The organism is Chromobacterium sp. LK1, from assembly GCF_001043555.1.
In the GTDB taxonomy this organism is placed as follows: Bacteria; Pseudomonadota; Gammaproteobacteria; order Burkholderiales; family Chromobacteriaceae; genus Chromobacterium; species Chromobacterium aquaticum.
On record NZ_LDUI01000016.1, the window covers coordinates 56916 to 113182 of the forward strand.

Genomic DNA, 56267 nt, shown 5'->3' on the forward strand with positions numbered 1-56267 from the left:
CTCCGGAAATTGCAGCCAGGCGGCGCTCAGTTCCAGCGCCGCGCCGATCTCGAGCCGGCCGCGGCGGATGGGCAGCAGATTGGTGGCGGGGGTGAAGGCCAGGTCGATGTCGACGCAGCCTTGCACCTGCGGCTGCTCCACGCCGTTGAGCAGCCAGCGGCGCTCGGCGTCGGCTTCCAGCAGCAGTTCAATACGCTGGCCGCCGCGATAGCCTTGTACCGTCGCGCGCCGAGTGCTCCAGTCCGGCGCGCAGTCCACCTGGTAACGCAGCAGGCAGTTGACGCCGTCTTCGACGAAGATGGCGCAGCCGCTGAGACGCGGGCCGTGTTCGCCAGCCTCCAGCGCCGCGTAGTCGTGGCCGGAAGTATCCAGCCTTTGCCAGATAATGGCCTGGTGTTGCGTGATGTCGTGCATGCGTGGCCGATTTTCGGTGTTTCGGTAAACAGACCAGCATGATATGTCATTTGCCTGGGCTTGGGCAGCGCGGCGGAAAGAGTCCTGCTTCCCTGTGCCTTCCGCAAGCGCGGTAGATTGTAAACACAGTCTCAGAACCTGTTCAAAGTCTGCTGCGCTGCGGCGATACGGCGTTGAAAACAAGCTCAAAATGCTCATGTACCACGTGTACATTCCGCTTTTTCGCTCGTTTTCGCCTTGTCTCGCCCTTGCTCGCGAGATTTTGAACAGGCTCTTAGGCCGGCAGCAGCGCCAGCGCCTGTTCCAGGCGCAGCGGGGTTTCATCCAGCAGCGGGCGAGTCAGGCTCAGCGGCGCATCGTCAGCCGCCAGCGGGTTTTGCGGCAGCAGCCGGTGCTTGAGCACCAGGTGGGCCAGCGCCAGCCGGCGGTAATCGCCGTCCGGGTCCCGGGCGGCCTCCCAGGCCATGAACACGGCGCTGGCGCAGTGGTAGAGCGCGCTGGCGGCGCGCCGCGCTTCCACGCTGTCTGCCTGGTCGAAACTGGCGGCGGCGAAGTCGACGGCACGGTCCAGCGCCAGCCGCAAGCCGGCGCGCGACGGCGCGGGGACGCCGGCGTCGGCCAGCAGCCTGGCCAGGTAGGCATGCAGCGGCGGCAGCGTGGCTTCGCGCCGCGCCGAGCGCGCCACGTCCAGCGCCACGATATTGCTGGTGCCTTCCCAGATCGAGCCGAGCAATGCGTCGCGCACGATGCGCGGGTCGGACCATTCCTCGATGTAACCGCAGCCGCCACGGACTTCCATCGCGTCCTGGGTGACCTGGCGCGCGTCGCGGCAGGCGCGGAACTTGATCAGCGGGGTGAGGATGCGCGTCAGCTGCGCCGCTTCGGCGTCGCCGGCCGCGGCGCGATCCATGCAGGCGGCCAGGTGCAGGAACATCGAGCGCGCCTGCTCCGTGGGCAGCAGCATTTTCAGCAAGGAGCGCTGCATCAGCGGCATGTCGATCAAATGCCGGCCAAAGGCCTGGCGATGGCGGGCGGTGTGCAGCGCCTCGGCCACGGCGCGGCGCATCAGGCCGGCGGAGCGCACGCCATTGGACAAGCGCGACAAATTGATCATGGTGGCCATCTGCTGGAAGCCGCGGCCCACTTCGCCCACCAGATGGGCGCTGGCGCCTTCCAAGTGGATCTCGCCGCTGGCGATGGAGCGGCTACCCAGCTTGTCCTTCAGGCGGACGATGCGGTAGCGGTTGGGCTCGCCGTCAGACAGCAGACGCGGCAGCAGGAACAGGCCAAGGCCCTTGAAACCGTCCGGCTCACCGTCGACATGGGCCAGCACCATGGCCAGGCCGGCGTCCGGATTGGAGCAGAACCATTTGTCGCCTTCCAGCCGCCACTCGCCGTCCTGCCGGTAGGCGCGGGTTTCCACCCGGGACACATCGGAGCCGGCGCCTTGTTCGGTGATGAACATCGCGCCCTGGCACAGCTGCTCGAAATCCTGGCTCAGCAGCGCGGGCAGATAGCGCTCTATCAGCGCCGCGTCGCCGTGCAGCGATAAGGTGCTGCTCAGCGAGTCGGTCATGCTCAGCGGGCAGCACAGCCCGAACTCGGCCTGTACCAGCAGATAGGTGAACGCGTACTTGGCCAGCCGCGGCAGGCGCTCCGGCCAATCCAGCACGCCGGGGCGGTGGCCCTGCGCCGCCAGGCCGTATTCGGAGAAGGCCAGCCGCTCCAGCTCGATAAAGGCCGGGTGCTTGTCTATGCTTTGGCGATCCTGCCCGGTGCGGGTGCGCGGGTTCAGCGTGGGCGGGTGGCGATCGGCGGCGCGCGCCAGTTCGTCGAGGTGGCCGCCGGCCGCCGCGCCCAGCGCGCTCAGCCGCGGTTCCAGATGGCGGTATAGCGCGTCCGGCAGGTAAATCCGCAACAGGCCGGCCAGGCTGGGGTCGTTAAGAAAGAGGTTGTCGCCGTGGCGGTCGGGAATCGCTGTTGGCTGATCCGGATGCATGGTGCTTCTCCTGCGCGATGGGGCGAAGCCCATTGTTGGCATAATGGCCTGGGAGCGGAAGTACCGTTTTTGGCTCGCGCGATACCGAAAAGTTATCGCCGCCGGGAGGCGGCCGAGAGAGGAGGCGCTATGGATTTACGGCAATTGCGTTATTTCGCGGCGGTGGCGGAGGAGCTGCATTTCGGCCGCGCCGCGCGGCGCCTGCACATTTCCCAGCCGCCGCTGAGCCTGACCATACGGCAGCTGGAGCAGGAAATCGGCGCCTTGCTGCTGGAACGCGGCAACAAGACGGTGGCGCTGACCGCGGCCGGCGCGGTGTTGTACCAGCAGGCCGGCCGCCTGCTCAAGCTGGCCGACGAGGTGGCCGACACCGCCAGGCGCGCCGGCCAGGGCCTGGCCGGCCGCATCCGGGTGGGTTTTGTCGGCGCGATGTTGTTCCGTGGGCTGCTGGACGGGGTGCGGGTCTTTCAGCGCCAGGCGCCGGGGGTGGAGGTGGAGTTGTGCGAGATGAATACCGACGAGCAGATCCGCGCGCTGGAATTCGAGCAGATCGATGTCGGTTTCATCCACGCCGGCAATCTGCCGGCACGGGTGGAGCGGCAGTTGCTGTTGCGGGAGCCTTTTCTATGCTGCCTGCCGCGCGGCCATGTCTTGGCGCGCGGCGCGGCGGTGGCGCTGGAGCGCTTGCGCGAGGAGAGCTTCATCCTGTTTCCGCGCGAGGTGTCCGCCCATTACTACGACCGCATCGTCGCGCTGTGCGCGCAGGCCGGTTTCAGCCCGCGGGTGCGGCACGAGCTGCGGCAGTGGGGCGGCATCGTGCAGATGGTGGCGGGCGGCATGGGGGTGACGCTGGCGCCGGCCTCGCTGGGTCGGGCCGCGGCCGGCGGCGCGGTGCTGCTGCCCTTGGCCGGCGCGGAGGCTTATTCCGAGACCCTGTGCATCTGGCGGCGGCAGCGGGGCGCGGCCACGGACGGCTTGATCGCCGCGGTGGCCGCCGCGATCAAGGATTGAGGCCGGCGAGCGCCGCGCGTTCCCGCTGGCGCCACAGCAGGGTGGCGGCCAGCGCCAACAGCGCCAGCGCGCCGCCGGCGACGAAGGTGCTGGCGCTGCCGTGGCGGTCCCACATCCAGCCGGCCAGCACGCTGGCCAGCAGCAGGCACAGGCCGCTGACCAGATTGAACAGGCCGAAGGCGGTGCCCTTCATGTCGGCAGGCGTTTCCTCGGCCACCAGCGTGGCCAGCAGGCCCTGGGTAAAGCCCAGGTGCAGGCCCCACAGGGCGATGCCGGCCAGGGTGGCGGCGATGGAGCTGGACAGCGCCAGCGTGGCGTCGGCCAGGATCAGGATCATCAGGCCTAGCGCCAGCAGCGCGCTTTTGCTGCAGCGGTCTGCCAGCACGCCCACCGGGTAGGCGGTGAGCGCGTAGACCAGGCTCATCACCACCATCACCAGCGGCAGCCAGCTCAGCGGCAGGCCATGGCGCTGCGCCAGCAGCACCAGGAAGGCCTCGCTGAAGCGGGCCAGGGTGAATAGCGCGCCGATGGCGACCACCCACCAGTAGCGCTTGGAGAACTGGCGCAGCAGCGCCAGCCGCAGCGGCGAGCGGAAGGGCTTGCGCTCGGCGCCGGTCGGTTCGCGCACGCCGGCGACGATCAGCAGCACCGCCAGCAAGGCCGGCAAACAGGCCCACCACAGCACTTGCTGGATGTCGTTTGCCAGCCAGAACATCAGCGCGATGCCCAACAGCGGGCCGGCGAAAGCGCCTATGGTGTCCATGGACTGGCGCAGGCCGAAGCAGGCGCCGCGGATTTCCGGCGGCGCGACGTCGGCCACCAGCGCATCGCGCGGCGCGCCGCGTATGCCCTTGCCCACCCGGTCCATCAGCCGTGCGGCCAGCACGGTTTCGGCGCTGTGCGCCAGCGGAAACAGCGGCTTGCTCAGCGCCGCCAGGCCGTAGCCCAGCAGCAGCAAGCCCTTGCGCCGGCCCCAGTAATCGCTGATGGCGCCGGAGAACACGCGCAGGATCAGCGCGGTGGATTCGGCCAGGCCTTCTATCAGGCCCAGGGTCAGCGCGCTGACGCCCAAGGTGGACACCAGGAATACCGGCAGCAGCGCGTGGATGATCTCGGAGGACATGTCCATGCACAGGCTGACCAGGCCCAGGGCCCAGATGGTGGCGGGGATGCGGGGCTGCATGCGGGAGGCCTTTCTCGATGGGGGAATGCGTTCACGGCAGGCGCCACAGGCTGAGCAGCAGGCCGGCCAGCGCCGCGCCGGCTATCACCGGCATCGCCTTGACTTGTCGTTTCAGTAGCGCCCAGGCCGCCAGCGCGGCGATGGCGGTGGCGGCCCAGTCCACGCCGCCGCGCCAGCCTTGCGGCCACAGCACATGCCAGCCAAAGAATAGGGCGAGGTTGGCGATCACCCCGACCACGGCGGCGGTGATGGCGGTCAGCGGCGCGGTTAGCCGGATCTGTCCATGGCTGTGTTCGATCAGCGGGCCGCCGGCCAGGATGAAGACGAAGGAGGGCAGGAAGGTGAACCAGGTCACCAGCGCCGCGGCCAGCGCGCCGGCCAGGAACAGGTGCTCCGGACCCAGCAGCGCCTTGGCGTAGCCGCCGACGAAGCCGACGAAGGCCACCACCATGATCAGCGGCCCCGGCGTGGTTTCGCCCAGCGCCAGGCCGTCCAGCATCTGGCCGGCGCTTAGCCAGCCGTAATGCGCCACCGCGCCCTGGTAAACATAGGGCAGCACCGCGTAGGCGCCGCCGAAGGTCAGCAGCGCGGCCTTGGTGAAGAACCAGCCCATCTGGGTGAAGCCGCCGTGCCAGCCGTAGACGGCGGCGAGCAGCGCCATCGGCAAGGACCACAGCAGCAGGCCGGCCAGCACGGCGCGGCCGAGCCGGAGCCAGGAGAAGCGGGCGTGCGCCGGCGGCGGGGTGTGATCGTCGATCAGCGCCGGGCCGTAATGCGCGTCCGCGCCGCCATGGCCGCCGGCCTGGAACCAATGTGGCCGCAGCCGTCCGGCCAGCGCGCCGATCAAGGCCGCCGCCAGCACGATCAGCGGGAAGGGCGTTTGCCACCACGCGATGGCGCACAGCGAGGCCAGCGTCACGCCCCACAGCCAGGGCCGTTTCAGCGTGCGCGTGCCGATGCGCCAGGCCGCCTGGGCCACGATGGCGACCACCGCGGGCTTGATGCCGTAGAACAGGCCGGCGATCCAGGTTAGGTGGCCGTAGGCGATATAGACCCAGGACAGCAGCACCAGCAGGAAGAAGGACGGCAGCACGAACAGCGCGCCGGCGGCGACGCCGCCCCAGCCGCGGTGCAGCAGCCAGCCGATATAGGTGGCCAGTTGCTGCGCTTCCGGCCCGGGCAGCAGCATGCAGTAATTCAGGGCGTGCAGGAAGCGGCGTTCGGAAATCCAGCGCCGGCGCTCCACCAGCTCCTGGTGCATGATGGCGATCTGCCCGGCTGGGCCGCCGAAGCTGATCAGGCCCAGCTTGAGCCAGAAACGGAGCGCTTGCCGGAAGCCGACGGGGGCGGGCGCGGCGTCGCGGGGGCTGGGCGGCATGTTCAGGTCTCCTTGGCGAACTGTTGGTAGAGCCCGTCCCAGATGTTGGAAGCGGCGGCCAGCAATTGGTCGTCGTCGTTCAGCGCGGCGCGTAAGCCGGCCAGCACGGTTTCCACGCCGCTGGCTTCCGGCGGCGCCGCGCCGCCCACATCCAGATAATGCACTAGCGCGGCCAGCCGCCGCAGCGGCGGCGCGTCCAGGCCAAAGCTGGCCAGCAGCACCTCGAAACTGACCTTGTCGCCGACATGGGTGAAGGCGGCGCCGTCGAAATCGAAGCCCAGCGCCTCCGGCGGGCAGTCGCCGGGCGCGGCCAGCCACAGGATGCGCGCCTGCGGATCGATGAAGCGGCGGATCAGCCAGGCCGAGGCCAGCCGGTCCACCCAGGGGCGGCGGCGGGTGGCCCAGATCCGGCCCTGGTGGTCGGCGATGGCGCGGCGCGGAATCTGCATGTCCCGGCTATGGGGCTCGCCCGGAGACAATTGCTGCTGGATGGCGGCTTCCAGTTGTTGCAGCGCGGCCTGCGCCTGTTGCTGGGCGGCGCCGGGGAAGAAGTCGATGGCGGCGATGCCGGCCAGGGCCTTGCCCAGCCGCCGCCATTGTTTCAGGCGCTCGGCGGCGTTGTCGGGGTCCAGCCCGCTCAGTTGCTCCTGGATGTCCTGCCGCAGCTGCTGATAGTCGGCGTCGCGCTGAAACAGCGGCGGGAAATCGCTGCCGTCCAGCGGCCGGCAGGCCAGCAGCCGCGCGACGCCGCCGTGTTGTTGGATGTCGGAGGCGATGGCCTCCAATTGTTGCAGCCGGGCGTTGCTGCCGGGCAATAGGTAGGCGCCGTCGCGCAGCGCGGCTGAGCCGCAGGCTTTCAAGGCGCGCCAGGCGCGCATGCGCGCGGTGGCGTTTTCGGTGGGCAAAGAAGTGATCAGCAGCAACCAGTCCATGATGTGCTCCATTTTTTGTAGCGTATTCTACAATTATATAGTGATCAATATGTATTTGTTGGGGCGCATGGCGAAGTTGGACTCAAGCTTGGCCGGCGCGTGGTCGATAATCTAAATCGGGCTCAACAGAGACGGGAGACGAAGATGAAGCGATGGCAGCAATGGTCGGCGCTGTTGTTGGCGGCGGCGCTGGCGGCGCCGGCGCTGGCCAATCCGCCGGAAGGCAAGGGCCAGGGGCATGGCCAGGGCAAGCACATGGATAAGGACAGGGAGGCGACGGACAAGGACTTGGTGGCGGCGGGCATCAGCGTCGCCGCCGCGCGGCGCTTGGCGCTGGACTCAGGGGTGACCGGCTATAAATCCTTGCCGCCGGGCATGCGCAAGCGCCTGGCGCGTGGCAAGCCCTTGCCGCCCGGCATCGCCAAACAGGTGTTGCCGGCGCCCCTGCTGAACCAATTGCCGCGCCACCCCGGCTATGAGTGGCGGGCGGTGGGCGCGGACCTGGTGCTGGTGGCGGCCAGCGGCTTGATCGCGGATATCTTGCTGGACGTGTTGCGCTGATTCAGTCGGTTCACAAGACTTGGCGGTAGATCACCGCGTCCGCCAGCTCCGCCACCTGGTCGTACAAGCGGCGCGCGGTGTGGTTGTCGCTGGCGGTGCGCCAGTACAGCATGGCGGCGCCGTCGCCGCGCGCCCGTTCCGCCGCCGCCAGCAGCAGCGCGCGGGCGATGCCGCCGCCCCTGGCCGTCGGCGCAACGTATAGATCCTGCAGATAGGCGCTGTCCTGGATCTGGATGGTGCTGCGGTGGTAGAGCAGGTGGGCGATGCCCAGCAGCGCGCCGTCGGCGACCGCGGCCAGCCCGTGCACCGGTTCCGCCGGCGCGAGCAGGCGGCGCCAGGTTTCCCGGTCCACCTCCTCGGGCAGGGCGCTGACGCCGACGCGGCCGTAGAAGGCGTTGTAGTCGCGCCATAAGGGCAGCCAGCCGGCGTAATCGTCGGCTTGCAGCAAACGGATGGCGAAGGCGGCCTCAGCCATGGCGCGCTTCCGTCTCGCCGGCGCTGGCCATGTGTTCCAGCCCAGCCAGCACTTGCAGGCTGGCGGCTTCCATCATCGCGACATGCTCCACCGCGGCCTGGCTATCGCCGTCGGCGTGGGCGCGCAAGGCGTCCAGCGCCGCGGTGTGCACCTTGGCGTGCGGCGCTTCGATTTCGCGGAAGCCGGGCAGGTGGGAGAAGCCGGCGCGGCCTTCGCCTTCGTAATACCACTTGCCGAAGCGGCAGTGCTGATGCGAGCCGAAATGGCCGATGTCTTCGTCCGACAGACCGAACATCACTTGGTAGACACGGAATTTGTAGATCAGGTGATCCATCTTGGCCAGTTCGCAGAAACCGCGCAGCGCGGAGGCGGCGATGCTGCCTTCCATGCTGGTGGACATGTCCAGCAATTGCTTCATGGTGCCGGCGGCGGCCTCGCCATCCTGGCTGAAACTGGCGGCCTGCTCGGCCAATTGGCCCATCTGGCTGCGGCTGCCGGCGCTGTCGCCGCGGATCTGCTCCACCAGCTTGGCGATGTCGGCGGTGGCGGTGGCGGTGCGTTCGGCCAGCTTGCGCACTTCGTCGGCCACCACGGCGAAGCCGCGGCCCTGCTCGCCGGCGCGCGCCGCCTCGATGGCCGCGTTCAAGGCCAAGAGATTGGTCTGATCGGCGATGTCGCGGATCAATTGCACGATGCCGCCCACCTCTTGCGCGCGCGCGTCCAACTGTCCCACTTTTTCCGCCGCGCCCTGGGAGGCGTCGGCCAGCTTGGACAGATCGGCGGCGATCTGATCTATGGAATGGCGGCTTTGCTGTGAGATGCCTTGCGCGGCGACGGCGCGATCTTTTTCCCGGCTCATCACGCTGGAAAGCGTGGCCAGCGATTGCTGGGTGTCGGTCATCGATTGGGCGAAGGCGGACAGGTTGGCGATCAGCCCGCGCAGTTCCTGAATCTTGGCCTGGCTGGCGGCAAGCTGGCGTTCGGCTTCATCGGCGCGGCTGCGGGTGTGTTGCAGCTCCTGGCGCAACTGCTCCGCCTCCTGGCCGAGTTTCAAGCGTTCCGCCTGCTCGCGCGCGGCCTTGTCCTTGTTCCGGAACCACATTCCATTCTCCTCTTGAAGCTGGGCCGGCACAGGCAGGCATGGCTTGCGCTTGCATGTGGCCGGGTGATTTTAAATAAACGTTTAGCATTATCCGAATGCTGTCATGAATTCGCAATCATTTGTCTTTAATAAATTCTATCAATTATGACAAAAATCATAATTTGCAAGAATTGGCTGCTTGAAAGCATGGCCGTGACGGGTTGCCAGAAAACGGCAGCCAATCTGGCCAGCGTGTTGCCAGCTTGGAGGAGAAGGGGTCAGTCGCGTTCGATTAGCCTGTCATCGGGCAGGGTCAGGTAGATCAATACGCTCAGCAAGGTGATGAAAAAGCGGAAGGCATCCGGCATTCCGTTCCATTGCTTGGACATCCACATGCCAAACCATTCGCCACCCACCGACATGAAAGCGACTTGCCAAGTCAGAAATCCCAAGCTCAGGCCGGCCACCGCCCAGCGCTTGGCAAGCTGAAAGCCAAGATTGTCGGATTTTAGCGCCCTCAGTAACTGGACGCCGCCGACCCAGCACAGGAAGGCCGTAGCGATTTCCAAACCGATGATGCCGATATAGCCGGCATGGTGGACCCAGGGGGAGGCAATGGCACGATACATGATGCCGTTGCCAGGGGTGGTGGTATCCATCATGAACACATGCTGGACGAAAGCGAAATTGCTCGCATAGTCAGTGATATTGCCAAAGGCCGCCAGGGTGGCGAACAAAGCCATGGCGAGCACCATGCTGGTTTTGGAGAGGCGAATCATAAACATGGCTAAGCTCCGAAATAGATGAGGGAGGTGACGAGGCTCTGCGCGAGTTCAGGCTCATGAGCTGAGCGTATCGGTGGGGAGCGTGTGGCATTCCGAGCCCAAAGCGCGGGAAGCTGGGGTCGTGTAGGAGAAACACCGTGCGGAGTTGGATGCGAGCTCAGCCAAGCGGGAACATGAGGCGCGCACGGCTATCCGTGGTGCTCGAAGCGAATTCCAAGCCGGTGCTACTGGCTGGTTTGTAGCCTTGTTGGTTGGAAAGACAAGGTGGAATGACTGGACGCTCATGGCAGCAGAGTTAAGCCACCGCAGCTTGGACACTCATGAGCATCCTAATGTGATCAAGGGGCGTTTAGAACCTCTTCATGATCTGCCATACGGTGGCGGACGATAGAAAGGGGCGGTGAAAACCACATTTGGAATGAGGCGCGCTATTGGCGCATTCCGTTTTTCCCGCTGCAAGGTCTTGCCTCGGCCTTGCTCGCAAGTGATTGAACCGGCTTGGTCTGTGAAGGCTGTTTCAAGGCTGACGGTACCAGGGCCGGCGCAGCAACGTGGGCAGCAGGCTCTCGCGCAAGACGCCGACTTGCTGCCACAGGCAGCTGGCGAGCGCCGGATTGTCACGGTGCCAGCGCTTGCCGAACACCAGGTAGTAGTCCTTGCGTGACAACGGCGGCTGCAGGCGGACGATGCCGGCTTGCGGGTGGTCTTCCAGATAGCGGTCGCCGATATGGTTTTGCGTGGCGAAGGCGACGATGTGGCGCGCTTGCAGCTTGCGGAAATTCATCTCGCTGTCCTTGGCGGTTTCCACCTTGGCGCCCTTGGCGCGCAGATCGTCGGCGATGGACCAGCCGGCGTTGACGCCTATCGCCCCCAGCGCGGGCAGATTGCCGCCGTTCCAGGCCGGCGGTGTGTTTTTCAGCGCGTACAAGGAATAGGCCAGCGTGGTCAGACGGTAGCGTGGGTCCGGCGTGCCGCCGCGCAGCGGATAGTCGAAATAGGCTTCGCGCTCCTTGCTGTGGGAGAACATGAAGGCGGCGTCGTGCTGGTCGTGCTGCATCTCGGTGAGCAGGCGCTTGCCGGGCAGGCGCGACAGCTTCAGCGTCACGCCGCAAGCCTTGGCCGCCGCTCGCGCCATCTCCACCACCGCGCCGGGGTGGGGCGGCATGTCGGCGCCCTCGCCACTCATATAGGGGTCCGATGCCACCGCGCCATAGACCATGTCCAGCGTCGGCGCGGCCGCCGCGGCTTGCGCGCTCAGCGCCGCGATCAGCAGTCCTATCTGTTTCAAGCCCAATCCACGCATCCATCGCTATCGCCTGCGCAGAGGGTAACAGCGCCGGACTCCCTTAGCATAGAGTTCCGCGCCGGGGTTTCAATATTCCCGTTCCGCCTGTCGCGCCAGCATGCGCTTCAACTCAGGCACGCAGGAACCACAGACGCCGCCGCAGCCCAGCCGCGCCTTGAGTCCGGCCAGGTCCGCGCCGTCGGCGATGGCCGCCTGGATGCGCTCGGCGTCCACTTGCAGGCAGTTGCAGACGATGCGCGCGGCGGCGGGCGCGGCCGCGGCGCCGGGGACCAGCGCGCTGAGCCGGCTGCCGGGCCAGGGCCGGCCGCTTTGCATCGCGGCAAGCAGCCGCGCGCCGTCGTCCTGGCCGCCGGCGAAGACGTAGGCCCAGGGCGCGTCGTCGCGCCAGGCGATGCGTTGTTCCAGGCCGCGGCGCGCGTCGCTGAAGGTTTGCAGCTGCGGGCCGCCGTCCAGGTCCAGCAGCCAAGTCAGCTCGGCCAGCCAGTCCGGCCGCGGCTGGGCGTGGGCGGCGTTCAGCACCAGGATGTCCGGCGGGCGCAGGCTGAGCGCGGCGTAGCCGCAGCCGGCCAGCAAGGGCTGCAGCCGCGCGCGCAGCGCCGGCAGGTCCGGGTGGCGGCTGGCGGCGCGCACCCGCCACGGCAGTTCGGCGCGTTCCACCCGCACCGCGGCGTGCTTGAGTTCGGGCTGGAACGATTGCGGGTCCACCGCCGGCGAGCAGGCCTGGTTGACGCCGCCGCTGTCCAGATGCTGGCCGCTCCAGTGCATGGCGGCGAACACGCAGCCGCCGGGCAGTTCCTCGCTGAGCGCCAGTGGCAGCACCAGACCGCCGCGCCGGCTTTCCACCCTGACCAGTTCGCCGGCCTGGAGGCCGCGGCGGGCGGCGTCGGCCGGGTGCATGTCCAGCGTCGGTTCCGGCGCGTGGGAGAACAGCCGCGCCACCCGGCCGCTGCGGCTCATGCCGTGCCATTGGTCGCGCAGCCGGCCGGTGAGCAGGCGGAAGGGGTAATGGGCGTTGACCGCGTCCGCCGGCGGCCGGTAGGGCGTGGCGTGGAACAGCGCGCGGCCGTTGGCGGTGGCAAAGCGGCCGTCCTCGTAACGCCGAGCCTGGCCGGCGGCCGCGCCGGCCGGGAACGGCCATTGCTGCGGGCCGTCGCGCTCCAGCCGCGCGTGGCTGAGGCCGCTGAGGTCCAGATCGCGGCCGGCGGTCAGCGCCGCGTGTTCGGCGAACACCGCCGCCGGTTCGCTGTGTTCGAACAGGCTGGGCGCGTCCGGGTAGAGCAGCCGTTCCAGCCGGCGGCCCACTTCGGCGGCGATCCAGCCGTCGGCGCGCGCCTCGCCCGGCGGCGGCACGGCGGCGCGCACCCGGCTGATGCGGCGTTCGGAGTTGGTGACCGTGCCTTCTTTTTCGCCCCAGCTGGCGGCGGGCAGCAGCGCGTCGGCGCAGGCGGCGGTGTCGGTGTCGGCGTAGGCGTCCTGGACGATGACGAATTCGGCCTGGGCCAGCGCCTGGCGCGCTTGCTCCAGGTCCGGCAAGGAGTGGGCGGGATTGGTGCAGACTATCCACACCGCCTTGACCCGGCCGGCCTTGAGCGCGTCGAACAGCGCGATGGCCGGCAGGCCGGGGCGGTCGGAGAGCCGCTCCGGCGGCACGCCCCAGTGGGCGGCCACTTCGGCGCGGTGTTGCGGGTTGGCGATGTCGCGGTGGGCGGCCAGCATGGTGGCCATGCCGCCCACTTCGCGGCCGCCCATGGCGTTGGGCTGGCCGGTCAGCGAGAACGGGCCGGCGCCGGGGCGGCCGATCTGGCCGGCGGCCAGGTGCAGATTGATCAGCGCCAGGTTTTTGGCGGTGCCGTGGCTGGACTGGTTCAAGCCCATGCAGTACAGCGACAGGCTGGCCGGGCTGCGGCCGAACCATTCGGCGGCGGCGGTCAGATCGGCCTCGGCGATGCCGCACAGGCCGGCGGCCTGGCGCGGCGAATAGTCGCGCAGCAGGCGCTTGAGCGCGTCGAAGCCCTCGGTGTGGGCAGCGATGTAGCTCTCGTCTATCAGCCCTTCCCAGATCAGGTGGTGCAGCATGCCGTTGAACAGCGCCACGTCGCTGCCGGGCTGGATCTGCAGATGCAGGTCCGCCAGCGCCGCGGTGTCGGTGCGGCGCGGGTCCACCACGATCCACTTGCGGTCCGGCCGCGCCGCCTTGGCGGCCTCCAGCCGGCGGAACAGCACCGGGTGGGCGTAGGCCGTATTGCTGCCGGCCAGCAGCACGCAATCGGCCAGGTCCAGGTCCTGGTAGCAGGTGGGCGGACCGTCGGCGCCCAGCGCCAGCTTGTAGCCGCTGACCGCGCTGGACATGCACAGCCGGGAGTTGGTGTCGATATTGTTGCTGCCGATCAGGCCCTTGGTCAGTTTGTTGAACAGATAGTAGTCCTCGGTCAGCAATTGGCCGGAGGCGTAGACCGCCACCGCGTCCGGCCCGTGGCGGCGGATCACGTCGGCCAGCCGCTCGGCCACGGTGTCCAGCGCGCTGTCCCAGTCCACGCGCCGGCGCGCGGCGTCGCGGGTCAGCCGCAGTTCGGGGTGCAGCGCGCGGCCGGACAGGCTGGCGCAGCTGTCCGCCAGCGCCAGGCCTTTGCTGCACAGCCGGCCGTGGTTGGCGGGGTGGGCCGGGTCGCCTTCCACGCCGGTGACGCGCGCGCCGTCGCTGTGGATCAGCACGCCGCAGCCGACGCCGCAGTAACAGCAGGTGGAGGGGGTGGTGGTCATGGCGCGGTCCCCGGGTTCACAGTTGCAGGTAGACGTCGCCGTCGCGCAGGCTGACCGGGAAGCGTCGCGCGCAGCCGCGGTCAGGCGCCTGGGCTTCGCCGTCGTCCAGATTGAGGGTCCAGCCGTGCAGCGGGCAGGTGACCGCCGCGCCGTGCACCAGGCCCTGGCTCAGCGGGCCGCCCTTGTGCGGGCAGCGGTCCAAGAGCGCGAACACTTGCTGCGGCTGCGGCCGGAACAGGGCGATGTCGCCGTCGTCGCGAGCCAGCACGCGGCTGCCCAGCAGCGGGATGTCGTCCAGCGCGCAGATGCGCAGCCAGCGGGAGGAGGGGGGCGGGGTGGGTTCCATGGCGGCCTCAGGCGATGACTTTCAAGGGGATGTATTCCTGGCGCTGCGCGCCGGCGATGCGGGCGGCCCAGGGGTCGGGCAAGCCTTCCAGCGCGAACAGCAGCCGCTGGTACAAGGCCTGGCGGTTGGCGGCGTCGTCCACCACCCGCGCTTTGACGTAATCCAGGCCGACGCGGGCGATGTAGCGGACGGTGCGGTCCAGGTAATAGCCTTCCTCGCGGTAGAGCTGCAGGAAGGCGCCGCTGTATTCCTTCACTTCCTCGGCGGTCTTCACCTTGCACAGGAATTGCGCCACCTCGGTCTTGATGCCGCCGTTGCCGCCCACGTACAGCTCCCAGCCGGAGTCCACCGCGATCACGCCCACGTCCTTGATGCCGGCTTCGGCGCAGTTGCGCGGGCAGCCGGACACCGCCAGCTTGACCTTGTGCGGCGCCCACATATTGGCCAGCATGGTTTCCAGGTCTATGCCCATCTGGGTGCTGTTCTGGGTGCCGAAGCGGCAGAATTCGCTGCCGACGCAGGTTTTCACGGTGCGGATGGATTTGCCGTAGGCGTGGCCGGATTGCATGCCCAGGTCTTTCCAGACATCGATCAGGTCTTCCTTGCGGATGCCCAGCAGGTCGATGCGCTGGCCGCCGGTGACCTTGAGCATGGGCACCCGGTATTTGTCGGCCACGTCGGCGATGCGGCGCAGCTCGGCGGCGTTGGTGACGCCGCCCTTCATCTGCGGGATCACCGAGAAGGTGCCGTCCTTCTGGATATTGGCGTGCACCCGCTCGTTGACGAAGCGGCTTTGCGGATCGTCCACCGCCTCGCGCGGCCAGGTGGACAGCAGGTAGTAGTTGATCGCCGGGCGGCAGCTGGCGCAGCCGTTGGGGGTGCGCCATTCCAGGAAGTGGTAGACCGCGGCGTGGTCCAGCAGGCGGTGGTCGCGGATGGCCTTGCGCACCTCGGCGTGGCTGTGATCGGTGCAGCCGCAGACGGCCTTGGTCTTGGGCGCTTCCTGGAAGCTCGCGCCCACGGTGTTCATCAGGATCTGTTCCACCAGGCCGCTGCAGGAGCCGCAGGAGCTGCCGGCCTTGGTGCATTGCTTGACCTCGTCCAGGGTGAACAGGCCGTTCTCCTTGATCGCCTTGACGATGGCGCCCTTGCTGACGCCGTTGCAGCCGCAGACTTCGTCGCCGTCCCGCATGCCGGCGGCGCGGCTCTGGCCTTGGACGCCGACGTCGCCGATGGCGGTTTCGCCGAAGATCAGCCGCTCGCGCAGATCGCCTATCGCACGCTGTTCGCGCAGCAGCTTGAAGTACCAGGCGCCGTCGGCGGTGTCGCCGTACAGGCAGACGCCGATCAGCTTGTCCTCGCGCAGCACCAGTTTCTTGTACAGGCCGCCGGCCGGGTCGGACAGCACGATCTCTTCGCAATCGCCGCCGCCGATGAAGTCGCCGGCGGAGAACAGATCGATGCCGGTGACTTTGAGTTTGGTGGCCATCACCGAGCCCTGGTAGCGGCTGCTGCCCAGTTGGGCCAGATGGTTGGCGCAGACCTTGGCCTGTTCGAACAGCGGCGCCACCAGTCCGTAGCAGACGCCGCGGTGGCTGACGCATTCGCCCACCGCGTAGATGCGCGGGTCGAAGGTCTGCAGCGCGTCGCTGACCACCACGCCGCGCTCGCAGTGCAGGCCGGCGCCGGCGGCCAGCGCGATATTGGGGCGTATGCCCACCGCCATCACCACCAGCTTGGCCTCCAGGGTTTCGCCGTCGGCGAGCTTCGCCGCCGCCACCGCGCCATGGCCGTCGTCCAGCAGCGCGGCGGTCTGGCGGCCCAGCAGGAAGCGCAGGCCGCGCGCTTCCAGCGAGGCCTGCAGCAACTGGGCGGCCGCGGGGTCCAGTTGTCTTTCCAGCAGCCAGTCCGCCAGGTGGACCACGGTGACGTCCATGCCGCGCTGCTTCAGGCCGTAGGCGGCTTCCAGGCCGAGCAGGCCGCCGCCTATCACCACCGCCCGGCCGCCGCCGGCGCTGGCCGCCAGCATGGCTTCGGTGTCGCGGATGTCGCGGTAGCCGATGACGCCGGTGAGCTCGCGGCCCGGCAGCGGCAGCATCACCGGCAGCGAGCCGGTGGCGAGCAGCAGCCTGTCGTAAGGGGCGACGCTGCCGTCGTCGGCGCGCACCAGGCGGCGCGCGCGGTCCAGCTCCACCACGGTCTTGCCGGTGTAAAGGCTGATGCCGCGTTCGGCGTACCAGGCGCGCGGATTGAGCACGATGTCGTCGAAGGTCTGTTCGCCGGCCAGCACCGGCGACAGCTGGATGCGGTTGTAATTGGGGTGCGGCTCGGCGCCGAACACGGTGATGTCGTACAGGTCCGGCGCCAGCGTCAGCAGCTCTTCCACGGTGCGGATGCCGGCCATGCCGTTGCCGACCACCACGAGTTTGGGTTTGGTCATGATGGATGTCCTCGCGGGTTCAGAGCCGGGCGCTGGCGAGAGACCAGCCGGCGCGCCAGCGCTGGCGCAGCCCGGCCAGGCCGGCCCAGCCGGCCAAGGCCAGCGCGGCGTACAGCCACAGTCCGATGGCGTAGCCGCCGCTGGCCTGCTTGATCACGCCCAGGCCGGCCGCCAGCAGGAAGCCGCCGACGCCGCCGGCCATGCCGATCAGGCCGGTGACCGCGCCGATCTCGCCGCCGAAGCGCTGCGGCACCAGCTGGAACACCGCGCCGTTGCCGGCGCCGAGGCAGAGCATGGCCAGCACGAACAGCAGCAGCGCGCCGCCGGCGCCGCCCGCTTCCAGGCCGGCGGCGAACAGCAGCGCCGCCACCGCCAGGTAGACGGCCAGCAGCGAGCGGGTACCGCCGACGCGGTCCGCCAGCACGCCGCCCAGCGGCCGCATCATCGAGCCGGCGAACACGCAGGCGGCGGTATAGAGCCCGGCGGTCTTGGCGTCGAAGCCGAACTGGTCGTGGAAATAGCCGGGCAGCGCGCTGGCGAAGCCGGCGAAACCGCCGAAGGTGATGGCGTAGAACAGCATCAGCCACCAGGCGTCGCGCTGGGCCAGCACCGCCAGATAATCGGCCCAGCGCTTGGGCGGCGGCGCGCCCGGCGCGTCCTTGGCCAGCCGGGCGAACAGCAGCAGCGCCAACAGCAGCGGCAGACAGGCGAGGCCGAACACGTTCTGCCAGCCGAACTGCAGCGCCAGCGCCGGCGCGAACAGCGCCGCCAGCACGGTGCCGGAGTTGCCGGCGCCGGCGATGCCCAGCGCCGTGCCCTGATGCGCCGGCGGATACCAGCGCGAGGCCAGCGGCAGCGCCACGGCGAAGGAGGCGCCGGCCACGCCGAGGAACAGGCCCAGCAGCAGCGCGCCGCCCAGGCTGGAGAGGCCGACGCGCCAGGCGGCGAGCAAGGCGGCGATGACGACGATCTGGGCGATCAGCCCGGTGCGCTTGGCGCCGATGCGGTCCGCCAGCATGCCGACGGCCAGCCGCAGCAGCGCGCCGGCCAGGATGGGAGTGGCCACCATCAGCGCGCGTTCTTGGGTATCCAGGTCCAGCGCGGCGGCGATGGGCACCTGCAGCGGGCCCAGCAGATACCAGACCATGAAGCTGAGGTCGAAGTAGAGAAAGGCGGACAGCAAGGTGGGCTTGTGCCCGGTGTGCCAGAAAGAACGGTCCATGCGAAACTCCTGTGCCGCGAGCGGCCGGGGGCCGGCCAAAATAAAAACGGCGTTCGCTCCTCGGTGATAGCAGGAGCGGACGCCGTTGTCCGTTGCCGTCCCGGCCGCCATTGGCCGGACAAGCATTTGGGGTGGGCGGGGCACGTCTTTGTGCCAGGCCCGGCTTGACTTATGCAAACGCCGTGCCAGCCTCCGCGCGCGGGAAATCCGGGTTTCGCGTGGATTCGCGGCGGGAAGCCGCACCGCGCTGGTGCGAAAATAGCCGGCCGCGCACTGAGTTTGTGCGTTGCAACATGCGGGGCTTAATCAAGCAGACGCTCCGTCGCCGGGTAGCGCGGCCGTCCGTCCCACTCCACGCCGTCGCACAGCCGGCTGCGGCGCTGCGGCCGGGCCGGCGCGGGCAGGCCCAGCGCGTCCGCCGCCTGCCGGTAAAGCCGGCTCTGGCTCACCGCGGCGGCCACGGCCTGCGCGTCCTCGTCGCCGCGCAGCCAGCCCCAGCGCCGGAACTGGTCGATGAACCAGACGCCGTCGGACGGATAGGGATGGTTGACCCGGCCCTGGTCGAAGAAGCGCAGCGCCGACGCGCCGGCGGCGGCCGAGGGCAGGGTGGCGGCGATCAGCGTTTCCGGCAGGGCGATATGCTCCGGCCGCGCCAGCCAGCGCGCCGCCTGGCGGCGGTTTTCGCCGTGCTCCAGCCAGCGGCAGGCCTCCAGCAGCGCCATGATCAGCGCGGCGGCGGCGGCCGGTTCTTCTTGCGCGAAACCACGGCGGCAGAGCAGGGCTTTTTCCGGGTGGCCGGGCCAGATCTCGCCGCTGGCGACGGCGATGCGGCCGGCCTGGCGCGCCGCCGCCTGCTGGTGCCAGGGCTCGCCCGCGCAAAAACCGTCCAGCTGGCCGGCTTCCAGCGCCGCGCCCATCTGCGGCGGCGGAATCACCACCAGGCGCGCGTCGCGCAGCGGGTCCAGGCCTTGCGCCGCCAGCCAGTAATTGAGCCACAACGCGTGGGTGCCGGCGGGAAAGGTGTGCGCCAGCGTCAGCGGCGCGCCGCCTTGGCGGACGCGGCGCGGCAAGGCCTGCTGCGGCGCCGCCGCCAGAGCGTCGGCCAGCGGATGGCTGAGGGTGATGGCCTGGCCGTTCTGGTTCAGCGTCATCAGCAGCGCCATGTCGGCTTGCGGGCCGGCCAGACCCAGCTGCATGCCGTAGGCCAGGCCGTAAAGCGCCGCGGCGGCGTGCAGGCGGCCGTCCAGCAGTTTGTCGCGCACCGCGCTCCACGAAGGCTGGCGCAGCAATTCCAGTTCCAGGCCGTGGCGGCGGTCCAGCCCAAGCTGGCGCGCGACGATCAGCGGCGCGCTGTCGGTCAGCGGCAGATAGCCCAGGCGCAGGCGGTGCGGAATGGTCATGAGGGTTTCCTTGCGGTTCAACCTAGCAGTTCGGCGGCCTGGATCAGTTGCCGGGCGAGGTCGGCGATGCGCAGGCCCTCGCGCATCGCCTGGCGGCGCAGCGCCTGGTAGGCGTCGTTTTCGCTGAGCCGGCGCTTGTCCATCAGAATGCCCTTGGCGCGCTCGATCAGCTTGCGCTCGGCCAGTTGCTGCTCCGCCGCCGCCAGCCGCTGTCGCAGCCGGGCGTCCTCGGCGAAGCGGGCGCGGGCCAGATCGATGATGGGCGCCAACCGCGTCGCGTCGGCCTGGTCCACCACATAGGCCGCCACGCCGGCGTGGACCGCGGCTTCTATGGTGGGCAGATCGCCCTGATCGGCGAACATCACCACCGGGTGTGGCGCGATCTCGCCCAGCAGCGCCAGCTGCTCCAGGGTGTCGCGCGACGGCGACTCGGTGTCCACGATCACCACGTCCGGCCGCAGCCGCTCCACCGCCTGCAGCAGCGCCGCGGCGCTGTCCACTTCGGCGATGATGGCGTAGCCGGCGCGCGCCAGCGCCTGGCGCAGCGAGGCGATGGTTTTGGCGTGGTCGTTGACCAGCAGCAGGCGTAGCGGCGGAGGGGCGGACATTGCAATGCCGATGGAAAGGGATGGATTCGCTGAAGCAAGCGCCGTGCCCAAGGGAAATCTTGATGCGATTTTTAGCGAGGACGTCGCCGGATTGACGCGGCGTTTAGCCGCGATGGCTTATCGTTGAGCGGAGACAAGGCCAATGGACGGGGAGGTGACGCACGGGTGAACAAGAGTCGTTGGCGAGGCCGGCCCCGCTCACGCGGGGCCGGCCAATTTCATTTCAGCTTGATCTTCCAGTTGTCCTCGACGCAGCGCTGGTAGTTGCCGGCTTGCAGCGCGCTGTACGGGGTCTGATAGCTCACCAACTGACACTTGTAGTCATTGCCCCATTTCCAGTCCTGCTCCCAGTAAATATTGTAGGCGGCGGAGCTGGCGGCGCTGAAGCGCTGCATATTGGCGCAGGACAATTGCTCGTTGCCGTAGTCCCAGCCCAGATCGTTGGCGAACTGGCGGTAGTAGTCGATGCGGTTCTGCGCCGCCTGGCGCTCGGTGCCGCCGCCGCATTCCGCGTTGATGATCTGGATGGTGGTGGCGAAGTTGTTGCCGGCGCCGGCCGCCTTGTCCGCGGCATTGGGCACCCAGGTGCCGTCCAGCACGTGCAGCATCGACGGTTTGGGCGGCTGCGGGTAGACGAAGAAGAAGGTGGCCGAGGTCAGATTCAGCCAGGTGGAGGCCACCAGGTCCGGGTTCTGCAGCAGCACCGATTGGTCGCCGTCGTGCATGGCTTGGGAGAAGGGGCCGTAGTTGTAGTTGTAGGACAGCTGCTTGGCGCCGCGGCCGAAGTATTTCTTCCAACTGCCGTCGGCGTTCTTGCCGCAGGTCCATACCTTGTTGAATACCGGATCGGCGCACTCGGTGTTGTAGCCGCAGCCGGGGCCGGTCTCGGCGCAGCCCATCTCACGCAGGTATTTCAGGCCCTGCCGCCATTCCGGCACCGTGTCGCTGCGGTTGTGGTCGCCGGTTTCCTGGGCGAAGTGGGCGAACATGGTGGCCAGGCTGTGGCGGCAGATGGCGTCGCCGTCGCGGCCGTCGCCGTAGTCGTCGCAGATGGCCGGAAACTTGGCGATGGCCTGCAGGAAGCGCTGGTAGCTGTAGCTGGCGTCGCGGCGCGAGAAGTAATACTCCCATTTGGCCGCCGGCAGCAGGCGTTCCACCCGACGCACGTTCAGCGGGTTGGCGGCGCGGCCGGGCGCCACCTGTTCCACTTGGGCGTTGGGCAGGGTGCGGATCGAGGCCTTGACGCTGCGGAAGAAGGGTGTGTCGGTCAGGCTGGCCTCGTATTGCAGTGCCTGTTGCAGCGTGGGCGGCTGTGCCTGGACGGTGGCGGTCTGCGCGGCGGCCTTGGCCGCGGCCGGTGTCCAGCTGCCCCTGGGATTGGCGGCCGGCGTCTCGGCGCGGGTACGCCATTTGGCTTGCCAGTCCTGGCCTTGCCATTGGACCTTTTGTCCGGCTTGATAGACGGTAGCGGCATTCCAGGGCGCGGCCAGGACGGCCTGGCAGGCCAGGCCCAGCAGCAGGGCGGAAAGGGATTTGTGCATGTTGGCTCCTGTTGTCGGGCTGCCGGCGCGGGGGACGCCGCGCGAAATCATCGCAGCCGTTTATGGGGGCCTCGACACACCCGCTGCGCGGTCCGATGGCCTCGCTCAGTCACAGGCTTCTGGCTTTGCCTTGCGCGCAGTCTCGGGGCTTGCGTTCTGATGTCAGAGGACGCGTCTTGCTCTTGAACGGATCGCGGCGGTTTTCGAGGTTGCCCTAGATGGTTTTCTGCCGCGCGCGACGCACGGCATAGATACCACTATGGAACCAATTTTTGATATGTCAAACGACTTTTTGAAGGAGAATGGGATTGACGCGGCCATGCGGCCGGCGCGCGGCTAAGCCGGAAGGGGCGAAGAAAGCGGAAGCGGCCGCGGCGGGCGCCGGGGTGAGATCCCGGACGGGTGCGGCGTTGAGCGTCAATCGGACCGTGGGGCCGTCTCAGGGGCGAGAGGCGTTGATCCAGGCGTCGTGCGGGTAGCTGGCGGAATCCAGGCCCAGTTCCGACGAAAAAGTGACGTGACAGTGACGTCCTACTGCATTGACCGCAATCACGGTAAATGTGATTGCGGCGCTATCGTGTTGTTCGGCGATGTAATCGCCGGGTTTGAGTTCATTGACTCGCAAATGTTGCTCCAGGGCATGACCGCGATAGCGGGTCATGCCGGCAGATCAACGGCGTCGGTTGTGATGGGGGCGAGGCGTGCCGCCGCCGGCCGGCGCCGTCGGATGACGGAAATTGATGCGGCCCTTGGTCAAGTCGTAGGGCGACATCTCTACAGTGACGCGGTCGCCTACCAGTACGCGAATACGGTGCATCTTCATCTTGCCCGAGCCATAGGCCAGGATTTCGACGTTGTTGTCCAGACGCACGCGGAAGCGGGACTCGGGCAACATTTCAATGACAACACCTTCCAGTTCGATCATGTCTTCTTTGGACATTACGATTCCTTTCTAATGCGGTAGGCCAACAGCCACAGCGGCAGTCACATGGACTGCCGCGAGCAGGAGCTATTGGCGCGTCTATTCGGTAACCAAGCTAGGGAGGGGCTGGCTTCACAGGCAGCCCTCAGGCAAGGCGGAGCGTCCAGCAGGCAGCTGCCGGAACGATCAGAAAATCTGAGGCGAACGGTATTATATATCTAACGCACTGATTTGTCAGAAAAATACAAGAATATCTCGGCCAGGGCGCTCATAAGCCAACATGGCGTGGCGGTTTTCACAAAAAAATCAGGGAGATGGATTGGCCGGCCAGGCTGGCCGCTGTGTCGAAAATCTCATCGGCAAGCGGGTTTTTCGCGGCGGAAACTCAGCTGTCGGCGGCGCTGACGCGGCCGCTGCGCATCAACTCGGCCAGTTTGTCCTCCGGCATCGGCCTGGCATAAAGATAGCCCTGGCCGTGCTCGCAGCCGGCGTCCAGCAGGAAGCGGCGCTGGGCCTCGGTTTCCACGCCCTCGGCCACCAGATCCAGCCGCAAGGTCTTGGCCAGCGAGATGATGGCCAGGCTGATGCTGGTTTCGTGTTCGTGGTCGGGCAGGCCCTGCACCAGCGATTGGTCTATCTTCAGCGTTTGCACCGGCAATTGCCGCAGATAGCTGAGCGAGGAGTAGCCGGTGCCGAAGTCGTCTATCGACAGGCTGACGCCCAACTGGCGCAGCTCGCGCAGCACTTTCAGGTGGGCGTCCGGATTGCTCATCACGAAGCGCTCGGTGATTTCCAGTTCGATCTGCCGCGCCGGGATGCGGCAGTCGCGCAGCGCCTGCTTCAGGGTTTGCAGAATGGGCGCGCGCTGGATCTGCGCGCCGGCGATATTGAGGCTGAGCACGCCGGGGGACAGGCCGGCGTCCAGCCAGCGGCGCAGAACGCCGCAGGCGTGGCGGATCAGCCAACTGCCTATGGGAATGATCAGGCCGGTTTCCTCCGCCAGCGGGATGAAGGTGTCCGGCCCGATCAGGCCTTGCGTCGGGTGCTGCCAGCGCAGCAGCGCTTCGGCGCCGGTGAGCACGCCATCTTGCAGGCGGTATTTGGGCTGGAACACCAGGAACAGCTCGCGCCGCTCCAGCGCCAGGCGCAGTTCCTGTTCCTGCTCCACGCGCAGCCGCGCGCGCTGGGTCAGTTCTTCGGTGTAAAAGCGGAAGGCGCCCTTGCCCTCGTTCTTGGCCTGGTACATGGCGGCGTCGGCGTTGCGCATCAGGCTTTCGGCATCCTGGCCGTCGCGCGGGTAGATGCTGATGCCCACGCTGCAACCCACCGTCACCGGTTGGCCCTCTAGCTGGAACGGCCGGGCGCAGGCCTTGACGATCTTGTTGGCGATATCGATGACGGGATTGTCGGCCTTCTGGTTCTCCAGCAGGATCAGGAATTCGTCGCCGCCGATGCGCGCCACGGTGTCGTTGGCGCGCAGGCAGTCCTTGAGCCGGGCGGCCACTTCCACCAGCAAGTAGTCGCCGGCGCCGTGGCCTTGGGTGTCGTTGATCTGCTTGAAATTATCCAGGTCGATGAACAGCACCGCCACGCGGCGGCGCTCGCGCTTGGCGGTTTCGATCGCGTGTTCCAGCCGCGACAGGAACAGCAGCCGGTTGGGCAGGGTGGTCAAGGAGTCGTAATGCGCCAGCTGCGCCATCTCGGCGGCCGATTTCTTGATCTGGGCGATGTCGGAGAACACGCCGACGTAGTTGCGCACCGCGCCGTTCTCGTCGCGCACCACGGTGACGGTGAGCCAGGCCGGCGCCGCGCTGCCGTCCTTGTGGCGGTTCCAGATTTCGCCTTGCCAGCGGCCGCTTTCTTCCACGCTCTGCCACAGCTGGCGGTAGAAGCCGGCATCGTGATGGCCGGAATGCAGCAGGCGCGGCATCTGGCCCAGCAGCTCGGCGCGCGGGTAGCCGGTAATGGCGCAGAAGGCCTGGTTGACGTCGAGAATGCGTTTGTCGGCATCGGCGATCACCACGCCTTCCAGCGTGTGTTCGTAGACGACGGCAGCCTGTTGCAACGCTTGCTCGCGCCGTTTGAATTCATTGATGTCCTGCAGCGTGCCGCTCAGCCGGAGCAGGCGGCCGCCGGCGTCCCGCTCCTGCGCGATGTGATGGCGGACGAAGCGCTCGCGGCCGTCGGGCAGCAGCAGGCGGTGATCCAGTTGCGCGGCCGCGCGGAGGCGCAGCGCCTGACGCAGGGCCCGGCGCAGCAGCGGCCAGTCCGTGGGCGGCAGCAGCGCTGGCAACTGCGCGGCCACGGGCTGGAATTGCGCCGGTTCACGCTGGCACAGCTGGTACAGCTCCGCCGACCAGTGCGGCGCGGCGTCACCGCGCCGCCATTCCCAATAGCCAATCCGCGCCAGGGCCAAGGCCTCGCGTTGACGACGTTGGGCGTCGTCGTGGAATTGGCTGCGCTCCAGGAAGTTGGACAGCATGTCCGCCACCGACTGCAGCATATGCTGCTCTATCCATAGCCAGCTGTGCGGCGCCGGCGCGCTGACCGCCAGCACGCCGCGCCAGCATTGCCGCGGCCGCAGCGTGGCCAATAGCGCGCTGTGGCCGTCGACGCCCAGTAATCGCTCCAGCGCGTCGGCGGTTTCCGGGGACTCGGCGCCGTCGTTCAGCAACAGGGTGCGCTGCTGTCCCAACTGCTGTTCCAGCCAGCACAGCCGGGTGCGGGCGATGGCGGCGGGAGGGCCGGCGGGCTGCGCGTCGCGCCGCCATTCGCGGACAATATTCAACTGCCGGCCATCGGCGTCGATCAGGGCCAGCAGGCAGCGATCCGCGTCCAGGAAGCGTCCCACTCGTTCCAGCAGGGCGCTCATGCGCGACCACAATGTTTCCGCCGGCTGGCTGGCCAATTCGGTGGACAGGCCGGCCAGCTGCGCCAGGATGTCCAGATGGCGGGTCAGCATCCGTTCCGAGGCCAGCCGGTCGGTGGCGTCGCGCAGGGTCAGCAGCAGGCAGTTCCGCGCGTCGATGCGCAGCGGCCGTGAGCGGATGTCGATATGGCCGGCGTCGCCGGACGGACGGCGCAGCGGGGTGGCGGAGATTTGGCTGGGCTTGTCGGCGGGCAGCGTCAGCAGCGGCCGCAGCGCCTCGGTCAGCCCGCTGTCCGGGGCCAGCGCCGCCAGCGGCAGCGGGCAGGGCGGCGCGCTGCCGCCGCCCAGCAGTTCCATCAGCGCGGCGTTCACGTACAAGACTTGCTGGCTGGCGTGGTCCAGCAGCAGCACCGCGTCTTCCAACTGCTCCAGCATCGCCTGCGCTTGCGGCGGAGCGGAGGCCTGGCTCAACTGCGTGCCCAGGCCGCGTGTCATGTCGGTCAGCCACTGCCGCGCCTGCCGCCCGGCCGCCGAATCCAGCGGCGGTTCCGGCCGCGCGGCCAGCGCGGACAGCATTTGCGTCTCGTCGATGGCGTGGCGCAATGCGTATTCGCGCAGCTGTTCCAGTTGCCGCAGCAGGCTGTCCAGCGACGCGCCGGCGGCGAAAGCGGCATCGTAGCGTTTCAGCAAATCGCGGAGACGGCGCTGGTGTTTGCCTGCGGCGCTTCCGCTTACGGCGGCGGGTTTCTTGGTCGTCGGCATGGCTTCCTCACTGCGCTCGCGCCCAAGGCGGATGCGGCCAGTCACTGATTCATTGTTGGGTATGGATTTCAAAAAGGCCAACTACTTAATAGCAATATCGGGGGTGCATAAAAATGGCCCGCCAAAAATGCCCGCGTTGATGTGGGAGATATTCGACGAGCCCCGGATTTTGAATGGCTGCTAAGTATTTTCCGGTTTTGCTGAATGTAGGCTGCCGCGCTATATCGCAACTGTCGGCGCTGTCCGGGGTTTGCGCTGGCGATATTCGGAGCGAGGAGAGCGCATGGTTTGACGATGGAGGCGTGTTTGGCAGGGTGTTGGCGTTGAAAGGCGATGACGGTGAACGCAGGCCGCAACGGCCGCGTCGCGGCGTCGCTTATTCGCTTTTTATTGACGGACTTTCTTCTAGAATGAGTACAGGCTCCACCCGTTGACACTCTGCGCGGCACTCACAGCCGGCAGCCTGATTCTGGTACTCGTGATGAATGTGATAACCCCGCCGTTTTTTGGGCAGCAGGGTTTTAGCCTGCGGCCAATCGAAGTATTGGACATCCCGGACTGGTACGAATATCTGCGTTCGCCCGAGATGATGGCATATCAGGGCTGGCAAGTGCGCTCGGCGGCGGATCTGGCGCCGTTGATACAGGTTTGCCGTTCCGAGGCGCCCGACTCGCCGTTGCGACTGGCCATCGTCGATGATGAGCTTGGCCGCCTGGCCGGCACCATAGGCCTGGGGGAGGTCTCGCAGCGCAATCGCAGCGCGGAGTTGGACTTTGACCTGGCGCCGGCCTACCGCGGACGCGGCCTGGCCGCAGCAGCGTGCCGCGCGCTGACCGGCTGGGCTTTGGGGCCCTGCGGCCTGTTCCGGTTGCAAGCGGTGGTGTGGGATGGCAATTCGCGCGCGCAACAGGTGCTGCGCGGCTGCGGCTTTCAGTTGGAAGGCCGGCTGCGCGCTTACCGCCAGCTTGGAGACAAGCCGGGCGATTTCCTGATGTTCTCGCGCTTGGCCAGCGATCCTGCGCCGGATGCCAAGCAATCCTGAACCAGATGAGGAGTTCGAAGCCGCTAGCCACTGGCCGCCGCAAGGCGGCCTTGTCTTTTTTGGGGCCATGCCCGCGCGGGTTGTGAATGTATCTGCTTGCGCGCGCTAGGTATTTCCACGGTTTGACATGGGTATGACGGCCTCCATAAATAATTAGGGGGCGGGCGCGCCGATGGCAAGTGGATGACACGAGTGGAAAGGTTGCTGCATGTTCAATATGGCGTTGAAACGTAAATTGCAGGATACGGTGGCGGAACTACATAAGCAGCAGGGCGTGCTGCAGGCGATAGACCGCTCGATGGCGGTGATCGAGTTTTCGCCGGACGGCGTGGTCCGTTCGGTCAATGCCAATTTCGAGCAGGCGATGGGCTATCGGGCCAGCGAGGTGGTGGGCCAGCATCATCGCCTGTTTTGCCCGGCGGACTTTGTGAGCAGCGCCGAGTACGCCCAATTCTGGAACCGTTTGAAGCAAGGACATTTCGTCAGCGACCGCTTCAAGCGGGTGACCAAGAACGGGGACATCGTGTGGCTGGAAGCCAGCTACAACCCGGTGCGCGACGAAACCGGCCAAGTGGTGGCGGTGGTCAAGTTCGCCTTGGACGTGACCAAGTCGGTGCAGACCGAACTGGAAGCGCGCAACACCATGAAGGCGGTCAGCCGTTCCATGGCGGTGATCGAGTTCTCCATCGACGGCATCGTGCTGCGCGCCAACAGCAATTTCCTGAACACGGTGGGCTATGGCGAGCAGGAAATCATCGGCCAGCACCATCGCATCTTCTGCGCGCCGGAATTCGTCAACAGCCCGGCTTATGCCGAACTGTGGCAGCGTTTGAACCAGGGCATCTTCATCGCCGGCAAGTTCGAGCGCCGCGACAAGCAGGGCAGGCCCATCTGGCTGGAGGCCAGCTACAACCCCATCGTCAATGACGAGGGCGAGGTCTACAAGGTGATCAAGTTCGCGCTGGACATCACCGAGGAAGAAGAAGCGGCGCAGCGCGATCTGGGCCTGGTCAAAGAAGCGCACCGCTTGTCCGCCGCCTCCGACGCGGCCTCGTCGGACGGCCTGGCGGTGATCAAGGACACCATAGGCGAGATGAGCCTGATCGCCGACAGCGCCGAGCGCTCGGTCAAGATCATCGAGGACCTGGATGCCAAGACCCTGCGCATCACCTCCATCGTCAACACCATTCACGAGATCGCCGACCAGACCAATCTGTTGGCGCTGAACGCTGCGATAGAAGCGGCGCGCGCCGGTGAACAGGGCCGCGGCTTCGCGGTGGTGGCCGACGAAGTGCGCAAGCTGGCGGAGCGCACCAATGCCTCCACCAAGGAAGTAGCCGGCATGATAGACGACATCCGCAACGGCACCTCCTCCGCCAGCGAGAGCATCCATGAAATGCAGATCAAGGCGAGGATGGGCGAGGAGCACGCCGGCGTGGCCAGCACCTCCATCGACCAGATCCGCAGCAGCACCGCCCAGCTGAGCGAGGTGGTCAGCCATTTTTCCGCGGTGCAGGCGCAGAAAACGCCTTAAAAACTGGCTCGAAGCCGCGGCCTGCGCCCATCCCCCGCTAGGAGGATGGGCGTTCGTCTTTCAGGCCATGCCGCTTACTCTACGCCGTCCGCGATGGACCACAGGAAGTCGGTTTGCAGATTGCCCTTGAACATGGGCGCATTGCGCGGGATGTAGAAATTGGTGGCGTAGCCTATCCGCTTGACCGCGCTGTCCATCTTCACCGAGGCGCCGGAGTGGCAGGTCATGCAATTGCTCTGTATGCCCAGGGTGCCCCTGAAAGTGGCCTTGGTCTTGGGGTTGTAAATGCCCACGTTCAGCGGCGGCGGGGGCTGGAAGACGCTGCTGTCGAAACGGGCCTCCAGATAGGGGTTGTACACCGTGACCGGCGAGCCAACGCTCTTGCCGCCGTTCACCGGCTGGTTGGGCGCCACCATCTGGTAGCCGATGGACATCGCGTAATGCGCCGCCGGCCAGGGCAGTTGCGCCGGACGCGCCTGGGCCACGGCGACGGAGCTGGGCAGCGGCGGCTTGGCCGGGGCCGGCGTCCAGAAGAAGGTTTGCCAGGTCCATTCCGTCATCTCGCGCGAGGTGACGTGCATCGCCATCAGGATCAGGGTATCGCCGGGCTCCACCGGCTGTTTCAACTGGTTTTGCGCCAGGCTGGAAAACAGGGCGGCGTTGGCGGCGGTGACCGGGATGCGGATGAAGTCGCCCAGGCCGAAGGTATTGGCGGCGCTGGGGCTGCTACAGGAAGCATCCACGCTCTGAGCCGTGGAGCGGCCTGGGTTCTTGGCGTCGATGTAGACGCAGCCGGGCCAGGCCTCCTCCGGAAAGCCGCCGCCTTGCATCGCCGGCGTCGGCTTGGGCGTACCGGGCCAGGCCGGCATCACATACAAGGAGGTGCCCGGAATCATATTGGCCTTGCTGACCAGCTTGTATACCGGCTTGACGGTGACGGCGGTGCTTGGGAAGGCCGGAATCGACGCGTTGCCGGCCTGGTAGAGCTTGGTCAGCGCCGTCTTGGAAAACAGCTGGTTCTTGCTGGCGAAGGCGGCGGCGCTCGGATCGTAGCCCACCATTTCAAACGAGGAGGTGTCGCGCACGCCGCGGGCGGATTGGTCCTGGCTTTGGCTCAGCGCCGCCAGCCGCGCCTGCAGCTTCTCCATGAAGCCGGGAATGCGCATGAACTGGCGCGGCACGCGCAGCCGCATCTGGCGCGGAGCCGCCGCCACGGCCGACGTCGCGTTGGCCGCCGCGTCCGCGGGCAGGGCGGCCACCTCTTCCGGCGTCAGCCAGGTCAGGTAGACCGGCGCGTTGGCGAGCCCGTACTCGGTCTGGCCGCTGGGCGTGGTCAGCGCGGCCCACAAGCCCCAGCCGTGGCGGTGGATATTGCGGACATGAGCGGCGCTGGGCTGATTGATCCACTGCATCAGCGTGGATTCCGGTTCCGGGAACTGGTAGCCGGGGATGCCGGGATTGGGCAGCGGCACCGGCTGCGCGGCGGCGTAGCCTGTCAGCAGCAGGCCGGCGAGCAGGGACAATTCATGGCGTTTCATCACGAGGTCTCCAAACGGGGTCTTCAACTGGGCGGGGAGGCCGCTGGCCTCTGCCCTGGTGTTGGCGTCAATTCGGCATGCGCAAGCCGCATGCTGCCCAGTTATAGCCATACGGAATATCATGGTTAGCCATTATTAAGGTCAGTGGAGCAGGCTGGAGGGCTTGAAAATAGCCGCTTTTCAATGCCAATGGTCTGTTTTGAAATCGTAGTGATCCGGACTTGATCAAGGTCTATTAGCAGATGCTGTTAATCCCCTATAACAGCGGAAAACAATGGCTAATAGGGACAAGATCATGTGGGTTTTCTGGATACAATTCGCGCTGCTGCTGACGGCGATACTGATGGGCATACGCCGCGGCGGCGTGGCCTTGGGCATGATAGGCGGGCTGGGCGTGGCGGTGCTGTGCTTCGTGTTCCGCGTGGCGCCGGCGGAGCCGCCCATCACCGTGATGCTGATCATCCTGGCGGTGGTCACCGCCTCGGCCACGCTGCAAGTGGCCGGCGGCCTGGACTTCCTGGTGCAGCAGGCGGAGCGGCTGATGCGCCGCCATCCGCAGCAAATCACCTTCCTGGCGCCGCTGTCCACCTTCCTGCTCACCATGTGCGTGGGCACCGGTCATGCGGTGTATTCGCTGCTGCCGGTGATCGCCGACGTGTCGCTGAAAACCCGCATCCGTCCGGAACGGCCTATGGCCATGGCCAGCGTGGCCTCGCAAATGGGCATCACCGCCAGCCCGGCGGCGGCGGCGGTGACCTCGCTGCTGGCGATGACCGCCCACAGCGGCCAGCCGCTGACCCTGTGGCAAATCCTGATGGTGACCGCGCCGTCCGGCCTGCTGGGCGTGCTGGCCGCCGCCAGCTGGAGCCTGCGCCGCGGCGTGGAACTGGACCGCGATCCGGAATTCCTGGCCCGGATGCAAGACCCGGACTTCCGCGCCTCGGTGGAAAAGTCCGTCACCACCCTGGACAAGACCCTGCCGGCGGCGGCGCGGCAATCGGTGGCGCTGTTCTTCTCCGGCATCCTCGTCATCGTGCTGCTGGCCTTGTTTCCGCAATGGCTGCCGGTCAGCCAGGGCAAGCCGGTGCCGATGACCACGGTGGTGCAGTTCGTGATGCTGGCCTTCGGCGCCTTCATCCTGTTCCGTTCCAACGCCAAGGCGGCGGTGATCGCCCGTTCCGAGGTGTTCACCGCCGGCATGATCGCCGTGGTGTCCATCTTCGGCATCGCCTGGATGAGCGATACCTTCGTCAAGGCCAACGAGCCGCTGCTGGTGGCCAATATCAAGGCCATGGTGGCCTACGCGCCGTGGACCTTCGCGCTAGCGATGTTCGCCGTATCCGCCTTCGTCAAGAGCCAGGCCGCCACGCTCACCATCATGGTGCCCTTCGGTCTGGCGCTGGGCCTGAGCCCGCATCAGCTGCTGGCCATCATGCCCTCCTGCTACGCCTATTTCTTCTTCGCCTTTTATCCCAGCGACCTGGCGGCCATCAATATGGACCGCAGCGGCACCACCCGCATCGGCAAATACCTGCTCAACCACAGCTTCATGATGCCGGGGCTGATAGGGGTGGGGGTGTCCACGCTGGCGGCGTACGGATTGACGCATTTGTACTTCTAAGTGAGGAAAGCTTGTGGAAACTTACCAAGCAGACATCGTGATCGTGGGAGCGGGGGGCGCGGGCTTGCGCGCCGCCATCGCCGCCGCCCAGGCGGACCCTGCCTTGCGCATCGCGCTGGTGTCCAAGGTCTACCCGATGCGCAGCCACACCGTGGCGGCCGAGGGCGGCTCCGCCGGGGTCAAGCAGGCGCATGACAGCTTCGACGCCCATTTCAACGACACCGTGTCCGGCGGCGACTGGCTGTGCGAGCAGGACGTGGTGGAATACTTCGTTAGCCAGTGCCCGGAGGAAATGGTGCAGCTGGAACACTGGGGCTGCCCGTGGAGCCGCAAGGAGGACGGCAGCGTCAATGTGCGCGCCTTTGGCGGCATGAAGATAGAGCGCACCTGGTTCGCCGCCGACAAGACCGGCTTCCACATGCTGCACACCCTGTTCCAGACCTCGATCCGCTTCCCGTCCATTCGCCGTTTCGACGAATACTTCTGCGCCGACCTGATCGTGGAAGACGGCGAGGCGCGCGGTGTGCTGGCGATAGACATCGCCAGCGGCGACAGCTTGTTGATCGAGGCCGGCGCGGTGGTGATGGCCACCGGCGGCGCCGGCCGCGTGTTCCGCGAGAACACCAACGGCGGCATCGTCACCGGCGACGGCATGGCGCTGGCCTACCGCCACGGTGTGCCACTGCGCGATATGGAATTCGTGCAATACCACCCCACCTGCATGCCCGGCACCGGCCTGTTGTTCACCGAGGCCTGCCGCGGCGAAGGCGGCCTGTTGGTCAACAAGGACGGCTACCGCTATCTGCAGGACTACGGCCTGGGCCCGGCCGAGGACAAGCCGCGCAATAAATTCATGGAGCTGGGCCCGCGCGACCGCCTGAGCCAGGCCTTCTGGTACGAGCAGCAGCAGGGCCGCACCGTGGAAGGCCCGTGGGGCTCCGCGGTATATCTGGACCTGCGCCACCTGGGCCACGCCAAGCTGCGCGAACGGCTGCCGCAAATCTGCGAGCTGGCCGAGGAATTCCTGGGCATAGACCCGGCCAAGGCGCCGATTCCGGTGCGGCCGGCGGTGCACTACACCATGGGTGGCATCCTGGTGGACGGCCGCTGCGCCGCGCCCATGCCCGGCCTGTTCGCCGCCGGCGAATGCTCCAGCGTCGGCATCCACGGCGCCAACCGCCTGGGCTCCAACTCGCTGGCGGAACTGTCGGTGTTCGGCAAGGTGGCCGGCGAAGAAGCCGCCCGCTGCGCGCGATCGCGCCGTCCGGCGCGGCGCGAGGCCTTGAAACAGCAGGCCGAGGCCGCCGAGGCGCGCCTGCACGCGCTGCGCGCGCGCGAAGGCGGCGAACGCATCGCCGAACTGCGTCGCGAAATGGCGGAAACCATGGAAGCCGGCTGCGGCATCTACCGCTTGGAAGCCTCGATGCAGGCCACTTGCGACAAGCTGGCGGAACTGAAACAGCGCTTCCGCAATGTGCACGTGGAAGACAAATCCAGCGTCTGGAACAGCGACTGGCTGCTGGCCATCGAGCTGGGCTACCAGCTGGATGTGGCCGAGGCGATGGCGCATTCCGCGCTGCAACGCCGCGAATCGCGCGGCGCCCACCAGCGGCTGGACGGCTGCGAGCAGCGCGACGACGTCAACTTCCTCAAGCACAGCCTCGCCGTCTACCAGGGCGCGGACGCGCCGCGCATAGACTACGGCGCGGTGAAGATCACCAAATCGCAGCCGGCGGTGCGCGCCTACGGCGCCGCCGGCCTGGCGGCGGAAGCCGCGGCCAAGGAGGGCAAGGCATGAGCGAACAGACTATGACGGAACAGACCAAGACCATAGCGGTGATGCGCTACCGGCCGGAGCAAGACAGCGAGCCGTGGCTGCAACACTTTGAAGTGCCGTACCGCGACGACATGTCGGTGCTGCAGGCGCTGCAATACATCCGCGACTACCTGGACGGCGGCCTGGCCTTCCGCTGGTCCTGTCGCCAGGCGATTTGCGGCAGCTGCGGCATGATGGTGGACGGCGTGCCCAAGCTGGCCTGCAAGACCTTTCTGCGCGACTACCCCGGCGTGGTGCGCATCGAGGCGCTGAACCACTTCCCGATAGAACGAGATCTGGTGGTGGTGCTGGACGACTTCATCGCCAAGCTGGAAAGCATCCAGCCCTATATCGTGCCCAAGGAAGACAAGCCGCTGTCCGACGGCGAATACCTGCAAACCCCGGCGCAGATGGACTGGTACGCCCAGTTCAGCAGCTGCATCAACTGCCTGCTGTGCTATGCCGCCTGCCCGCAGTACGGCTTGGACGACAAGTTCCTGGGGCCGGGCGCCATCGCGCTGCTGCACCGCTACAACATGGACAGCCGCGACGGCGCGGCCGAAGAGCGGATGGAACTGCTGGCCACGCAGGAAGGCGTGTTCAACTGCACCGCGGTGGGTTATTGCTCCGAGGTCTGCCCCAAGGTGGTGGACCCGGCCAATGCGGTCAACCTCAACAAGACGGCGGTGGCCAGGGATTACTTCCTGCGCTTCGCCCGGCCCAAGGGGAAGTGCAAATGAGCAAGCGCAAACCGTATGTCCGGCCAATGGAAGGCTGGTGGCGCAAGAATCCTTACTTCATCGAGTACATGATCCACGAAGGCACGGCGCTGTTCGTCGCCGGCTACGCGCTGACCCTGCTGTGCGGGTTGTGGCGGCTGAGCCAGGGCGAGGCGGCCTGGAGCGGCTACATCTCCGCGCTGCAAAGCGCGCCGGCCTTGCTGCTGCACGCGGCGGCGCTGGCGATGATCGCCTACCACAGCTACACCTGGTTCAAGATCATGCCGCGCACGCTGCCGCCGCTGACCCTGGCCGGACGGCGAGTGTCCGCCTTGGCCATCACCGCCGGCGGCCTGGCCGCCGCCGTGGTGTGCAGCGCCGCGCTCTTGATGCTGGTATGGGGGATGACGGCATGAAACCGGGATTGAAACGTTCTCACGCGCCCATTTTCTGGGGCTTGTTCGGCGCCGGCGGCATGCTGGCCGCCCTGTTCGGGCCGATGCTGGTGTTCATCACCGGCATCGCCGCGCCGCTGGGCTGGTTGCCGGACGGCGCCGCCGATTACGCCACGCTGCAGGCGCTGGCGCAAAGCCTGATCGGCAAGGCGCTGCTGTTCGGCCTGATCGCCCTGCTGCTGTGGCACGCGGCGCACCGCATCTACCACAGCCTGCACGATGTCGGCATCCACGGCGGGCCGCTGGCCAAGGCCTGCACCTATGGGGTGGCGGCGCTGGGTACGCTGGCGGCGGCGGGGCTGTTGCTGGCGGTGGGGTTCTGAACGGCTTGTGGCCGGGAGTGAAACGATAGGCTAGGACGGCGCTTTGCGGCGCCGTCCTTTCTTTGCCCGTAGCAGGCGGATCAGCGCCCCATGCTCACCACCCACAAAAGGGGAAGCAGCAGAAACAATAGAGTGAAGCCGAACTGGGCTCCGGCCGTGCGCCGGCGCAGCTTCCAGAACACCAAGCAAGTCAGCGCCAGCCAGCCTACGATGCCAAACAGCGCCAGATTGACCATGAAGGCGCCCATGCTGCCCATATCGGCCAGACAGCATTCGGACAAGAGCAAGAGGGCGGGCAGGAGCGAGGCGGCGCGGAGATAGGACATTTGAGTGGCTTATTGGGGGTGAATCGCACATTTTGCATCAAGACCGCGGCTTTGCCCACCGTTCAGCGCAGGCCTGCGTGGACGCGGCGTCCGCGCCGCTGGCAATGACCGGGATAATCGCGGGTGCCCGCTAGCCCGCCGTCTCGCGCTCGCGCAAAAAATCGATGAAGGCGCGCACCTTGGCCGACACATGGCGGGTGCGCGGGTAGAGCGCGTGGATGCCTTGCTGCGGGAAGCCGTGATCGGGCAGCAGCCGGCAAAGCCGGCCGGCTTGCAGATCGGCCTTGACCAGCCAGTCCGGCAGCAGGGCCACGCCTAGGCCGGCCAGCGCATAGGCGCGCAGAATGGACGCGCTGTCCGAGCTCAGCCGCGGCTGGCCATGCTGGCGCCAGGCTTCTTGGCCGCCGTCCGGCGTATCCACCAGCCAGGGCTGGGCGTGCTTGAGCCGGCTGTGTCCCAGCCAGGGCAGCCGGCTCAGCGCGGCCAGGTCGCGGATGTCCCCGTCCGGCCGCTGCGCCAGCAGGGCCGGCGCCGCCACCGGGAAAATATCGAACTGGGCCAGCGGCACCGCGTGCAGATCGGTTTCCGGCAGGCGGCCCAGGCGAATGGCGACGTCGAAGCGTTCGGCGATCAGATCGGCGTGCAGCGAGGAGGTGGACAACTGCAGTTGCAGCGCCGGGTGGCGCAGGGCGAAGCGCTCGATCGCCGGGGCTATCCTGGCCAGGCCGTATTCCAGCGTGGCGGTGACGCGCAGCGCGCCGCTCAACTCCCCGTGTTCGGTGCGGGCGTCGTCTATTGCCAGCCGCGCTTGCTCCAGCATGTCGGCGCAGCGCTGATAGAAGCGCGCGCCGGCGTCGGTCAGCGCCAGGCTGCGGGTATTGCGGATCAACAGCGCGACGCCGATTTCCTGCTCCAGGCGCTTGATATTGAAGCTGACCACGGCGCGGGTTTGGCCCAGCGCGGCGGCGGCGGCGGTGAAGGAGCCGGCGTCCACCACGGCCTTGAAGGTTTCAAAGCGATCCAGACTGACCATGGCATTGCCCGTCATTGTCAAAAATGGTTTGACAGTTTAGCCGTGGCTACGCGGTTTTTCCATCGTCAGGCGCTGACTATACTCGGCCGCTTTACCGTGGAGAGCGCCGATGCCGCTCCGTTTGAAACTGACCCTGGTGTACCTGTTGGGCTTTGCGCTGGACCTGATCAATATGTTCATCGTCAGCGTCGCCTATCCCGACATCGGCCACGACCTGGGCGCCTCGCTGACGCAACTGGCCTGGGTGGGCAACGCCTATATGCTGGGGCTGACCCTGGTGATTCCGCTCAGCGTCTGGCTGGCCGGCGCTTACGGCGAGCGGCGGGTGCTGCTGGGATCGCTGGCGCTGTTTCTCGCCGGCGCCGCGTTGGCGGGCACGGCTCCATCCATCGAAACGCTGATCGCCTGGCGCGCCTTGCAGGGCCTGGGCGGCGGCCTGCTGATCCCCATCGGCCAGGCCATGGTCTACCGGCACTACCCGCCGGCGCAGCGCGCGCGGCTTACCGCCTGGATCATGGGCGTGGCCTTGATCGTGCCGGCGTTGTCGCCGGCATTGGGCGGCGTGCTGGTGGATGCGCTGTCCTGGCGCTGGGTGTTGCTGGCCAGCCTACCGCTGGCGCTGCTGACCTTGCTGCTGGCGGCGGCCTGGCTGCCGCGCGAGGACGCGGCGGCGCGGCCTGGCGCGCTGGACGGCTCCGGCCTGATCCTGGTGGCGCTTGGCATGAGCGCGCTGCTGCTGGCCCTGGGCTGGCTGGGCGAGCGCGGGCATTGGCCGCGCGGCCTGGCCGCGCTGGCGGTGGCGGCGCTAGCCCTGGCGGCCTATGCGCGCGGCGCCGCCGGCAAGGCCGAGCCGGTGCTGCAACTGACGCTGCTGCGCGGGCGCTTGCTGCGAGCCGCCATGCTGGTTTATCTGTTTGTGCCCGGCGTGTTCATGGGCGTCAGCCTGGCGGCGATGCTGTATCTGCAGGATGTGCTCGGCCTCGGCGCGGCGCGGACCGGGGCCTTGATGCTGCCCTGGGCGCTGGCTTCCGCGCTGGCCATAGGCCTGACTCGGCGCGGCTTCAATCGCCACGGCCCCAAAGCCCTGTTCTTGCTGGGCATGGCGGCGCAGAGCGCCGGCATCCTGCTGCTGGCCTTGGGCGTTAGCCGCTATGATGCGCTGATGGCCGTTTACGGCTTGATGGGCTTTGGCGGCAGCCTGTGCAGCAGCACCGCGCAAAGCGCGGCCTTCCTGGACGTGGCCGAGACCGAGCTGCGGCAGGCCAGCGCGTTGTGGAATATCAACCGCCAATTCAGTTTTGGCCTGGGCGTGGCCGCGCTCAGCATGCTGCTCAACATCCTGGGCGGCGGCGTGTCCGCGTCCGCCGAGGCCTATCAAGCCTGTTTCTTCATCGCCGCCGGCCTGACCCTGGTGCCGGCCTTATCGGTGCTGCGCATCCACACCCCAACGGTGCTGGCCCTGCTGCGGCCCAGCCCCTCACAGAGAAGCTCATGACTGACAACAAGCCTTATTTCGACGAAGTGATATCCGCGCATATCGCCATCCAGCAATGGTTTTCCAGCCCGGCGGACGCCGCCGTGCTGGAAGAACTGATGGCGCGCTTCTCGCCGCGCTTCACCATGGTGGTGCCCAGCGGCGCGCAGCTGGACCTGGACGCCGTGCGGCGGCTGTTCGCCAAGGCCGGCGGCGGCAAGCCGGGTTTGGAGATTGTGGTGGATCAACTGACGCTGCTGGACCAGCACGCCGGCGGCGCGACGGTGGCGTATCGTGAAGCGCAATACCTGGGCGGCCAACCGAGCAATCTGCGGCTGGCCACCGTGGTGTTTGAGCGCGACGCGGCCGGCGCGCTGCGCTGGCGGCATTTGCAGGAGACTTTTTGCTCCGCTTGAGCGGAATGTGGCCGGAGCAGGGCGCGTCAGCAGGCGCGCGCCTGGCTGTGCTCCGGCCGCCAGATCACGCAAGACACCGGCTGGCCGCGGCGGTGGATGTCGCCGCTCAGCCGCAGGCTGCCATCGCTTTGCCATTTGGCTTTGACGGAGCTTTGCAGCCCGGAAAAGCGGTAATCGCCCAGCGTGAACTCAATGCCGTACACCGAGCCCTCCCAGCCGAGCAGGCTCAGCCGCGGGCTGTAGCTGGCGGTCATATTGTCCACTGGCAGGCCGAAGGCCTCACCCGCCTGATCCGCTTGCCAGAACAAGGACCAATTACCCTGGCCATCCCGGCTCAGCACACTGCCGGGCGGCCAGCGCACCGCGCCTAGTTCGCGCGGCCTGCCCAGCCAGCAGCCTTGCAGCCGTGGCCCCTGCGGGGTCGGCTCCAGCGTGGTCGGCATCACCTCGGCGGAAGCGCAGGGCCAGCCTTCTATCTCCTGACCGCCGCTCAAGCCGGCTTCCAGCATTCGTGAGCCAGGTTCCTGCTTCAGGCTGACGATGCTCAGCGGCCCCAGCGCCAGCGGCGCGCTGCTTTCCGCCTTGACCGGCTGGCGGCTTCCATTGTCTTGCTCGTAAACGATATGGCTGCCCGCGGGGAAGGACACCCCGGCCAGCGTCACCGGGCTATCGGCGGTTTCTCCGCCGACGGGGTTCAGCCGCTCGATGAAGAAGCCGGCCGCCAGCTGCAAACCCAGCCACAGCAAAGGCGCCAGCAAGAACAATAAGCTCAGCCCGAAGCGGGCGCGGGGTTTGCGCCGGCGCAGCGCGTAAAACAGCAGGCCGCTCAGCAGCAGCCACACCGCCGCGCCTATCAGCAGCAGATTGATGAGGAACAAGCCCAGCCCGGCCATATCGGCCAGGCAGGTCTGCGGCAACAGCAACAGGATGGACAATAGCGACAGCGCGCGCGGGTAGGTCATGGCCGGCGGTGAGAGAGGGAAACCGGCATTCTGCACCAAAGCCGCCGGTGCGAGTAGCCGACGCGAAAAAGCCGCCTGACGGCGGCCGGCATCCTTGCGGAGGCGATTACAAGCGGAAGCGCGCGGTTACGCCCTGCAGATTCTGCGCCAGCGCGTTGAGCTGGCTGGAGGTGGTGGCCAGCTCTTCCACCGTGGCGCTGTTTTCCTCCGCCATCTGCGACACCCGCTCCATGCTCTGCGCCAGGTTCAGGCTGGCGGTGCGCTGCTCGCTCAACGCGCTGGTGATATTGCCGATGGACTGCACGATGGAGTGGGTGCTGCCTTCGATCTCCTGCATGGAATCCGTGGCCTGGCCGGCGCCGTCGGACACCGTGCCCACGCTGGTCAAGCTCTGCTCCATGCTGCCCACCACCCGGTTAGCGCTGCCCTGGATTGAACCAATCATCTGGGTGATTTCCTGGGCGGAACTGGTGGTGCGCTCCGCCAGCTTGCGCACCTCATCCGCCACCACCGCGAAGCCGCGGCCCATTTCGCCGGCGCGCGCCGCCTCGATCGCCGCGTTCAAGGCCAGCAGATTGGTCTGGTCCGCCACGTCGCGGATCACCGTGACGATATTGCCTATCTTCTGCACTTCCTGGGTCAGGCCCTTCATTTGATCCGAAGTGGCCGCCACCGAGGTGGACACCGATTCGATATTTCCCACCGAAGCCTTCACCGCATGGCCGCCGCGGCTGGCCAGATCGCCGGCCATTGCCGCCTGGCGCGACGCCTCGTTGGAATTGTCCGCCACATGGTTGATGCTCACCGTCAGCTCTTCGATGGTGGCGGCGGCCTCGGAAGTGGCCTCGGACTGGCGCTGCGCGCCATGGGCCACCTGCTCGGACATGCTGGCCAGCTCATGGGCGGAGTCCGACACCTCGTTGGCGTTTTTCTGGATATTGGCCACCACCTCGCGCAGGCCCTGGCGCATTTCCTGAATATCCTTGGCCATGGCGATGGCCTCGTCGCGCGCCTCCGGAATCGGCTCATCATGGCCGGACAAATCGCCCTGCTTGATATTACGCACCAACTGCGCGGATTTTTTCAGCGGCACCGTCACCAGATTGGCGATGAACATCGCCACCGCCACCGCCACAAGCAGGGCGATCACCGCCACGGTGATCAACACCGTCACCGCTTCGCTCTGAGCGGTCTTGCTGTCCGCAATCGATTTTTGCATCAAGTCTTCCTGGAAGTCCGACATCTCCTTCAGCGACTTGATGAAATTATTATTGGCCGGCGCGAAAGTCTTCATCAGAAAGGTTTTGGCTTCCTCGTTCTTGTTGGCGCGCGCCAAGGCGTACAAGGGTTCAAACTGAGCGCCCAGATTGGAGCTGGCCGTCTTGAGCTTGTCGAACAGCTCCTTCCCCTTGGGCGTGGACAGCAGCTTTTCCATCTGATCCATATTGACCGCGTTGGCGGCGCGCAAATCCTCCACCTTCTTGAGATTGGTCTCGGTCTCCTCCGGCGTCTGCACGATGATGGCATTGCGGATGTAGCGGCCGATGTCCAGCGTGGTGACGCTGATCTTGTTGGCCAACACGATCTTGGGATAACGGTCCTCGGTCACATCGCGGATCTTGGAATCTATGGTGTTCAACTTCATCATCGCCACCGCCACGATGATGGCGATCAACAGAATCAGCAGGCCAAAGCCGGCCAAGAGTTTTTGCTTGACGGTCAACTGGTGCAGCATGGAGCGCTCCCCCGAACAGATTGTGTCTATTGTGCAGCGGCGCGCCTGCCAGAGCGGCGGCCTCTTGCTGAAACATAGTTGCCGGATTGGGCTAGATCAAACCATGCTTAATCAAGCACTTCAATTTTTTGCTAGTGGAAGAATGGGAGCGGTCGAAGAGGGCGAGCGGGTGGCGAGGGCATGCCGGGTGAATGGTGTTGGCGGAGGTTTCAGGATGACCCCCGCCGTTGGGAAATTAGCGAGTTTTTATCAAGTAAATCGGCTGAACAATGAGGCTGATGAAAGTCAAATGCGCAATGAAATAGAACATCATTACATGACATGACGCCAAGATTGAATAAAGTATCGGGTTGGTGGCTGCTGCTCGAATGATATGGCTGCCAGACTCAAGGTTGGAACCGTCAAAATAAGTAATGTACACCATGAAGGCAAGCATTCCACCGATGGTGAATAGCGAAAGAGTCACTCGTTTCCAGTTGAAATAGCTGAAATCCAAGTTGCTGATGGTGAAAGCTCGACTAATTAAATAAATAATTGCGACAAAGTAAACTGGGGTGCTGAGGCGAATGTACGAGAAAGTCACGGCAGCTGTGTTCTTTAGCATTTCAGATTGCATGCCGCCAGAACCCATTAAATGCTTGAGAGACAAGAAGTTGAAGATTGGAGCTAGAGATGAGTCCCCCATTAGCTGTGATGCGATTCCGATAAGCAGAATGGGCGTTATGCTGGCAAATATGAAAAAATAAAGCAAAGGAGATTTTTTTAATATGGACATGATGACTTTTTATTGTGTCTTTTGAAAGAAACCCTCCTGAAAGGGAGGAGTACAGGATGTTTGATTTGTCTGAGTAAATTTCATTTTTTTAGCTCTTGAGTTTTGCGGAATTGGGAGGGTTGATTGTTTTGGGCGAAAAGGTAATAAATGAGAGCGAACCCTTATTTAGAAAGGAGATCGTTGACACCCCCAAGCGTCATAATAAGTGCTGGTGCCACCTTGCATATGGATAGATGAGGGTGTTTTCAAGAGAGTGGTTAGTTAAAGATCATATTGTTGATTTTATCCATTCTTTCAGGAGTGAAAAAGGCGGCAGCTACAAGATACGAAACAACAAGAGCGACTGTGCCAACTCCTGATACAGCAAAAGTGCCTAATGCTAGCTTGTACGCAAATGCAATTGCAAATGCCGCTGCTGCGCCGGCAGCCATGCTTTCAAACTCTAGCAGCAATGGCTTCCAATTGTTTGTTTCAATTCCGATAAGTATTTTGTCATAGATTGACTCTATTTGCAATGCCTTGCCTGCATATCCAAACCCTTTGGACATTTTTTGCATGCTATCACCAATGTCTTGGTAGTCAATGGTATGCACAGCTTTTCTGATGGTTTCAATATCCTCTGGAGCAATTTTCATGTGAGGGTAGCTTTGCAATTTTGCTAACATTTCCATAGCCTGATCAAATGGCACTGCATTGGCATTTCGAAAGTTGCTGCGTAATGCTATGGATAAATCGTTGAAGCGCTTGCCGAAGGCTTTGAAAGAAACTTCGGTGGCGGTAGAAATGTATTGCAGTGAGCTTTTTGTTTCTTGAACATCAATTGCTATTTGACCAAGTCGCGATTGCTTCGCATAAAATGTATCAAATATTTGTTGATCTCGATCTGATAGGTCCATGTTCTTAGAAAAAGCTTGGGCCGCTAGATCAAATCTTTTGTTTTTACAATGCTCCACAATGTCAGGGTTGCTTCTTAGCCCTTTTTGAGAACTGTCGTCATTTAGTGCATGTAGGCACATTCTGAGTTCGTTTCCAATATTGTTAATGCTGTTCACTTCACTGGGAGAACGATATTGAGAGGGGATCTGAGGAGTGGGAGTAGTTATTTTTTTGTTGATGGATATATCGTCTCGATACATCTTTGAAATAAAGTTCTTGTCAATGGTGTTTCCTAATATTTCGTAGTTCTTTATTAAAATTTTAGAGAATTTTTCAAAGCTGTCATAATTTTCTTTTGCCACTTTTATAAACGTTGGTCCACCCAAGGTTAGCAGTTTTTTTTCATCCATTCCCTGTTCAAGTCTTTTGACTGAGTTTTCGAAAATGACGCACTTTAGTTTTCCGCATTCAGGACAAATGCCTTGATTTTCTTTGTAGTCCTTTATGTGATCTACAAAGCAGGCGGACACTGTGTAGCCGTGTGAAGAGGCGGATGTCCCGAAACTGGCGGCTTCTGCGTTTAGAATGAGCATGGGTGGGGTTATCAAATCGTCTTGCATTATTTTCTCTTATCTAAATTGTTGCTTGGAGACTGCTGTCTTGGTTAAGACAGGATGATTTTAAATAAGGCGTTATTAATTGACGATGTGAACTGTTTCAGTTTTGTTTGGAACTGGATTTCAAAGAGTGGCGTTTATCTGTTTTGCTGGATTTGATCTGGACTTGGGTTTTTATGGGAGGAAGCTGGTTGGAATGATTTCGGTGGGCTGGTTTTTGAGAGGCACGGCTTGGGGGTAAGAGCCTGTTTCAAGTCTCGCGAGCAAGAGCAAGACAAGGCGAAGACGAGCGAAAAAGCGGAATGTACCGGTGGAACATGAGCATTTTGAGCTTGAACTCGCCATGCCCGGCTGTACGAAGCGCAGCAAACCTTGAACAGATTCTTAGGCTGCAAGGCTTGATGCTGATGTCACGTCATTTCATCGCATGATTTGACATTGTTTTTTTGTGATCTATAAAAATGCATAAAGCATTTTTATGCGCCGAATGCACATCAGCCATGCTGCCTGAGCCGCGTGTCTGGCGGCCCTGACTTCAAGCGCCTCATCTATCAACAGGAGAAACTCCATGCGTCAAAGCATCTGCAAACCCCTCGTCCGCCTGTCCGCCGTGCTTGCTCTGCTGATGGCCGCCAGCCTGGCCCACGCCGTTGAGTGTCGCGCCATCCCCAGCGTCAAGAGCAGCGGCGTATCCGCCAGCAACAACGCGGCGGGCGGTCACCTCAACCAGCATATCTACGGCGCGACGCCGCCGGCCGGCACCAGCCAGGTGGGCAAGACCCTGTTCACCAGCGTGGAGGAATACACCGGCTTCTGGAACAACTACGTGGACCCCAAGAAATACACTGGCGTCGCGGTCCAGTGCTCCGGCAACCACGCTCGCCAGAGCGTCACCGTCTACAGCGTGCTGAAGAAAGACAAGATCGGCGGCTACAGCTGCACCGGGGCGGACGCGGCGGGCAGATGTAATGCGCAGACCCGCTCGCAGTTCTCCAGCGTGCAGCTGGATTTTGAAGTGGTGAAAGGCAACTGGATTTTGCTGACCGCCTATCCGGTGAATTGAGTAGTCTGGCTGGGCTAGTCGGCTAATCGCGCCGGCTGGCGGCGGCGATGGCGGGCAAGCCCGTCATCGCCGTTCCCCGTCCAATCGCCGGCGCCACCAGGGCCGCGCCGGCGGCCAGCGCCAGGCCGAACAGCAGCAGGGCGGTGGGCGCGCCCAGGCGGTCCACCAGCAGACCGGTGAAAATCACCGGCAGGCTGAAGCCGATATAAGCCAATAGAAAGAAGCCAGCACTGGCGCGCGGCTTCTCCGCGCCGGCCAGCGCGTTCACCGCGGACAAACCGCCCAGATAAGTGAAGCCGTAGCAAGAGCTGCTCGCGCCGAGCGCGCCCAACAACACCGCCGCCAGCGAACCCTGGGTCGCGCCCCAGGCCAGCAGCGCATAGCTGAGCGGCAGCACCAGCAAGCCCAGGCGCACCGCGCGGCCTGGCGGCATCGCGCGGGCCAGCGGCTGGAACAGCAGGCCGCAGCTGATCACGGTGAAAGTGGAAAACCCGGACCAGCGCGCCAGCCCATGCGCGGCCAGCACCGACGGCAATACCGCGATCACCAGCCCCACCGCCGCCCAGGCCAGCAGAATGGCCAAGCCGAAGGGCAGGCTGCCGGCGGGGAAATAGGGCGGGCGCAGCATGGAGGCGTGACGAGCGCGCGGTGCCGGGTCCGGCAGCCCGGCCACCGCCAGCAGCGCCGTGCCGGCCAGCGCCAGATGCAGCCAAAAGCTGGCCGGCGTCAGCGTGCTCTGCCACAGCAGGCATACGCTGGTCAGCGCCGCGCCCAGGCCAAAGCCCAGCGAGGTGCTGGCCGTCACCCACAGCGTGGCGCGGCGCGTATCCTGCTCCGCCATCAATTCTCCCATATAAGCGGCGCCGGCGGCGGAAGCCAGCGCGGTGCCGGCGCCCAGCAGAAAGCGCGCCACGGCCAAGGCCTCCAGCCGCGGCCACAGCGCCATGACGGCGGTGGCCAGCATCGCCAGGGTCAGCGCCGCCAGGATCAAGGGCTTGCGCCCCAGCCGGTCCGGCAGGCCGCCCAGCGCCAGCAGCACCGGCAACACCCCCAGCACATAGGCGGAAAACGCGGTGGCGGTGGCCGCCGCGCCCTGGCCGGCCAGCTGCGCGTAAGCGGTGTACAGCGGTGCTTGCAGATTCACCGCGCACGTGATCAGGCACAGGCCGAAGGCCAGCCGGGCAGGGTGGCGTGTGTTCATGCCGCCTCCGGGAATAAAAGAGACACGGCGGGACAAACAGTATGGGCGAACAGTGGAACAGTCATAAGTGATGGCCTGGCGATGAAAAGGGCGCGACACGCCACTATCCGGCCGCTCCATGACGGCAACAAGTGACAGCCGCGGCCATTTGCGCTTAACTGTTTGCTCGTTATCAGCAAACAGTGAGCCCGCCATGCGGCTAGAACTCGACCGCGCCAGCCGGCAGCCGCTGGCGCAGCAAATCGCCGATCAATTGCGCGCCTGGATACGGCGCAGCCGGGTCCGCCCCGGCACCCGGCTGCCCTCCATCCGCCAACTGGCCAAGGAGCAGCAGCTCAGCCAGTCCTGCGTGATCGACGCCTACGACCGGCTGGTGGCGCTGGGCCTGCTGGAATCGCGCCACGGCGCCGGCTTCTTCGTGGCCGCGCCGCCGGGCCGCGAGGAAAGCGAATGGCGGGAAACCATGGAACCGGCCTGGGGCCAGTTCAGCGACAGCGGCGAGCAACTGAAACTGGGCTGCGGCTGGGTGCCGGACAGCTGGCGGGACCAGGAGGAACTGGGCTACGCCATCCGCCACATCACCCGCTGTCAGCCGGCGGACCTGTTCGACTACAGCACCCCGCTGGGCCTGCCGGCCTTGCGCCGGCAACTGCAACAGCGGCTGCGCCAGATCGATATCCATGTGGAACAGGAACAAATCCTCACCACCAACGGCGGCAGCCACGCGCTGGACCTGCTGGCGCGCGCGCTGCTCAAGCCCGGCGACACCGTGCTGGTGGAAAGCCCCGGCTACTACAATCTGTTCAACCTGCTGAAATTCCACGGCATAGACATGCTGGCGGTGCCGCGTGCCGGCAACGGGCCGGACCTGGCGGCGCTGGAAGCCATCCTCGCCCGGCATCGGCCCAAATGCCTGTTCATCAACAGCCTGTTCCATAACCCCACCGGCACCTGCGTGACGCCGGCGGTGGCGCACCGCCTGCTGCAACTGGCCGAGGCCCACGACTTTCTGATCGTGGAAGACGACATCTACGCGGATTTCCAGAACCACCCCGGCGTGCGTTTGGCGGCGCTGGATTCGCTGCGGCGGGTGATCTACGTGTCCAGCTTCTCCAAAACCCTCAGCTGCTCGCTGCGCGTCGGCTATGTGCTGGCCCAGCCGGAGCTGATCCGCCAGCTGGCCAATATCAAGATGTACACCGGCATCGGCACCCAGCGCTTTGCCGAATGCGTGGCGGCCCAGCTCTTGTCCAGCGGCGCTTACCGCAAGCTGACGCAAAGGTTGCGGCTGCGGCTGAACCGGCAAATGGCCGCCACGCTGCAAACGCTGGAGGCCAACGGCTGGCAAGTGTTCGCGGAGCCGCAGGGCGGCATGTTCGTCTGGGCGCGCACCGGCCGCCACAGCTTCGAGGACATGCAGGCAGAAGCCGCCAAGCGCGGAATCCTGCTGTCGCCGGGCAGCGGCTTCATGCCCGGTGGTGAGGACAACGATTGGCTGCGGATCAATGTCGCTTATGCGGGCGATGCGCGGGCGCTGGAGTTTTTTGAGGCGTTTAAGAGTGGGTGAGGGGGCGGATCAGGTTGTGGGGGAGCTTGATCGATGGATTCATGCGGTGGCTTGTGTTTACCTAGGAGCCTGTTCCCGATCTTTATTGAATCCGCTGCGCGAATGATGATTTTGATTGCCGGGGCTGCCCGGCGGGCAGGAAGGGGAATTTGCTCGGCCAAATTCCCCTTCACCCCAAAGGCCGCCCTGCAAGCCTGGCCTACGGCTTCCCGCCGGTTCCCGTCAGGCCCGAGGCGCGGCTGAACTCGCGATTTGCTAACGTCAAATCGCTCAAACAGGGCAGCCGCTTAAAACCTCGGGCCTGCCACCCGACGGCAGGCTTGAAGGGACCTAGGGCGCATCGGATACGCGGTTTCCTGTGTAGCTATGCAAGGTTTCAAAGCACTAAAACTCTCAGATTGATCAAGGAGACTATTGATGTCGAATGACAAAGAACTGGCCGCTCGGGACGCCCAGCGCGATCTGGGGGCGGAACTGCTGGAGTCCGTGCGCCAGATGAAGGCGGACCAGGCCGCCCGGCGCACTCAGGTTACGCCCACGCTGGCCGCACAAGCACGTTCGCAGATGGGCATGTCCCAGACGGAGTTCGCGGAGTTGCTGGATGTCAGTAAGCGCACGCTGCAGGAGTGGGAACAAGGCCGGCGCATGCCCACCGGCGCGGCGCAAACCTTGCTGCGGGTGGCGGTACAGCACCCGGAGGCGTTGCGGGAGCTGAAGCCTGTCTAAGTTGGTGTTTGAATAGGAAACAGCCTCTCGTTTGAGAGGCTGTTCTGTTTATGGTGTTGTGGCCGGCGCGAGCGAGGAGGGGGCATGGTCCCGAGGATGGCATCGATTAAAAGCGGATAAGGATTTGGCTCTATTTCCTGAGCGCGCTTTGGCCAGGGCAGCTACCGTCTTCGGAGGCCATCATCACACCATTTGCCGTTGAGCAAAACGTACCACCTAGCGTCAAACCATTCGCAAATCCGCTTGGATGCCAGTAGGTGCTTACGACCTCCAATGGACTTGAGCTTGGGAAAGGTTTGGGGGCTTGCTTCACCTTGTACTTCCCTGGAACCGTTTCGCCATAAATTAAACATTCAGCTGACTTGACCTTGTACAGCTCCGCTTCGTTGCGCGAGGTGGCATCCACTTGCCAAATCGCTTGCGCACCATCCGCCGTTGTCGTGTAAACCGTGATGGAAGTCAAAACCAGCCCCTTGGCAGGGATGGCAATGGACTTGTTGGCTGATCGGTAGCTGTCCACCGAGAAGCAGGTTTTTCCCGAGCCGGCATTCCTGGCAGTGATAACGCCTTGGTAAAGGGAAGAAGCCGTAGCAGTAAGGGCAAGGGTACAAAGAGCTATGCTGCTAAGGAGTGAGTGGAAGGAGTTGGCGCGCATGTTTGGGACCTTTAAAGATAATCGCCAAAATCTTTGTATGTAGAGAAGCTTGAAGCCTGTTTTGTCGTTTATTTTACTAGGCGTAGACCATACTCTTTAACTGTGGAATTTGGAGGTCGTACTCCTTGTAAATTTTCGGCTGTTGAACTATCAGTAAGCGAGAGGCCAAAAGTTAGCTTATCAAGTTCACTGACGTGTAAATTTAGGCGTCGTGAAATTTCAACTCTACCAATTCCTTCTTTTCGCAAGGTCGTCAGTACTTTTTGCAGTATTTGAGAGTTTTCATGTGGGATTGGCTCTGGCTCACTCTTGCGGTAGCCCATTTTAGATAATTCTATGCAGATAGATCGATTAACCCATTCTGAAGTTAGTTCTAGTTTGTGGAGTCGATAATTAAGTGCTGCCACTGATACTCCCCATTCTTTTTTTATTTGTATTAGGGTGGGAATGGTCACGAAGCGAGGTGCTTTTGCAAGTATTCCTCCTCGCGGCATTAAAAAAGATGAAGCAAAGTCATTAGCTTCTTTTTCTGCATCTACTCCTTGGCAGTGCCCGTGGCGATGCAGTATTAGGTGGCCCAATTCGTGAGCTGCATCAAAGCGACTATGCTCAGCTGTTTTTTGAGTATTAAGAAATACAAAAGGCTGGTCTCCATGCCACATGGAGAATGCATCTACTTCAACTGCATTAATGTCAAGGGAGAAGACTTTAACGCCTTTGGCTTCGAGTAGATGAACCATGTTGTGAATACCACGCTCTCCCAGTCCCCACTCATTACGTAGTGCAATAGCAGCTATTTCGGGGTCGATTCCTGGTTCAAAACGAGGTAAATCAGGTTTTGGTAAATCAAAATTGTCATCTATCCATTTGCTGAATATGAGTGCGATGGAGCCAGCAGACAATGCCATGTCACGCTGAGCGGCCTTCATTCTTTTAAGGGAGCGAAAACTTGCTATGTCTGGCGACAAAATTTCTAAGTTGTCACCTTCAAAAAAACTGAGAGGAAAGCCAAGAACTGAGGAAAGCCTTTCTAAGCTTTCCTCAGATGGGTTCATCTCTCCGCTTTCGTAGTTTTGAACGGTCTTTTCTGTTGCGCCTATTTGACTTGCTAGCTGGCGCTTGGTCAGACCACGGCGTTGTCTAGCCACAGTCAAGCGAGAGGGATTAAACATTTTGATACTGATACCGGTATTAAGCAGTTTTCCTACGTACGGGAACGTCGAGTGGTATCCCAATGTCGTCATCGGTGAGCCTGGTAACATCGGGTTGATCACTCAAGTCGATCTCGTTCAAGATAATTCGTTCTTCCCAAACAGTGATTTTACCAAGTTGAACGTCAAATACAGAGGGGAAGGATAATTCAGAACGTAGGACGGGCTGATGTTGATTTGTTATGTCAAGATGGTAAAGGAGTACCCACGTTTTTAGAATCTCGGAGGTATCATCTTGTGCTTGAGGTAATGTTTCGGGAAACATCTCTATTGTTAATGTGTTTCGTAGGACGGCCTGTTGAGTTTTTATACCTTTACTCGTTTTGTTACTGGGGTAGCCATGCAGCCTGCCTGTTTGCTCATCCCCGGTATACACAACAATACCAAAACTTTTATCTGGGGCAATGGTGACAGGAAGATTATGATGGCTCTCCGCCTGCCAGCCATCAGGGCAGACTTGTAGACGCAAGCTTTCGACTGTATACGCCCATTGTGCCTGGCCAGGGAAGGTTCGTGGCAAGAGTGGACCACAGTTTAGGCGCTGTGTCACACCCGTAGTGAGTGCATTTTTCAAGATATCTTTTGTCACGCTAAGCTGTTGAAGGCGTGCAGCCACATCGTGTTCTTCCCACAGGACTGGAAGGGTAATGCTTTCGATTTTCATATGATCTACGTACCAAGAAAGGATTGTGCTTGAAGGTTCTTCTTTTTACCTCATTTTTGAGGTGAAAACAAGAAGTTGATTGTGCGGCTTGACCCCATCCTTCCACTCAGCAACAATCCCCCCCGTGCCGTTCTATACCGGCACTGGGCGTGAGAACCCATCCTTGAGTTATCGACTGCGGGCGAAGTGCGGCTATCCGTGCATTTCGCGCGTCCTGTTGCGTCTGTATGGCGGACCGGATGGGGTAGCCTTCTGGTTGGCCAGCTCGCAGTCGCTGGTTTCTCACGCTCTGTTCGGTCTGCCTTCCCCCGTGAGAAGGGGATGGCGGTACTTCCACAGACTGCAGGAGAAATGTCATGTCAAAGAAGCTCTCTCCGATTCCTGTTTCCTTGTTTGACCTTGCCGACTTCCCCAACCCCCGTCATTCCCGCTACCGCTTCCCCTCCAGTGAAGCCAAAGACCTCCGTCTGCCCTTTGTCCGCCGCGTGCCGGGCCGCACTTATCCGCATTACTGGCAGCCGGCGGAGCCCAGGGATTATTCCGAGGCTTGCGCCATTGGCCGTCAGTACGCCGCGCATCTGGCCCAGTTGTTGAAGACCAATCGCCAGCATGCGGCGCGTGGGCTGTTGTTCCGCATCACCAGCGATATGGATTTTGCCGACAAGAGCCACCGCATCGGCCTGTGCAAGGGCTTTTTCAATTATCTGGAGATGTTGCTGAACCTGGCGGTGGAGCGGGTGGATCTGGCGCAGCATGTGGAGGCGGTGCAGCGGCTTTATCTGTGTCTGGAGCAGATAGCGCAGGCGCAAACGCAGAAGCGTTACCGCAAGCGAGGGCAGGGCCGCTAGCGCGGCGGAGTCGCCCATGAGGAACGGCCCCTAGGGGCCGTTTCGTTTCACTATTGTAAGTGGCTTAGAATGCGAAGTGCTCGTCCTGCAACTCCATCAACGGCTTGGCGCCGGCCTTGAGCTTGGCCAGCAGGCTGTGCACTTCCGGGAACAGCTTAGCCATATAGAAGCGGCCGGTCAGGATCTTGGCCTGGTAGAAGCCGTCTTCGCCGCCGCCCAGCTTGGAATGCGCCACTTCCGCCATTTGCGCCCACAGCCAGGCGTAGCTGAGGTGGCCGATCAGGCGCAGGTAGTCGGTGGCGGCCGCGCCGGCTTCGTCGCGGTTCTGCATGCCGGCCATGCCGATGCCCATGGTCACTTCGCCCACGTCCTTCAACAGCTTGGCCAGCGGGGCCACGTAGTCGGCCAGTTTGTCGTTGCCTTCATTGGCCTGGCAGAACTTGTGGATCTGCTTGGTGAACTTGCGCAGCTTCTGGCCCTGGTCCATCAGCACTTTGCGGCCCAGCAGGTCGATGGCTTGGATGCCGTTGGTGCCTTCGTAGATCTGGGAGATGCGGCAGTCGCGCACCAGTTGCTCCATGCCCCATTCGCGGATGTAGCCGTGGCCGCCGAACACTTGCATGCCCAGGTTGGCGGCTTCGTAGCCGTTGTCGGTCATGAAGGCCTTGGCCACCGGGGTGAGCAGGGCCACGAGGTCGGCGGCGTCCTGGCGGGCGTCGGCGTCCGGGTGTTTGTCTTCTATGTCCAGTTGCAGCGCCAGCAGGCTGGTCAGCGCGCGGCCGGCTTCGGTGTAGGCTTTCTGGGTCAGCAGCATGCGGCGCACGTCCGGGTGGACGATGATGGGGTCCGCCGGCTTGTCCGGGCATTTGTCGCCGGAGAGCGAGCGCATTTGCAGGCGTTCGCGCGCATAGGCCAGCGCGCCCTGGAAGGAGGCTTCGCCTATGCCCAGGCCTTGCATGCCGCAGCCCAGGCGGGCGGCGTTCATCATGGTGAACATGCAGGACAGGCCTTTGTTGACTTCGCCAATCAGATAGCCCTTGGCGCCGTCCAGGTTGATCACCGCGGTGGCGTTGGCCTTGATGCCCATCTTGTGTTCCAGGCTGCCGCAGGCCACGGGGTTGCGGCTGCCATCTTCGTGGAACTTGGGCACGATGAACAGGGAGATGCCCTTCACGTCCTTGGGCGAGTCCGGCAGGCGGGCCAGCACCAGGTGGATGATGTTGTCGGACATATCATGTTCACCGGCGGAGATGAAAATCTTGGTGCCGGTAATGCTGTAGCTGCCGTCGCCGTTGGGTTCGGCGCGGGTTTTGAGCAGGCCCAGGTCGGTGCCGCAGTGCGGTTCGGTCAGGCACATGGTGCCGGTCCAGCTGCCGTCCACCAGTTTGGGCAGGTAGGTCGCTTTTTGCGCTTCGGTTCCGTGGGCATGAATGGCAGAATACGCGCCGTGGGACAGGCCGGGGTACATGGACCAGGCCACGTTGCTGGAGCACTGCATTTCCATGATGGGGAAGCTCAGCGCTTTGGGCATGCCCTGGCCGCCGTAGGCCGGGTCGCAGTCCAGCGCCGGGAAGCCGAGTTCACAGTATTGCTGGTAGGCTTCCTTGAAGCCGGGCGGGGTGGTGACGGATTTGGTGGAGCTGTCGTAGTGGCAGCCTTCTTCGTCGCCCTGGCGGTTCAGCGGCGCCAGTTCGCTTTCACAGAACTGGGCGGCGGCTTCCAGGTAGGAGCGGAAGATGTCCTGGGTGGCTTCTTCGTAGCCGGGCAGGGTGGGGATGATGTCCTGTACCTTGATCAGCTCGTGGAGCACGAAATCGAAATCCCGCAGCGGGGCTTGGTATGCAGGCATGGGTCTCTCCTGTTGGTTTTGCGCGGCCTGGACTTTGCGGCCCAGGTCTGTAGTGTTTGGGTTCGCCCTGCGCTTGGGCGAATAATTCAAACGCTTGTTTAAATTATCGACGGGGCTTTGACAAGCTTTTCGCGCTTTCCCCGGCGGTGAGTGTGGTTTAACGGCAACGGGCGCGGATGAGGGATTGATACATTCCAGATGACTTGGTTTAGACGCAAGGTACGCAAATGGGTTGCCTACCGGCATCATTGGTTTCAGAAGCCCGGCTTGCGCCGGCTGGCGCCGTATTTGGACCGGCCGGCGTATTGGTCGCTGAACCGGCGCAAGGTGGCGATGGGGGTGGCGGTGGGTTTGTTCGCCGGCCTGATGCCCGGCCCCACGCAAAAGGTGACGGCGGTGACGCTGGCTTTGCTGATGCGGGTGAATCTGCCGGTGGCGGTGCTGTTCACGCTGTACACTAACCCTTTGACCGTATTGCCGCTGTATTTTCTGGCTTATGCTTATGGCAAGCTTTTACTGGGTGATCCGGCTGCGGGTACAATGACGCCGCCGCCCGGTTGGGGGCAGTTGAACCTGGCGGAGTGGTGGCGCTTGACGCTGGACTGGCTGGCCGATCTGGGCTGGCCTTTGCTGGTGGGGCTGCCGGCGCTGGGGCTGACGTTCGGTGTGATCGGCTATGTGCTGACCCGGCTGCTATGGCGCTGGGCGGTGGTCAGCGCCTGGAAAAGCCGACATTGCAAAACACTTTAAGGGGCCATCGTGAATCTGCTTGAGAAGCAATTGTCGTCGGAGTTGGTGTATCAGGGTGGCTTTCTCGAGGTGCATAAGGACAAGGTGGCGCTGCCGGATGGGGCGGCGGCCACGCGCGAATACATTCTGCACCCCGGCGCGGTGGCGGTGCTGGCGCTGACGCCGGACGGCGGGCTGGTGCTGGAGCGCCAGTATCGTTATCCGGCCGGCCGCGAGTTCGTGGAGATTCCCGCCGGCAAGATAGATCCGGACGAGGAGCCGGCGGCCACCGCGAGGCGGGAGCTGCTGGAGGAAACCGGCTATGTGGCGGAGCGCTGGACGTATCTGGGCACCGCTTATCCCTGCATTGGCTATTCCAACGAGCGCATCAGCTATTACCTGGCGGAGGGGCTGAGCCAGCAGGGCAGCCGCCTGGACGAGGGCGAGTTCCTGGAGGTGCTGACGGTGCCGCTGGAAGAGGCGATGCGGATGACGCTGAGCGGGGATATCTGCGACAGCAAGTCCATCGTCGGCCTGCATTGGTTGGCCGCGCATCAGGCCGGGAGGATGGCGGGTGTCGCCGTTTGATCCCTACCGGGATCGGCGGCGCGGACGGCGCATCAGCATGGGCTGCAAGGCCCGCATCCGCTCCTTGATCAGCGGCGAAACCCATTACGGCGAGTGCGTCGATCTGTCGGTGGACGGCATGGCCTTGCGTTCGTCCTTCGTGCCGCAGTTCGGCGAGCGCCTGTCCGTCATCGTGCTGGCGCCGTCGGTGGGCGGCATGCCGGGCAAGCCCTTGGAGGCGGTGGTGGAGGTGAAGCGCTGCAATGAGGTGCAGCGCGGCCGCATCTATGAAATTGGCGTGCGCATTATTCAGCGCAAGGGCTGAGCGCCGCCGGCCGCGCGAGCGCGGCGCATGCTTTATATTCCCTTCTCTTTTTTCGCCACCTTGCGCGGTGCGAATGTTTCAATCGCCGCGCTGGAAACGGTTGATTCTCAAAGTATTTTTTTTGGGCCGATTTCCGTTTACTCCCGCTTACACGCCGCTCGTCTCCCGTTACAAAAAAAAGCTGGCGGAATTCGCCATCCATTTCAAATACTTGTATTGAATCTGGCTCGCGATCTCATATTTTGTGTGCAGGCGCTGTTTTGCCCTGCCAGCCCGTGCGTTATGCTATACCCAGAAAAAGAAGCCGGAAACAATGTGAATACTCTAATTCAGCAAGGGGAGCAGCGGATGCCGTGTGCATATCGTTTGCGCCTCTGCTACCTGCCAGGAGAGAGCCATGCACCCGGATATCTTCAGTCACTACGCTGCTCGTTACGACAAGACTCGTGAGGAGGAGTACACCATCCAGGAGTACCTGGAGCTCTGCAAGAAAGACCCCGGCGCTTACGCCACCGCCGCAGAGCGCATGCTGGCCGCCATTGGCGAGCCGGAGCTGGTGGACACTCGGCATGATTCGCGTCTGTCCCGCATTTTTTCCAACAAAGTCATCAAGGTCTATCCCGCGTTCCGTGATTTCTACGGCACCGAGGAGGTGATCGAACAGGTGGTGTCCTACTTCCGCCACGCCGCTCAAGGCCTGGAAGAGAAGAAGCAGATCCTCTATTTGCTGGGTCCGGTGGGCGGCGGTAAATCGTCCATCGCGGAAAAGCTGAAAGAGCTGATGGAGCTGGTGCCGTTCTATTGCCTGAAAGGCAGCCCGGTCAACGAGTCTCCGCTGGCGCTGTTCAACTATGACGAGGACGGCGCGCTGCTGGAAGAGGAATACGGCATTCCGCGTCGTTATCTGAAGAGCATTCCCAGCCCGTGGGCGGTGAAGCGGCTGCATGAGTTCAACGGCGACATCGGCCAGTTCCGCGTGGTCAAACGCTATCCGTCCGTGCTCAAGCAGATCGCGGTGGCCAAGACCGAGCCGGGCGACGAGAACAACCAGGATATTTCGTCGCTGGTGGGCAAGGTGGATATCCGTAAGCTGGAGAAATACGCGCAGGACGATCCGGACGCTTACAGCTACTCCGGCGGCTTGTGCCTGGCCAACCAGGGCTTGCTGGAATTCGTGGAGATGTTCAAGGCGCCGATCAAGGTGTTGCACCCCTTGCTGACGGCGACCCAGGAAGGCAACTTCAAGGGCACCGAGGGCTTTGGCGCGATTCCGTTTGAAGGCGTGATCCTGGCTCACTCCAACGAGTCCGAGTGGAAGCAGTTCCGCAACAACAAGAACAACGAGGCCTTCCTCGACCGGATCTACATCGTCAAGGTGCCGTATTGCCTGCGTGTGTCCGACGAGATCAAGATCTACGACAAGCTGATCCGCAACTCTTCGCTGGGCCGCGCGCCGTGCGCGCCGGGCACGCTGAAGATGATGTCGCAGTTCGCGGTGCTGTCGCGGCTGAAAGAGCCGGAAAACTCCAGCCTGTTCAGCAAGATGCAGGTCTACGACGGGGACAATCTGAAGGATACGGATCCCAAGGCCAAGTCCATCCAGGA

Annotated in this window: 50 protein-coding genes and 1 pseudogene (2 of these 51 cut by a window edge); 20 read left to right on the top strand and 31 right to left on the bottom strand. The window is 64.2% G+C overall.

Translation table 11 applies throughout. The annotated features are described in order from the left end of the window. Both VI26_RS23775 and VI26_RS07690 read right to left on the bottom strand, forming a co-directional pair. Positions 1-414 carry the 5' portion of a putative glycolipid-binding domain-containing protein gene (locus tag VI26_RS23775; RefSeq protein ID WP_048409156.1) on the bottom strand. Its footprint begins 153 nt before the window's first position, so 414 of the gene's 567 nt are visible here — the first part of the coding sequence; its start codon is at positions 412-414; its stop codon lies off the left edge, out of view. 274 nt (positions 415-688) lie between these two features. Further along, on the bottom strand, positions 689-2413 hold the full coding sequence (locus tag VI26_RS07690; RefSeq protein ID WP_048409157.1) for an acyl-CoA dehydrogenase family protein: 1725 nt from the start codon (positions 2411-2413) through the stop codon (positions 689-691). A 129-nt stretch (positions 2414-2542) separates the two neighbouring features. Here VI26_RS07690 and VI26_RS07695 point away from each other — a divergent pair, with 129 nt between their 5' ends. Beyond that, positions 2543-3424, top strand: coding sequence for a LysR family transcriptional regulator (locus VI26_RS07695; protein WP_048409158.1), 882 nt, complete (start codon positions 2543-2545; stop codon positions 3422-3424). On the opposite strand, the gene VI26_RS07700 is transcribed toward VI26_RS07695, so the two are convergent. From VI26_RS07700 to VI26_RS07710, 3 genes are read right to left on the bottom strand one after another with little or no spacing between them, the layout of a single operon-like run. Further along, positions 3414-4607, bottom strand: coding sequence for an MFS transporter (locus VI26_RS07700; protein ID WP_048409159.1), 1194 nt, complete (start codon positions 4605-4607; stop codon positions 3414-3416). The genes VI26_RS07695 and VI26_RS07700 overlap by 11 nt on opposite strands. Positions 4608-4638: 31 nt before the next feature. Next, positions 4639-5985 (bottom strand): chromate efflux transporter, encoded by a 1347-nt coding sequence (chrA, locus tag VI26_RS07705; RefSeq protein ID WP_048409160.1) that lies wholly within the window; start codon positions 5983-5985, stop codon positions 4639-4641. Between the two features lie 2 nt (positions 5986-5987). Further along, positions 5988-6917, bottom strand: coding sequence for a chromate resistance protein ChrB domain-containing protein (locus VI26_RS07710; protein WP_048409161.1), 930 nt, complete (start codon positions 6915-6917; stop codon positions 5988-5990). A 144-nt stretch (positions 6918-7061) separates the two neighbouring features. Between VI26_RS07710 and VI26_RS07715 the strand changes: the two genes are divergently transcribed. Then, positions 7062-7478: an anti-virulence regulator CigR family protein gene (locus tag VI26_RS07715; protein ID WP_048409162.1), complete on the top strand. Its 417-nt coding sequence runs from the start codon at positions 7062-7064 to the stop codon at positions 7476-7478. A gap of 10 nt (positions 7479-7488) precedes the next feature. Here VI26_RS07715 and VI26_RS07720 read toward each other — a convergent pair whose 3' ends face one another. The 14 genes and pseudogenes from VI26_RS07720 to VI26_RS23185 form a co-directional block, all read right to left on the bottom strand. Further along, positions 7489-7953 carry a GNAT family N-acetyltransferase gene (locus VI26_RS07720; RefSeq protein WP_048409163.1) on the bottom strand — a complete coding sequence of 155 codons (465 nt, stop codon included), beginning with the start codon at positions 7951-7953 and terminating at the stop codon, positions 7489-7491. After that, the gene (locus tag VI26_RS25235) at positions 7946-9055 is read right to left on the bottom strand and encodes a methyl-accepting chemotaxis protein (RefSeq protein WP_048409164.1); all 1110 of its coding nucleotides are present in this window, start codon (positions 9053-9055) and stop codon (positions 7946-7948) included. The genes VI26_RS07720 and VI26_RS25235 overlap by 8 nt, the downstream gene beginning before the upstream one ends. Before the next feature lie 257 nt (positions 9056-9312). Then, positions 9313-9819, bottom strand: a complete 507-nt coding sequence (locus tag VI26_RS07730) for a DUF2165 family protein (protein ID WP_197081417.1) — start codon at positions 9817-9819, stop codon at positions 9313-9315. A gap of 517 nt (positions 9820-10336) precedes the next feature. Further along, positions 10337-11107: an ABC transporter substrate-binding protein gene (locus VI26_RS07735; RefSeq protein WP_197081418.1), complete on the bottom strand. Its 771-nt coding sequence runs from the start codon at positions 11105-11107 to the stop codon at positions 10337-10339. An 84-nt stretch (positions 11108-11191) separates the two neighbouring features. Then, entirely contained in the window at positions 11192-13885 is a 2694-nt protein-coding gene (locus tag VI26_RS07740) for a nitrate reductase (protein WP_048409166.1), read from the bottom strand. A gap of 16 nt (positions 13886-13901) precedes the next feature. Next, entirely contained in the window at positions 13902-14231 is a 330-nt protein-coding gene (nirD, locus tag VI26_RS07745) for a nitrite reductase small subunit NirD (RefSeq protein ID WP_048409167.1), read from the bottom strand. Positions 14232-14238: 7 nt separating this feature from the next. Continuing rightward, positions 14239-16671: a nitrite reductase large subunit NirB gene (gene nirB, locus VI26_RS07750; protein ID WP_048409168.1), complete on the bottom strand. Its 2433-nt coding sequence runs from the start codon at positions 16669-16671 to the stop codon at positions 14239-14241. A 19-nt stretch (positions 16672-16690) separates the two neighbouring features. After that, positions 16691-17893 carry an MFS transporter gene (locus VI26_RS07755; RefSeq protein ID WP_048409169.1) on the bottom strand — a complete coding sequence of 401 codons (1203 nt, stop codon included), beginning with the start codon at positions 17891-17893 and terminating at the stop codon, positions 16691-16693. Between the two features lie 302 nt (positions 17894-18195). Then, positions 18196-19293 (bottom strand): CmpA/NrtA family ABC transporter substrate-binding protein, encoded by a 1098-nt coding sequence (locus tag VI26_RS07760; RefSeq protein ID WP_048409170.1) that lies wholly within the window; start codon positions 19291-19293, stop codon positions 18196-18198. Positions 19294-19310: 17 nt separating this feature from the next. Further along, positions 19311-19901 (bottom strand): ANTAR domain-containing response regulator, encoded by a 591-nt coding sequence (locus VI26_RS07765; protein ID WP_048409171.1) that lies wholly within the window; start codon positions 19899-19901, stop codon positions 19311-19313. 218 nt (positions 19902-20119) lie between these two features. Beyond that, positions 20120-21442 (bottom strand): glycoside hydrolase family 19 protein, encoded by a 1323-nt coding sequence (locus VI26_RS07770; protein ID WP_156183794.1) that lies wholly within the window; start codon positions 21440-21442, stop codon positions 20120-20122. A gap of 439 nt (positions 21443-21881) precedes the next feature. Then, complete coding sequence (locus VI26_RS07775; protein ID WP_048409173.1) at positions 21882-22103, bottom strand: hypothetical protein; 222 nt, start codon at positions 22101-22103, stop codon at positions 21882-21884. Between the two features lie 66 nt (positions 22104-22169). Further along, positions 22170-22382: pseudogene (infA, locus tag VI26_RS07780) on the bottom strand (translation initiation factor IF-1); the annotation flags it as partial. Positions 22383-22749: 367 nt separating this feature from the next. Beyond that, positions 22750-25995, bottom strand: coding sequence for an EAL domain-containing protein (locus VI26_RS23185; protein ID WP_156183795.1), 3246 nt, complete (start codon positions 25993-25995; stop codon positions 22750-22752). Positions 25996-26476: 481 nt separating this feature from the next. Here VI26_RS23185 and VI26_RS07790 point away from each other — a divergent pair, with 481 nt between their 5' ends. Further along, positions 26477-27037 (top strand): GNAT family N-acetyltransferase, encoded by a 561-nt coding sequence (locus tag VI26_RS07790; protein ID WP_048409174.1) that lies wholly within the window; start codon positions 26477-26479, stop codon positions 27035-27037. A gap of 217 nt (positions 27038-27254) precedes the next feature. Next, entirely contained in the window at positions 27255-28571 is a 1317-nt protein-coding gene (locus VI26_RS07795; RefSeq protein ID WP_231580974.1) for a PAS domain-containing methyl-accepting chemotaxis protein, read from the top strand. 74 nt (positions 28572-28645) lie between these two features. On the opposite strand, the gene VI26_RS07800 is transcribed toward VI26_RS07795, so the two are convergent. Beyond that, positions 28646-30109 carry a hypothetical protein gene (locus VI26_RS07800; protein ID WP_048409176.1) on the bottom strand — a complete coding sequence of 488 codons (1464 nt, stop codon included), beginning with the start codon at positions 30107-30109 and terminating at the stop codon, positions 28646-28648. A gap of 295 nt (positions 30110-30404) precedes the next feature. Between VI26_RS07800 and VI26_RS07805 the strand changes: the two genes are divergently transcribed. The 5 genes from VI26_RS07805 to frdD are packed head-to-tail and all read left to right on the top strand — an operon-like array spanning position 30405 to position 35043. After that, positions 30405-31730, top strand: a complete 1326-nt coding sequence (locus tag VI26_RS07805) for an anaerobic C4-dicarboxylate transporter (protein WP_048409177.1) — start codon at positions 30405-30407, stop codon at positions 31728-31730. A gap of 13 nt (positions 31731-31743) precedes the next feature. Next, positions 31744-33528, top strand: a complete 1785-nt coding sequence (frdA, locus tag VI26_RS07810) for a fumarate reductase (quinol) flavoprotein subunit (protein WP_048409178.1) — start codon at positions 31744-31746, stop codon at positions 33526-33528. Continuing rightward, complete coding sequence (locus tag VI26_RS07815) at positions 33525-34286, top strand: succinate dehydrogenase/fumarate reductase iron-sulfur subunit (protein WP_369799198.1); 762 nt, start codon at positions 33525-33527, stop codon at positions 34284-34286. Before frdA ends, VI26_RS07815 begins: the two co-directional genes overlap by 4 nt. Then, positions 34283-34681, top strand: a complete 399-nt coding sequence (locus tag VI26_RS07820) for a fumarate reductase (protein WP_048409179.1) — start codon at positions 34283-34285, stop codon at positions 34679-34681. Before VI26_RS07815 ends, VI26_RS07820 begins: the two co-directional genes overlap by 4 nt. A gap of 8 nt (positions 34682-34689) precedes the next feature. After that, positions 34690-35043, top strand: coding sequence for a fumarate reductase subunit FrdD (gene frdD, locus VI26_RS07825; RefSeq protein ID WP_048409180.1), 354 nt, complete (start codon positions 34690-34692; stop codon positions 35041-35043). A gap of 80 nt (positions 35044-35123) precedes the next feature. On the opposite strand, the gene VI26_RS07830 is transcribed toward frdD, so the two are convergent. After that, on the bottom strand, positions 35124-35369 hold the full coding sequence (locus tag VI26_RS07830) for a hypothetical protein (protein WP_048409181.1): 246 nt from the start codon (positions 35367-35369) through the stop codon (positions 35124-35126). 130 nt (positions 35370-35499) lie between these two features. After that, complete coding sequence (locus tag VI26_RS07835) at positions 35500-36402, bottom strand: LysR family transcriptional regulator (RefSeq protein WP_048409231.1); 903 nt, start codon at positions 36400-36402, stop codon at positions 35500-35502. Between the two features lie 109 nt (positions 36403-36511). Here VI26_RS07835 and VI26_RS07840 point away from each other — a divergent pair, with 109 nt between their 5' ends. After that, entirely contained in the window at positions 36512-37897 is a 1386-nt protein-coding gene (locus tag VI26_RS07840) for an MFS transporter (RefSeq protein WP_048409182.1), read from the top strand. Further along, the gene (locus tag VI26_RS07845) at positions 37894-38292 is read left to right on the top strand and encodes a hypothetical protein (protein ID WP_048409183.1); all 399 of its coding nucleotides are present in this window, start codon (positions 37894-37896) and stop codon (positions 38290-38292) included. The genes VI26_RS07840 and VI26_RS07845 overlap by 4 nt, the downstream gene beginning before the upstream one ends. Before the next feature lie 26 nt (positions 38293-38318). Here VI26_RS07845 and VI26_RS07850 read toward each other — a convergent pair whose 3' ends face one another. The 4 genes from VI26_RS07850 to VI26_RS23780 form a co-directional block, all read right to left on the bottom strand. Then, positions 38319-39254: a hypothetical protein gene (locus VI26_RS07850; RefSeq protein WP_048409184.1), complete on the bottom strand. Its 936-nt coding sequence runs from the start codon at positions 39252-39254 to the stop codon at positions 38319-38321. Positions 39255-39360: 106 nt separating this feature from the next. Continuing rightward, positions 39361-40989 (bottom strand): methyl-accepting chemotaxis protein, encoded by a 1629-nt coding sequence (locus tag VI26_RS07855; protein WP_048409185.1) that lies wholly within the window; start codon positions 40987-40989, stop codon positions 39361-39363. A 235-nt stretch (positions 40990-41224) separates the two neighbouring features. After that, positions 41225-41764 carry a hypothetical protein gene (locus VI26_RS07860; protein ID WP_048409186.1) on the bottom strand — a complete coding sequence of 180 codons (540 nt, stop codon included), beginning with the start codon at positions 41762-41764 and terminating at the stop codon, positions 41225-41227. A 257-nt stretch (positions 41765-42021) separates the two neighbouring features. Beyond that, positions 42022-43260 (bottom strand): colicin-like pore-forming protein, encoded by a 1239-nt coding sequence (locus tag VI26_RS23780; protein ID WP_082150948.1) that lies wholly within the window; start codon positions 43258-43260, stop codon positions 42022-42024. A gap of 565 nt (positions 43261-43825) precedes the next feature. Between VI26_RS23780 and VI26_RS07870 the strand changes: the two genes are divergently transcribed. Further along, complete coding sequence (locus VI26_RS07870; RefSeq protein ID WP_048409188.1) at positions 43826-44320, top strand: hypothetical protein; 495 nt, start codon at positions 43826-43828, stop codon at positions 44318-44320. A gap of 22 nt (positions 44321-44342) precedes the next feature. Here the strand turns inward: VI26_RS07870 and VI26_RS07875 are convergent, their stop codons facing one another. Continuing rightward, positions 44343-45521 (bottom strand): MFS transporter, encoded by a 1179-nt coding sequence (locus tag VI26_RS07875; protein ID WP_048409189.1) that lies wholly within the window; start codon positions 45519-45521, stop codon positions 44343-44345. 193 nt (positions 45522-45714) lie between these two features. Between VI26_RS07875 and VI26_RS07880 the strand changes: the two genes are divergently transcribed. Both VI26_RS07880 and VI26_RS07885 read left to right on the top strand, forming a co-directional pair. Beyond that, complete coding sequence (locus tag VI26_RS07880) at positions 45715-47088, top strand: PLP-dependent aminotransferase family protein (RefSeq protein WP_048409190.1); 1374 nt, start codon at positions 45715-45717, stop codon at positions 47086-47088. 417 nt (positions 47089-47505) lie between these two features. Beyond that, positions 47506-47814, top strand: coding sequence for a DNA-binding transcriptional regulator (locus tag VI26_RS07885; protein WP_048409191.1), 309 nt, complete (start codon positions 47506-47508; stop codon positions 47812-47814). Between the two features lie 130 nt (positions 47815-47944). Here the strand turns inward: VI26_RS07885 and VI26_RS24405 are convergent, their stop codons facing one another. The 3 genes from VI26_RS24405 to VI26_RS24410 all read right to left on the bottom strand — a co-directional run bounded on the left by VI26_RS24405 (position 47945) and on the right by VI26_RS24410 (position 50344). Further along, positions 47945-48469, bottom strand: a complete 525-nt coding sequence (locus VI26_RS24405) for a hypothetical protein (RefSeq protein ID WP_156183796.1) — start codon at positions 48467-48469, stop codon at positions 47945-47947. A 68-nt stretch (positions 48470-48537) separates the two neighbouring features. Further along, positions 48538-49713, bottom strand: a complete 1176-nt coding sequence (locus VI26_RS23785) for an XRE family transcriptional regulator (protein WP_197081419.1) — start codon at positions 49711-49713, stop codon at positions 48538-48540. After that, positions 49661-50344 (bottom strand): hypothetical protein, encoded by a 684-nt coding sequence (locus VI26_RS24410; protein WP_156183797.1) that lies wholly within the window; start codon positions 50342-50344, stop codon positions 49661-49663. The genes VI26_RS23785 and VI26_RS24410 overlap by 53 nt, the downstream gene beginning before the upstream one ends. Positions 50345-50700: 356 nt before the next feature. Between VI26_RS24410 and VI26_RS07890 the strand changes: the two genes are divergently transcribed. Then, positions 50701-51192, top strand: coding sequence for a hypothetical protein (locus VI26_RS07890; protein ID WP_156183798.1), 492 nt, complete (start codon positions 50701-50703; stop codon positions 51190-51192). Between the two features lie 64 nt (positions 51193-51256). Here VI26_RS07890 and VI26_RS07895 read toward each other — a convergent pair whose 3' ends face one another. Continuing rightward, positions 51257-53041 carry an acyl-CoA dehydrogenase C-terminal domain-containing protein gene (locus VI26_RS07895; protein WP_048409193.1) on the bottom strand — a complete coding sequence of 595 codons (1785 nt, stop codon included), beginning with the start codon at positions 53039-53041 and terminating at the stop codon, positions 51257-51259. Between the two features lie 198 nt (positions 53042-53239). Between VI26_RS07895 and VI26_RS07900 the strand changes: the two genes are divergently transcribed. The 5 genes in view from VI26_RS07900 to VI26_RS07915 are tightly spaced (at most 27 nt apart) and all read left to right on the top strand, a layout consistent with a single transcriptional unit that may run on beyond the window. After that, positions 53240-53791, top strand: a complete 552-nt coding sequence (locus VI26_RS07900) for a DUF2062 domain-containing protein (protein ID WP_048409194.1) — start codon at positions 53240-53242, stop codon at positions 53789-53791. 9 nt (positions 53792-53800) lie between these two features. After that, the gene (locus tag VI26_RS07905; protein WP_048409195.1) at positions 53801-54358 is read left to right on the top strand and encodes an NUDIX domain-containing protein; all 558 of its coding nucleotides are present in this window, start codon (positions 53801-53803) and stop codon (positions 54356-54358) included. After that, the gene (locus tag VI26_RS07910; protein WP_082150950.1) at positions 54345-54662 is read left to right on the top strand and encodes a PilZ domain-containing protein; all 318 of its coding nucleotides are present in this window, start codon (positions 54345-54347) and stop codon (positions 54660-54662) included. Before VI26_RS07905 ends, VI26_RS07910 begins: the two co-directional genes overlap by 14 nt. Positions 54663-54689: 27 nt before the next feature. Further along, complete coding sequence (locus tag VI26_RS24415) at positions 54690-55112, top strand: hypothetical protein (RefSeq protein ID WP_156183799.1); 423 nt, start codon at positions 54690-54692, stop codon at positions 55110-55112. Beyond that, a protein-coding gene (locus VI26_RS07915; protein WP_019100828.1) for a PrkA family serine protein kinase crosses the window boundary here: on the top strand, positions 55060-56267 show its 5' portion. The gene runs 721 nt beyond the window's last position; the window shows 1208 of its 1929 coding nt (coding positions 1-1208); the start codon lies at positions 55060-55062; its stop codon lies beyond the right edge, outside the window. Before VI26_RS24415 ends, VI26_RS07915 begins: the two co-directional genes overlap by 53 nt.

Excerpts from the sequence above, each read along its gene's own strand:
- VI26_RS07740 (WP_048409166.1), bottom strand. The coding sequence starts at position 13,885 with ATGACCACCACCCCCTCCACCTGCTGTTACTGCGGCGTCGGCTGCGGC.
- VI26_RS07730 (WP_197081417.1), bottom strand. The coding sequence starts at position 9,819 with ATGTTTATGATTCGCCTCTCCAAAACCAGCATGGTGCTCGCCATGGCT.
- VI26_RS07855 (WP_048409185.1), bottom strand. The coding sequence starts at position 40,989 with ATGCTGCACCAGTTGACCGTCAAGCAAAAACTCTTGGCCGGCTTTGGC.
- VI26_RS07880 (WP_048409190.1), top strand. The coding sequence starts at position 45,715 with ATGCGGCTAGAACTCGACCGCGCCAGCCGGCAGCCGCTGGCGCAGCAA.
- VI26_RS07770 (WP_156183794.1), bottom strand. The coding sequence starts at position 21,442 with ATGCACAAATCCCTTTCCGCCCTGCTGCTGGGCCTGGCCTGCCAGGCC.
- VI26_RS07795 (WP_231580974.1), top strand. The coding sequence starts at position 27,255 with ATGGCGTTGAAACGTAAATTGCAGGATACGGTGGCGGAACTACATAAG.
- VI26_RS07710 (WP_048409161.1), bottom strand. The coding sequence starts at position 6,917 with ATGGACTGGTTGCTGCTGATCACTTCTTTGCCCACCGAAAACGCCACC.
- VI26_RS07690 (WP_048409157.1), bottom strand. The coding sequence starts at position 2,413 with ATGCATCCGGATCAGCCAACAGCGATTCCCGACCGCCACGGCGACAAC.
- VI26_RS07700 (WP_048409159.1), bottom strand. The coding sequence starts at position 4,607 with ATGCAGCCCCGCATCCCCGCCACCATCTGGGCCCTGGGCCTGGTCAGC.
- chrA (WP_048409160.1), bottom strand. The coding sequence starts at position 5,985 with ATGCCGCCCAGCCCCCGCGACGCCGCGCCCGCCCCCGTCGGCTTCCGG.
- VI26_RS07850 (WP_048409184.1), bottom strand. The coding sequence starts at position 39,254 with ATGACCTACCCGCGCGCGCTGTCGCTATTGTCCATCCTGTTGCTGTTG.
- nirD (WP_048409167.1), bottom strand. The coding sequence starts at position 14,231 with ATGGAACCCACCCCGCCCCCCTCCTCCCGCTGGCTGCGCATCTGCGCG.
- VI26_RS23185 (WP_156183795.1), bottom strand. The coding sequence starts at position 25,995 with ATGCCGACGACCAAGAAACCCGCCGCCGTAAGCGGAAGCGCCGCAGGC.
- VI26_RS07890 (WP_156183798.1), top strand. The coding sequence starts at position 50,701 with ATGTCAAAGAAGCTCTCTCCGATTCCTGTTTCCTTGTTTGACCTTGCC.
- VI26_RS07845 (WP_048409183.1), top strand. The coding sequence starts at position 37,894 with ATGACTGACAACAAGCCTTATTTCGACGAAGTGATATCCGCGCATATC.
- VI26_RS07885 (WP_048409191.1), top strand. The coding sequence starts at position 47,506 with ATGTCGAATGACAAAGAACTGGCCGCTCGGGACGCCCAGCGCGATCTG.
- VI26_RS07755 (WP_048409169.1), bottom strand. The coding sequence starts at position 17,893 with ATGGACCGTTCTTTCTGGCACACCGGGCACAAGCCCACCTTGCTGTCC.
- VI26_RS07840 (WP_048409182.1), top strand. The coding sequence starts at position 36,512 with ATGCCGCTCCGTTTGAAACTGACCCTGGTGTACCTGTTGGGCTTTGCG.
- nirB (WP_048409168.1), bottom strand. The coding sequence starts at position 16,671 with ATGACCAAACCCAAACTCGTGGTGGTCGGCAACGGCATGGCCGGCATC.
- VI26_RS24405 (WP_156183796.1), bottom strand. The coding sequence starts at position 48,469 with ATGCGCGCCAACTCCTTCCACTCACTCCTTAGCAGCATAGCTCTTTGT.
- VI26_RS07695 (WP_048409158.1), top strand. The coding sequence starts at position 2,543 with ATGGATTTACGGCAATTGCGTTATTTCGCGGCGGTGGCGGAGGAGCTG.
- VI26_RS24415 (WP_156183799.1), top strand. The coding sequence starts at position 54,690 with ATGCTTTATATTCCCTTCTCTTTTTTCGCCACCTTGCGCGGTGCGAAT.
- VI26_RS07800 (WP_048409176.1), bottom strand. The coding sequence starts at position 30,109 with ATGAAACGCCATGAATTGTCCCTGCTCGCCGGCCTGCTGCTGACAGGC.
- VI26_RS07895 (WP_048409193.1), bottom strand. The coding sequence starts at position 53,041 with ATGCCTGCATACCAAGCCCCGCTGCGGGATTTCGATTTCGTGCTCCAC.
- VI26_RS25235 (WP_048409164.1), bottom strand. The coding sequence starts at position 9,055 with ATGTGGTTCCGGAACAAGGACAAGGCCGCGCGCGAGCAGGCGGAACGC.
- VI26_RS07875 (WP_048409189.1), bottom strand. The coding sequence starts at position 45,521 with ATGAACACACGCCACCCTGCCCGGCTGGCCTTCGGCCTGTGCCTGATC.
- VI26_RS07790 (WP_048409174.1), top strand. The coding sequence starts at position 26,477 with ATGAATGTGATAACCCCGCCGTTTTTTGGGCAGCAGGGTTTTAGCCTG.
- VI26_RS23780 (WP_082150948.1), bottom strand. The coding sequence starts at position 43,260 with ATGCAAGACGATTTGATAACCCCACCCATGCTCATTCTAAACGCAGAA.
- VI26_RS07715 (WP_048409162.1), top strand. The coding sequence starts at position 7,062 with ATGAAGCGATGGCAGCAATGGTCGGCGCTGTTGTTGGCGGCGGCGCTG.
- VI26_RS07765 (WP_048409171.1), bottom strand. The coding sequence starts at position 19,901 with ATGTCCGCCCCTCCGCCGCTACGCCTGCTGCTGGTCAACGACCACGCC.
- VI26_RS07830 (WP_048409181.1), bottom strand. The coding sequence starts at position 35,369 with ATGTCCTATCTCCGCGCCGCCTCGCTCCTGCCCGCCCTCTTGCTCTTG.
- VI26_RS07805 (WP_048409177.1), top strand. The coding sequence starts at position 30,405 with ATGTGGGTTTTCTGGATACAATTCGCGCTGCTGCTGACGGCGATACTG.
- VI26_RS24410 (WP_156183797.1), bottom strand. The coding sequence starts at position 50,344 with ATGAAAATCGAAAGCATTACCCTTCCAGTCCTGTGGGAAGAACACGAT.
- VI26_RS07860 (WP_048409186.1), bottom strand. The coding sequence starts at position 41,764 with ATGTCCATATTAAAAAAATCTCCTTTGCTTTATTTTTTCATATTTGCC.
- VI26_RS23785 (WP_197081419.1), bottom strand. The coding sequence starts at position 49,713 with ATGACGACATTGGGATACCACTCGACGTTCCCGTACGTAGGAAAACTG.
- VI26_RS07820 (WP_048409179.1), top strand. The coding sequence starts at position 34,283 with ATGAGCAAGCGCAAACCGTATGTCCGGCCAATGGAAGGCTGGTGGCGC.
- VI26_RS07900 (WP_048409194.1), top strand. The coding sequence starts at position 53,240 with ATGACTTGGTTTAGACGCAAGGTACGCAAATGGGTTGCCTACCGGCAT.
- VI26_RS07775 (WP_048409173.1), bottom strand. The coding sequence starts at position 22,103 with ATGACCCGCTATCGCGGTCATGCCCTGGAGCAACATTTGCGAGTCAAT.
- VI26_RS07760 (WP_048409170.1), bottom strand. The coding sequence starts at position 19,293 with ATGACCATTCCGCACCGCCTGCGCCTGGGCTATCTGCCGCTGACCGAC.
- VI26_RS07835 (WP_048409231.1), bottom strand. The coding sequence starts at position 36,402 with ATGGTCAGTCTGGATCGCTTTGAAACCTTCAAGGCCGTGGTGGACGCC.
- VI26_RS07815 (WP_369799198.1), top strand. The coding sequence starts at position 33,525 with ATGAGCGAACAGACTATGACGGAACAGACCAAGACCATAGCGGTGATG.
- VI26_RS07870 (WP_048409188.1), top strand. The coding sequence starts at position 43,826 with ATGCGTCAAAGCATCTGCAAACCCCTCGTCCGCCTGTCCGCCGTGCTT.
- VI26_RS07720 (WP_048409163.1), bottom strand. The coding sequence starts at position 7,953 with ATGGCTGAGGCCGCCTTCGCCATCCGTTTGCTGCAAGCCGACGATTAC.